The organism is Herbaspirillum sp. NPDC101396 (assembly GCF_044767365.1).
Taxonomy (GTDB): domain Bacteria; phylum Pseudomonadota; class Gammaproteobacteria; order Burkholderiales; family Burkholderiaceae_D; genus Herbaspirillum.
On the sequence record NZ_JBIWNT010000007.1, the window covers coordinates 57,143 to 111,931 of the forward strand.

61 protein-coding genes and 3 tRNA genes (2 of these 64 only partly in view) are annotated in these 54,789 nt (G+C 59.6%); 17 read left to right on the forward strand and 47 right to left on the reverse strand.

The window, feature by feature from the left end; translation table 11 throughout:
• The 4 genes in view from fliO to fliR are tightly spaced (at most 41 nt apart) and all read left to right on the forward strand, a layout consistent with a single transcriptional unit that may run on beyond the window.
• Positions 1–24, forward strand: partial view of a flagellar biosynthetic protein FliO gene (fliO, locus tag ACIROY_RS22225; RefSeq protein ID WP_402278681.1) — the 3' end only. Its footprint begins 444 nt before the window's first position; only the last 24 of its 468 coding nucleotides appear in the window; the start codon falls outside the window, past its left edge; the stop codon is at positions 22–24.
• Positions 11–781, forward strand: a complete 771-nt coding sequence (gene fliP, locus ACIROY_RS22230) for a flagellar type III secretion system pore protein FliP (protein ID WP_402344281.1) — start codon at positions 11–13, stop codon at positions 779–781. The genes fliO and fliP overlap by 14 nt, the downstream gene beginning before the upstream one ends.
• A 9-nt stretch (positions 782–790) precedes the next feature.
• On the forward strand, positions 791–1,060 hold the full coding sequence (fliQ, locus tag ACIROY_RS22235; RefSeq protein ID WP_116435543.1) for a flagellar biosynthesis protein FliQ: 270 nt from the start codon (positions 791–793) through the stop codon (positions 1,058–1,060).
• 41 nt (positions 1,061–1,101) lie between these two features.
• On the forward strand, positions 1,102–1,905 hold the full coding sequence (gene fliR / locus ACIROY_RS22240; protein ID WP_402278677.1) for a flagellar biosynthetic protein FliR: 804 nt from the start codon (positions 1,102–1,104) through the stop codon (positions 1,903–1,905).
• A 192-nt stretch (positions 1,906–2,097) separates the two neighbouring features.
• Here fliR and flgL read toward each other — a convergent pair whose 3' ends face one another.
• The 11 genes from flgL to flgB all read right to left on the reverse strand — a co-directional run bounded on the left by flgL (position 2,098) and on the right by flgB (position 13,034).
• Positions 2,098–3,237 (reverse strand): flagellar hook-associated protein FlgL, encoded by a 1,140-nt coding sequence (gene flgL / locus ACIROY_RS22245; RefSeq protein WP_402344284.1) that lies wholly within the window; start codon positions 3,235–3,237, stop codon positions 2,098–2,100.
• A 17-nt stretch (positions 3,238–3,254) separates the two neighbouring features.
• On the reverse strand, positions 3,255–5,519 hold the full coding sequence (gene flgK / locus ACIROY_RS22250) for a flagellar hook-associated protein FlgK (protein ID WP_402344287.1): 2,265 nt from the start codon (positions 5,517–5,519) through the stop codon (positions 3,255–3,257).
• Between the two features lie 179 nt (positions 5,520–5,698).
• Entirely contained in the window at positions 5,699–6,649 is a 951-nt protein-coding gene (gene flgJ / locus ACIROY_RS22255; RefSeq protein ID WP_402344290.1) for a flagellar assembly peptidoglycan hydrolase FlgJ, read from the reverse strand.
• Positions 6,650–6,661: 12 nt separating this feature from the next.
• On the reverse strand, positions 6,662–7,813 hold the full coding sequence (locus tag ACIROY_RS22260) for a flagellar basal body P-ring protein FlgI (protein ID WP_402278669.1): 1,152 nt from the start codon (positions 7,811–7,813) through the stop codon (positions 6,662–6,664).
• Between the two features lie 16 nt (positions 7,814–7,829).
• Positions 7,830–8,489 carry a flagellar basal body L-ring protein FlgH gene (locus ACIROY_RS22265; RefSeq protein ID WP_402278667.1) on the reverse strand — a complete coding sequence of 220 codons (660 nt, stop codon included), beginning with the start codon at positions 8,487–8,489 and terminating at the stop codon, positions 7,830–7,832.
• A gap of 41 nt (positions 8,490–8,530) precedes the next feature.
• Positions 8,531–9,313 carry a flagellar basal-body rod protein FlgG gene (gene flgG, locus ACIROY_RS22270; protein ID WP_116435537.1) on the reverse strand — a complete coding sequence of 261 codons (783 nt, stop codon included), beginning with the start codon at positions 9,311–9,313 and terminating at the stop codon, positions 8,531–8,533.
• Between the two features lie 33 nt (positions 9,314–9,346).
• Positions 9,347–10,090 (reverse strand): flagellar basal-body rod protein FlgF, encoded by a 744-nt coding sequence (gene flgF / locus ACIROY_RS22275; RefSeq protein ID WP_402278665.1) that lies wholly within the window; start codon positions 10,088–10,090, stop codon positions 9,347–9,349.
• A 62-nt stretch (positions 10,091–10,152) separates the two neighbouring features.
• The gene (flgE, locus tag ACIROY_RS22280; protein WP_402278663.1) at positions 10,153–11,433 is read right to left on the reverse strand and encodes a flagellar hook protein FlgE; all 1,281 of its coding nucleotides are present in this window, start codon (positions 11,431–11,433) and stop codon (positions 10,153–10,155) included.
• Between the two features lie 33 nt (positions 11,434–11,466).
• The gene (locus ACIROY_RS22285; protein ID WP_402278661.1) at positions 11,467–12,186 is read right to left on the reverse strand and encodes a flagellar hook assembly protein FlgD; all 720 of its coding nucleotides are present in this window, start codon (positions 12,184–12,186) and stop codon (positions 11,467–11,469) included.
• A 15-nt stretch (positions 12,187–12,201) separates the two neighbouring features.
• Positions 12,202–12,606, reverse strand: a complete 405-nt coding sequence (gene flgC, locus ACIROY_RS22290) for a flagellar basal body rod protein FlgC (protein WP_402278659.1) — start codon at positions 12,604–12,606, stop codon at positions 12,202–12,204.
• Positions 12,607–12,611: 5 nt separating this feature from the next.
• Entirely contained in the window at positions 12,612–13,034 is a 423-nt protein-coding gene (flgB, locus tag ACIROY_RS22295; RefSeq protein ID WP_402278657.1) for a flagellar basal body rod protein FlgB, read from the reverse strand.
• A 210-nt stretch (positions 13,035–13,244) separates the two neighbouring features.
• Between flgB and flgA the strand changes: the two genes are divergently transcribed.
• The 3 genes from flgA (at position 13,245) to ACIROY_RS22310 (ending at position 14,873) form a co-directional block, all read left to right on the forward strand.
• Positions 13,245–13,967: a flagellar basal body P-ring formation chaperone FlgA gene (gene flgA / locus ACIROY_RS22300; protein WP_402278655.1), complete on the forward strand. Its 723-nt coding sequence runs from the start codon at positions 13,245–13,247 to the stop codon at positions 13,965–13,967.
• Between the two features lie 107 nt (positions 13,968–14,074).
• Positions 14,075–14,395 (forward strand): flagellar biosynthesis anti-sigma factor FlgM, encoded by a 321-nt coding sequence (flgM, locus tag ACIROY_RS22305; RefSeq protein ID WP_402278653.1) that lies wholly within the window; start codon positions 14,075–14,077, stop codon positions 14,393–14,395.
• A 4-nt stretch (positions 14,396–14,399) separates the two neighbouring features.
• On the forward strand, positions 14,400–14,873 hold the full coding sequence (locus ACIROY_RS22310) for a flagella synthesis protein FlgN (RefSeq protein WP_402344293.1): 474 nt from the start codon (positions 14,400–14,402) through the stop codon (positions 14,871–14,873).
• Positions 14,874–14,927: 54 nt separating this feature from the next.
• Here ACIROY_RS22310 and motD read toward each other — a convergent pair whose 3' ends face one another.
• The 14 genes from motD to ACIROY_RS22380 all read right to left on the reverse strand — a co-directional run bounded on the left by motD (position 14,928) and on the right by ACIROY_RS22380 (position 29,310).
• Entirely contained in the window at positions 14,928–15,749 is an 822-nt protein-coding gene (gene motD, locus ACIROY_RS22315) for a flagellar motor protein MotD (RefSeq protein ID WP_402278650.1), read from the reverse strand.
• Between the two features lie 23 nt (positions 15,750–15,772).
• A complete protein-coding gene (locus ACIROY_RS22320) occupies positions 15,773–16,519 on the reverse strand; it encodes a flagellar motor protein (protein ID WP_402344296.1) in 747 nt (248 codons plus the stop codon).
• Positions 16,501–17,235 carry an RNA polymerase sigma factor FliA gene (locus ACIROY_RS22325; RefSeq protein WP_402278646.1) on the reverse strand — a complete coding sequence of 245 codons (735 nt, stop codon included), beginning with the start codon at positions 17,233–17,235 and terminating at the stop codon, positions 16,501–16,503. Before ACIROY_RS22325 ends, ACIROY_RS22320 begins: the two co-directional genes overlap by 19 nt.
• A 55-nt stretch (positions 17,236–17,290) precedes the next feature.
• Positions 17,291–18,088, reverse strand: coding sequence for a MinD/ParA family protein (locus ACIROY_RS22330; RefSeq protein ID WP_402278780.1), 798 nt, complete (start codon positions 18,086–18,088; stop codon positions 17,291–17,293).
• 34 nt (positions 18,089–18,122) lie between these two features.
• Positions 18,123–19,595 carry a flagellar biosynthesis protein FlhF gene (gene flhF / locus ACIROY_RS22335; protein WP_402278644.1) on the reverse strand — a complete coding sequence of 491 codons (1,473 nt, stop codon included), beginning with the start codon at positions 19,593–19,595 and terminating at the stop codon, positions 18,123–18,125.
• On the reverse strand, positions 19,592–21,682 hold the full coding sequence (flhA, locus tag ACIROY_RS22340) for a flagellar biosynthesis protein FlhA (RefSeq protein ID WP_402344299.1): 2,091 nt from the start codon (positions 21,680–21,682) through the stop codon (positions 19,592–19,594). The genes flhF and flhA overlap by 4 nt, the downstream gene beginning before the upstream one ends.
• Positions 21,679–22,860, reverse strand: a complete 1,182-nt coding sequence (gene flhB / locus ACIROY_RS22345; RefSeq protein WP_402278640.1) for a flagellar biosynthesis protein FlhB — start codon at positions 22,858–22,860, stop codon at positions 21,679–21,681. The genes flhA and flhB overlap by 4 nt, the downstream gene beginning before the upstream one ends.
• Positions 22,861–23,118: 258 nt before the next feature.
• Entirely contained in the window at positions 23,119–23,817 is a 699-nt protein-coding gene (gene cheZ / locus ACIROY_RS22350; protein ID WP_402278638.1) for a protein phosphatase CheZ, read from the reverse strand.
• The gene (gene cheY, locus ACIROY_RS22355) at positions 23,771–24,166 is read right to left on the reverse strand and encodes a chemotaxis response regulator CheY (RefSeq protein ID WP_402278636.1); all 396 of its coding nucleotides are present in this window, start codon (positions 24,164–24,166) and stop codon (positions 23,771–23,773) included. The genes cheZ and cheY overlap by 47 nt, the downstream gene beginning before the upstream one ends.
• 118 nt (positions 24,167–24,284) lie before the next feature.
• Positions 24,285–25,364, reverse strand: a complete 1,080-nt coding sequence (locus tag ACIROY_RS22360) for a chemotaxis response regulator protein-glutamate methylesterase (protein WP_402278634.1) — start codon at positions 25,362–25,364, stop codon at positions 24,285–24,287.
• An 80-nt stretch (positions 25,365–25,444) separates the two neighbouring features.
• Complete coding sequence (gene cheD / locus ACIROY_RS22365; RefSeq protein WP_402278632.1) at positions 25,445–26,041, reverse strand: chemoreceptor glutamine deamidase CheD; 597 nt, start codon at positions 26,039–26,041, stop codon at positions 25,445–25,447.
• A gap of 3 nt (positions 26,042–26,044) precedes the next feature.
• The gene (locus ACIROY_RS22370) at positions 26,045–26,908 is read right to left on the reverse strand and encodes a CheR family methyltransferase (protein ID WP_402278630.1); all 864 of its coding nucleotides are present in this window, start codon (positions 26,906–26,908) and stop codon (positions 26,045–26,047) included.
• Between the two features lie 105 nt (positions 26,909–27,013).
• The gene (locus ACIROY_RS22375) at positions 27,014–28,696 is read right to left on the reverse strand and encodes a methyl-accepting chemotaxis protein (protein ID WP_402278628.1); all 1,683 of its coding nucleotides are present in this window, start codon (positions 28,694–28,696) and stop codon (positions 27,014–27,016) included.
• A gap of 374 nt (positions 28,697–29,070) precedes the next feature.
• A complete protein-coding gene (locus ACIROY_RS22380; protein ID WP_402278626.1) occupies positions 29,071–29,310 on the reverse strand; it encodes a hypothetical protein in 240 nt (79 codons plus the stop codon).
• A gap of 216 nt (positions 29,311–29,526) precedes the next feature.
• Between ACIROY_RS22380 and ACIROY_RS22385 the strand changes: the two genes are divergently transcribed.
• Positions 29,527–30,285 (forward strand): hypothetical protein, encoded by a 759-nt coding sequence (locus tag ACIROY_RS22385; protein ID WP_402344302.1) that lies wholly within the window; start codon positions 29,527–29,529, stop codon positions 30,283–30,285.
• Positions 30,286–30,417: 132 nt separating this feature from the next.
• On the opposite strand, the gene ACIROY_RS22390 is transcribed toward ACIROY_RS22385, so the two are convergent.
• The 9 genes from ACIROY_RS22390 to ACIROY_RS22430 all read right to left on the reverse strand — a co-directional run bounded on the left by ACIROY_RS22390 (position 30,418) and on the right by ACIROY_RS22430 (position 35,977).
• Positions 30,418–30,494 (reverse strand) — tRNA-Pro (locus ACIROY_RS22390).
• Between the two features lie 80 nt (positions 30,495–30,574).
• The gene (locus tag ACIROY_RS22395; RefSeq protein ID WP_402344305.1) at positions 30,575–30,970 is read right to left on the reverse strand and encodes a hypothetical protein; all 396 of its coding nucleotides are present in this window, start codon (positions 30,968–30,970) and stop codon (positions 30,575–30,577) included.
• 71 nt (positions 30,971–31,041) lie between these two features.
• Positions 31,042–31,425, reverse strand: a complete 384-nt coding sequence (locus ACIROY_RS22400; protein WP_116435512.1) for a DUF427 domain-containing protein — start codon at positions 31,423–31,425, stop codon at positions 31,042–31,044.
• Between the two features lie 162 nt (positions 31,426–31,587).
• On the reverse strand, positions 31,588–32,835 hold the full coding sequence (locus ACIROY_RS22405) for an MFS transporter (protein ID WP_402278620.1): 1,248 nt from the start codon (positions 32,833–32,835) through the stop codon (positions 31,588–31,590).
• Between the two features lie 330 nt (positions 32,836–33,165).
• Positions 33,166–33,588 carry an Rrf2 family transcriptional regulator gene (locus tag ACIROY_RS22410; protein ID WP_402278618.1) on the reverse strand — a complete coding sequence of 141 codons (423 nt, stop codon included), beginning with the start codon at positions 33,586–33,588 and terminating at the stop codon, positions 33,166–33,168.
• Between the two features lie 84 nt (positions 33,589–33,672).
• Positions 33,673–34,152: an OsmC family protein gene (locus ACIROY_RS22415; RefSeq protein WP_402278616.1), complete on the reverse strand. Its 480-nt coding sequence runs from the start codon at positions 34,150–34,152 to the stop codon at positions 33,673–33,675.
• Positions 34,153–34,268: 116 nt separating this feature from the next.
• A tRNA-Asn gene (locus tag ACIROY_RS22420) sits at positions 34,269–34,344 on the reverse strand.
• Positions 34,345–34,588: 244 nt separating this feature from the next.
• A tRNA-Asn gene (locus tag ACIROY_RS22425) sits at positions 34,589–34,664 on the reverse strand.
• Between the two features lie 89 nt (positions 34,665–34,753).
• Positions 34,754–35,977 (reverse strand): amino acid aminotransferase, encoded by a 1,224-nt coding sequence (locus ACIROY_RS22430; RefSeq protein ID WP_402278614.1) that lies wholly within the window; start codon positions 35,975–35,977, stop codon positions 34,754–34,756.
• 116 nt (positions 35,978–36,093) lie between these two features.
• Here ACIROY_RS22430 and uvrB point away from each other — a divergent pair, with 116 nt between their 5' ends.
• Both uvrB and ACIROY_RS22440 read left to right on the forward strand, forming a co-directional pair.
• Positions 36,094–38,187: an excinuclease ABC subunit UvrB gene (gene uvrB, locus ACIROY_RS22435; protein ID WP_402344308.1), complete on the forward strand. Its 2,094-nt coding sequence runs from the start codon at positions 36,094–36,096 to the stop codon at positions 38,185–38,187.
• Between the two features lie 119 nt (positions 38,188–38,306).
• Positions 38,307–39,101 carry a uracil-DNA glycosylase gene (locus ACIROY_RS22440; RefSeq protein WP_402344311.1) on the forward strand — a complete coding sequence of 265 codons (795 nt, stop codon included), beginning with the start codon at positions 38,307–38,309 and terminating at the stop codon, positions 39,099–39,101.
• 66 nt (positions 39,102–39,167) lie between these two features.
• Here ACIROY_RS22440 and ACIROY_RS22445 read toward each other — a convergent pair whose 3' ends face one another.
• Together ACIROY_RS22445 and ACIROY_RS22450 are read right to left on the reverse strand one after the other, a co-directional pair.
• Entirely contained in the window at positions 39,168–39,590 is a 423-nt protein-coding gene (locus tag ACIROY_RS22445; RefSeq protein ID WP_402278608.1) for a VOC family protein, read from the reverse strand.
• 387 nt (positions 39,591–39,977) lie between these two features.
• The gene (locus tag ACIROY_RS22450; protein ID WP_402278606.1) at positions 39,978–40,217 is read right to left on the reverse strand and encodes a hypothetical protein; all 240 of its coding nucleotides are present in this window, start codon (positions 40,215–40,217) and stop codon (positions 39,978–39,980) included.
• 105 nt (positions 40,218–40,322) lie between these two features.
• Between ACIROY_RS22450 and ACIROY_RS22455 the strand changes: the two genes are divergently transcribed.
• Entirely contained in the window at positions 40,323–41,255 is a 933-nt protein-coding gene (locus ACIROY_RS22455; protein WP_402278604.1) for a LysR substrate-binding domain-containing protein, read from the forward strand.
• Here ACIROY_RS22455 and ACIROY_RS22460 read toward each other — a convergent pair.
• The 5 genes from ACIROY_RS22460 to ACIROY_RS22480 all read right to left on the reverse strand — a co-directional run bounded on the left by ACIROY_RS22460 (position 41,231) and on the right by ACIROY_RS22480 (position 44,378).
• Positions 41,231–41,542 (reverse strand): putative quinol monooxygenase, encoded by a 312-nt coding sequence (locus ACIROY_RS22460; RefSeq protein WP_402278602.1) that lies wholly within the window; start codon positions 41,540–41,542, stop codon positions 41,231–41,233. The genes ACIROY_RS22455 and ACIROY_RS22460 overlap by 25 nt on opposite strands.
• 93 nt (positions 41,543–41,635) lie before the next feature.
• The gene (locus ACIROY_RS22465) at positions 41,636–42,565 is read right to left on the reverse strand and encodes a metal ABC transporter substrate-binding protein (RefSeq protein WP_402278600.1); all 930 of its coding nucleotides are present in this window, start codon (positions 42,563–42,565) and stop codon (positions 41,636–41,638) included.
• 18 nt (positions 42,566–42,583) lie between these two features.
• Positions 42,584–43,465 carry a metal ABC transporter permease gene (locus tag ACIROY_RS22470; protein WP_402344314.1) on the reverse strand — a complete coding sequence of 294 codons (882 nt, stop codon included), beginning with the start codon at positions 43,463–43,465 and terminating at the stop codon, positions 42,584–42,586.
• On the reverse strand, positions 43,462–44,250 hold the full coding sequence (gene aztA, locus ACIROY_RS22475; protein ID WP_402278597.1) for a zinc ABC transporter ATP-binding protein AztA: 789 nt from the start codon (positions 44,248–44,250) through the stop codon (positions 43,462–43,464). Before aztA ends, ACIROY_RS22470 begins: the two co-directional genes overlap by 4 nt.
• A 2-nt stretch (positions 44,251–44,252) precedes the next feature.
• Positions 44,253–44,378 (reverse strand): hypothetical protein, encoded by a 126-nt coding sequence (locus ACIROY_RS22480; RefSeq protein ID WP_402278595.1) that lies wholly within the window; start codon positions 44,376–44,378, stop codon positions 44,253–44,255.
• Positions 44,379–44,588: 210 nt separating this feature from the next.
• Between ACIROY_RS22480 and ACIROY_RS22485 the strand changes: the two genes are divergently transcribed.
• Genes ACIROY_RS22485 through ACIROY_RS22500 form a run of 4 tightly spaced genes read left to right on the forward strand, consistent with a single transcriptional unit; the run spans position 44,589 to position 47,927 of the window.
• Entirely contained in the window at positions 44,589–45,158 is a 570-nt protein-coding gene (locus ACIROY_RS22485; RefSeq protein ID WP_402278593.1) for a DUF2796 domain-containing protein, read from the forward strand.
• Positions 45,159–45,186: 28 nt separating this feature from the next.
• Complete coding sequence (locus tag ACIROY_RS22490; protein WP_402278591.1) at positions 45,187–45,900, forward strand: ABC transporter ATP-binding protein; 714 nt, start codon at positions 45,187–45,189, stop codon at positions 45,898–45,900.
• Positions 45,897–47,159: an ABC transporter permease gene (locus tag ACIROY_RS22495; RefSeq protein ID WP_402344317.1), complete on the forward strand. Its 1,263-nt coding sequence runs from the start codon at positions 45,897–45,899 to the stop codon at positions 47,157–47,159. The genes ACIROY_RS22490 and ACIROY_RS22495 overlap by 4 nt, the downstream gene beginning before the upstream one ends.
• 45 nt (positions 47,160–47,204) lie before the next feature.
• Positions 47,205–47,927 carry a DUF3299 domain-containing protein gene (locus ACIROY_RS22500; protein WP_402344319.1) on the forward strand — a complete coding sequence of 241 codons (723 nt, stop codon included), beginning with the start codon at positions 47,205–47,207 and terminating at the stop codon, positions 47,925–47,927.
• Between the two features lie 722 nt (positions 47,928–48,649).
• Here the strand turns inward: ACIROY_RS22500 and ACIROY_RS22505 are convergent.
• The 6 genes from ACIROY_RS22505 to ACIROY_RS22530 form a co-directional block, all read right to left on the reverse strand.
• Positions 48,650–49,297 carry a DUF2026 family protein gene (locus tag ACIROY_RS22505; protein WP_402278585.1) on the reverse strand — a complete coding sequence of 216 codons (648 nt, stop codon included), beginning with the start codon at positions 49,295–49,297 and terminating at the stop codon, positions 48,650–48,652.
• Between the two features lie 58 nt (positions 49,298–49,355).
• Positions 49,356–49,637, reverse strand: a complete 282-nt coding sequence (locus ACIROY_RS22510) for a hypothetical protein (protein ID WP_402344322.1) — start codon at positions 49,635–49,637, stop codon at positions 49,356–49,358.
• A 262-nt stretch (positions 49,638–49,899) separates the two neighbouring features.
• Positions 49,900–50,265, reverse strand: a complete 366-nt coding sequence (locus ACIROY_RS22515; RefSeq protein WP_402278581.1) for a hypothetical protein — start codon at positions 50,263–50,265, stop codon at positions 49,900–49,902.
• Between the two features lie 401 nt (positions 50,266–50,666).
• Entirely contained in the window at positions 50,667–51,278 is a 612-nt protein-coding gene (locus ACIROY_RS22520; RefSeq protein ID WP_402344325.1) for a hypothetical protein, read from the reverse strand.
• A 625-nt stretch (positions 51,279–51,903) separates the two neighbouring features.
• Positions 51,904–52,263, reverse strand: a complete 360-nt coding sequence (locus ACIROY_RS22525) for a hypothetical protein (protein WP_402278577.1) — start codon at positions 52,261–52,263, stop codon at positions 51,904–51,906.
• A 167-nt stretch (positions 52,264–52,430) separates the two neighbouring features.
• On the reverse strand, positions 52,431–52,751 hold the full coding sequence (locus ACIROY_RS22530; RefSeq protein ID WP_402278575.1) for a hypothetical protein: 321 nt from the start codon (positions 52,749–52,751) through the stop codon (positions 52,431–52,433).
• Between the two features lie 260 nt (positions 52,752–53,011).
• Between ACIROY_RS22530 and ACIROY_RS22535 the strand changes: the two genes are divergently transcribed.
• Both ACIROY_RS22535 and kdgD read left to right on the forward strand, forming a co-directional pair.
• A complete protein-coding gene (locus tag ACIROY_RS22535) occupies positions 53,012–53,800 on the forward strand; it encodes a FadR/GntR family transcriptional regulator (RefSeq protein WP_402278573.1) in 789 nt (262 codons plus the stop codon).
• A 227-nt stretch (positions 53,801–54,027) separates the two neighbouring features.
• Positions 54,028–54,789, forward strand: partial view of a 5-dehydro-4-deoxyglucarate dehydratase gene (gene kdgD, locus ACIROY_RS22540; protein WP_402278571.1) — the 5' portion only. It continues 153 nt past the right edge of the window; 762 of the gene's 915 nt are visible here — the first part of the coding sequence; the start codon lies at positions 54,028–54,030; its stop codon lies beyond the right edge, outside the window.

A 54,789-nucleotide genomic window follows, 5' to 3' on the forward strand; every position in this document is an offset into this window, starting at 1 on the left:
GACAAACGTAATGGCAGCAGTTAGAACTTCTTCGGTACGCTCATCTCTCTGGCTGCGCCTGCTGTCGGCTCTCCTGCTCTGCCTGCCGCTTGCGGCGGCGGCGCAACAAGGATTGCCGGCTTTCACCAGCACGCCGGCGCCAGGCGGCGGACAGACCTACAACCTCAGCATCCAGACGATGCTGTTGCTCACTTCGCTGTCGTTCATTCCGGCGGCGCTGTTGATGATGACCTGCTTCACGCGCATCGTCATCGTGCTATCGCTGCTGCGCCAGGCCCTGGGTACGCAATCGACGCCGCCCACGCAAGTGCTGGTCGGCCTGTCGCTGTTCCTGACCCTGTTCGTGATGGGCCCGGTATTCGACAAGATCTACGCCGATGCCTATCTGCCATTTTCCGAAAACAAGATCTCCATGATCGATGCGATGGAAAAAGGCGCCGGGCCGCTCAAGGAGTTCATGCTCAAGCAAACGCGCCAGTCCGACCTCGCCCTGTATGTCAAGCTGTCGCACAGCCCCGACCTGCAAGGCCCGGAAGACGTGCCGCTGCGCCTGCTGATCCCGGCGTTCATCACCAGCGAACTGAAGACCGCATTCCAGATCAGCTTCGCCATCTTCATTCCCTTCCTGATCATCGACATGGTGGTCGCCAGTATCCTGATGTCGATGGGTATGATGATGATGTCGCCGGCGATCGTGTCCTTGCCGTTCAAGCTGATGCTGTTCGTGCTGGTCGACGGTTGGCAGTTGCTGATCGGCTCGCTGGCAGAAAGTTTTTACTAAGGCCCCGCCATGACACCAGAAAGCGTAATGACCCTCGGCCGCCAAGCCATGGAAGTCACTCTGATGATCGCCGCGCCGATGTTGTTCACCGCGCTGATCATTGGCCTGATCGTCAGTATTTTTCAAGCCGCGACACAGATCAATGAAGCCACGCTGACCTTCATTCCGAAACTGGTCGGGGTCTTCCTTGCACTCATCATTGCCGGTCCGTGGATGCTGAGCATCATGCTCGATTACATGCGCCTGATGTTTACCGGCATTCCCGCCATGGTGCAGTAAGGCATGCAAGGATTGCCACGCCCACCGGCAATCGCAACATCATGATCAACGTCACCAGCGCTCAGCTCTACATCTGGATTGCCGCATTCATCTGGCCGCTGACGCGTATCCTCGGATTGCTGGCTGTCGCGCCGCCGTTCGGCAGCGCCAGCGTGCCGATGCTGGTGAAGATTCTTCTGGGCGTCATGACCTCGCTGGTCATCGCACCCAACGTGCCGGTGCCGCCGGCGCTCGACCCGATGTCGATGACGGGACTGCTGATCCTGATCCAGCAATTCATCATTGGCGCGGCCATGGGATTCTCCGTGCGCCTGGTTTTTGCCGCAGTGGAAATGGCCGGGGAAATGACCAGCAACACCATGGGCCTGGGCTTCGCCGTCTTCTTCGATCCGCAATCGCAAGGACGCACGTCCGCCATCAGCCAATTGTTTTCCCTGCTGGCCACGCTGGTCTTCCTGAGCATCAACGGCCATCTGGTGCTGGTGGCCGTCATCGCGGACAGTTTCAACACCCTGCCGATCACCGCCGCCCCCGTCACTGCCGAAGGCTTCCATTACATTGCGCTCTCCGGCGCACGCATTTTCAGCATGGGGCTGCAGTTGTCGCTGCCCATGATCGTCGCCCTGCTGATCACCAACATGGCGTTGGGCATCCTGACGCGCGCGGCGCCGGCGCTGAATCTGTTCGGTATCGGCTTCCCCATCACGATGGTCGCCGGCTTCCTGCTGATCGCAATCTGCCTGCCCTACATGCTGACGCCACTGCAGCACTTCCTCAACGACACCATCGAAACCGTGCGCATGCTCGGCGGCATGGCGACCATCCCGCCGATACCCAAACGCTAGCCATACGGCGGGAGAGCCGGCGTTTTGCAACGTCGCGACAGACACTTCAAGCTTGACCAGACAAAGGATCCTGCTCGGCACAGGGCAAGAATCATCACGCCCTGATAGCGGACAAATGAATAAGCGGGAGAAGGACTGTTACAGAGAAGATTGAGACACCGGACGAACCTAAGTTCGCCCGGCCGGGAAGGATTACTTCAGATAGTTCAACAGCGTCAGGCTGCTGGTGGTAACGAAGGATTTTTGTGCAGCCTGCAGGTAAGTCTGCTGCAGCGACAGCGCGCTGATGTTTGCCGCGAGGTCCGACGGATTGCGCCCCAACAGGTCATTGACGCTTTGCGTGTACTGCTCCTTGAGCACGTCGCCGGTTGCGTTCAGGTTGTCGATTTCAGATTGACGTGCACCGACCGACGCCGTCGCGGCGCCGACACTGTTCATCTGCAGGTCAATTGCGCCACCGAGCTTGTTCAGGCCGCGGGTCAATGCCGCCTGGCTGCCTGGAATCGGCGTGCGGGCAGCGTCTGCCTTGTCCGACAACAACTTGGCGTTGGCCGCCTGCGTCAGCAACGTGCTGTAATTCGGATCGGTTGGAGAAGCGGCATCCAAAGCGGCCTGCGCCGTCTTGTAGGCTTGAATAGGATATTGTGCCGGAATCGAACCCACAGGATAATTGAACGTATTGGCAGCCTGAGTATCCGCGTTGTTGGCAGCTTCGGTGACCGGTACCTGCAACAGCGTGATCAGGTCCTGCATGTTCTTGAAGGTATCCTGGCCCGCCCCTTGGAACACCGCCTGGCCGGAAACGCTGATTTCCATGTTGCGGGTCGAATCCACCTGCAACGACTGCTGGCCCTGGTCGCCGTTATAGACGATGTTGCCCATGCTGTCGTAGTCGAACGGCTGCGTAGTGGCCTTGAAACCCGAGAACAGGTAGTTGCCCAGCGCATCGGTGGCGTTGGCAAACCCCAGCATTTCTTTCAGGTTGCCCTTGAGCTCGGTCGCCATGTTGGCACGTTCGCTGTTCGAGAATGCTGCGTTGCCGGCCTGGGTGATGTTCGACTTGATCTTGGTCAGCATCGCCGTGACGTTGGTCAGGGCCGCGTTCACCTGCGACAACGAGCTGTCGGCATTGTTGCGATTGATCTTGTACTGATCGTTGAGCGCCTGCGTCTGCGACAGGTCCAGCGCGCGCGCAGCGGCCACGGCATCATCGGACGGCAGCAATACGGTTTGCTGCTGGGTCACCTGCTGGTTCAGCTTCAGGATCGAACCCTGCATGCTGGTCAATTCTGTGTTGCTCAGTTGATAGAGCATGCTTGTGCTAATACGCATTTTGATCTTCCTTAAAACTAGCCGCCGAGCGTGAACAAGACATTCAGCATGTCGCTTGCAGCCTGAATGATTTTTGCCGCAGCCTGATAGGCTGTTTGATTCTTGATCATGTTGGACAACTCCTCATCCTGATTGACGCCGGATTCGGATTGCTGCTCTTGCTGAATCGCGGTCAGCCGCGCGTTTTCAGCCTTGTTGGTGACAGTGATCTCGTTGGTCTTGTTGCCGATCAGGCTGACCAGCTGCGAATACGATCCCTGGAACGAAGTATTGCCGATGGTGTTGGCGGTCTGCAGCGCGTTCAAGGCCAGCGCGTTGCGATTGTCTGTCACACCATTGGTATTCGGTGAGACATAGAATTGATCGCCATTGGCTGGCTGACCGGTGATGGTAAAACTGATGCCACCGGTGGTGAGCTTGTCGCCAGGCGTAAAGCCGATATTCGCACCTGCCGCGTAGTTAGTAGTAGTGCCATCTGTATGAGTCACCACGACAGCGCCTACCGATCCGTTAGGCGTCAACGTGCTACCCGTCGAATTGAACGTGAAACCCAACTTGACTGCCGGTCCCAGCGGCGTAGCCGCATAGTTAGCATCGACAGTCCCCGGCGAAATTGTCGCTGTGCCCGTATTTGCCGGCTTTGGAGAAAATACGAACTTGTCATTATTACCAGGTGTTCCGCTAAGCACAAAACTGACACCACCGCTGGTGATAGTGGCGCCTGGCGAATAAGGAATCGCAGCACCAGGAGCATAAGGCGTCGTCACCCCTGCCGCGGTTGTGACCGACACGTTCGCATTCGGCGTCAACAGAAGTGTTGATGGCGGACCACTGCTAAAAGTGTAAGTCTGCGTCGAATTCGGTGTAAAGGTTGCCTTGTCGACCGTCGCCGAAGTCACTACGCCGGTACCGGTATTACCTGCCGTGACAAGGCCCATGTCGGTGACAGCATTGGTTGACGTCACTATCGGTGTTCCCGCAGCGATCTTCTGCGTGTTTGTAATTGCCACACTGATGCCGTTGGCGCCGTTGATGGTCGGCTTGATCAGGAAACTGTCCTTGGCCACCATGCCGGTAGAACCGAAATCCACACCGTCGACCGTAACCGGCATCGTCGCCGATGTGGTCTTGGTGTTGTCCGACAAACGTGTGACCGAATAATTGGTGCCGTCGAAATCAAGACGGTAGTCGCTGGTCGACAGCAGTGAAGGATTGCTGATGGTTGCCGTGGCGGTTGCTGCAGGCGGCGCTACGTGATTCTTTGCATTGGCCACAACGGAAGGCACAGGCACATTGAAGAAGTTGGTGCCCAGCGCGCCGTTCTGATCCTGCCCCAGCTTGTGCTGGGCGTTGAACGCGCTGGCCATGACAATCGCTACCCGACCCAAGGTATTCTGCGCAGTATCCAACGTCTCGGTGCGGTATTGCAGGATGCCTCCCAGGCTGCCGCCGGTGAAGGCGCCGTCCGGCAACAGGATGGTGGCGTTGCTGCTGGTCTTGATCGATACTTGCAGACGCGTCGGATCGTCGTCCGCCGGCGTCGGCACCAATTGCGAAACCTGATCACCCAGCACCAGGGGCTGCCCGTTGCCGATGAACACGCTCATTGAGCCATTGCTTTGCGGCAAAGTCGTTACTTTAACAATCTTGTTCAGATCGGCAATCGCCTGATCGCGCTGGTCGAGCAAATCGTTCGGTGCTGCACCGCCGCCGCTGCCCTGCGCCTTGATGATCGCCTGGTTCAGTTCCTGGATCTGCGTGGCAAACGAATTGATGGTGCCGATACTCGACGTGATCTGCGCGTTGACGCTGGTGCGGCTCTGCGCCATCTGATCGTTCAGGCTCTGGAAACGCGCAGCCAGCGTCGAACCGGCGGACAACACAGCCTGACGAGCGGCGTCGTTGTTCGGCGTCGACGCCAGGTTCTGCATCTTCGTAAAGAAGTCCTGCAGTGCAGGCGACAGGCCTGCCGACGTATCGGCGACCAGATTGTTCAGTTGGCTGATCTGCGACAGGTAGGAGTCCAGCGAGCTCGCAGTGGTCTGCGACGCCATCACCTGCTTGTTGAGGAAATCGTTATAGACGCGCTTGATTTCGGCAACCTGCGTACCCTGCCCAATAAAGCCGTAGCCGTAGTTGATGCCGCCGGCCGTGCTTTGCACGACTACCTGGCGGTTATAGCCCGGGGTTGTCGCATTGGAAATATTATGGCTGGTGGTCGCCTGGGCCGCCTGAGCTGCGGCCAGTGCACTTTGCCCGATACTGAAGATATTGGTTGCCATGCTATCTGTCTGTTCTTTAACGGAATAACCTAGTGAACGGCATCCTGCAGGGAAACTTTAGGACGCGTTACCAATGATTTTGAGAGTGCAGGAAGCGCCTGGTGTTCCCCGCAGCGTTTGGAAAGATCCCGTCCGGGCCGATATCAGCCCATGGAGCGACTCGGGTAGCAAACCTCGTATCAGGCCGACAGCGACTGGCGGATGATGCGCGATAGTTTTTCCGCATAGTGTGGATCGGTTGCATAGCCTGCGCGTTGCAGGCCGTAGGCAAAACCGTGGGCGTCTTGCGCATTGGCCAACACTTTTTCATAGCGCGGGTTGCTGCGCAGCAGCTTGGCGTAATCCTGGAAGGCTTCCGAATAAGAATCATAGGCCCGGAACTTCTCCACCTTGCGCTGCGCCACACCGTTGACGTATTCGATCGTGGTCGCATCGACCGTCTTGCCGGTCCAGTTGCCGGTCGCCTTGATGCCGAACAGGTTGTGCGCGGAGCTGCCGTCGCGGGAGCGGATTTCTTTCTTGCCCCAACCGGTTTCCAGCGCGGCTTGCGCCAGCATGAATTTGGCGGGGATGCCGGTGACGCGGCTGGCGGCCTCGGCATCGGCCTGCAAACGATTCTGGAAGGCTTCAACGTGCGCCGGACGCTGCTGACCGCCTTTGCGCTTGCTGCCGCCTTGCGAAGATGTGCTGTCGTAAGTGGCCGCATTGGCGAGGCCCTGCACCAGACGCGACTTGTCCAGATCGCTCAGCGTGTTGGCCAGCGGAATGTCGAGCGGCAAGGCAGATGCGCCGTCTTCGTCGGTCGGCAACGGCTTATTCAGGCTGCTGGATAGTTGGCGCACCAGCATGTCGGCCAGGCCGACACCGCGCTGCGCCATGTTCTGGCTCAACTGCTGGTCGAGCATGCTGGTAAACATCTTGGTCTGCGGGCTGTCGAACATGCCGTCCTGCGGTGTCGCATCGCGCATGCTCTTCAACATCATGTTCAGGAACAGCGCTTCGAACTGCTTGGCCGCACCCTTGAGCGATTCCGGCGATTGCGTAGCCGCGGCGGAACGCAAGCTGTTAAGGCTGTTGGCGTCGGCGGCAAGGCTTTCGGTTGGATTACCCGGTTTGATGTTGTTGATCATGTACTACCCCGGTTAAATGATTTCCAGCTCGGCGCGCAAGGAGCCGGCAGCCTTCATGGCTTGCAGAATCGCCAGCAGATCCTGCGGCGTTGCGCCGATGGCGTTGAGCGCCTTGACCACTTCGGCCAGCGAGGCGCCGCCCTTCAGGTACATGACCTTGCCGGGAGCCGAACTGATGGAAATCTGTGCATTCTGGTTGGCAGCGGTCTGGCCACCGGACAAGGCGCCGGGCTGGCTGATGCTGTTCTCCGCGTTGATCACCACCGACAGATTGCCGTGCGATACCGCGCAGGTGTCCAGCGTCACCGCCTGATTCATCACCACTGAACCGGTGCGCGCATTCAGGATCACCTTGGCTTGCACGCGTGATGGGATGACGTCGATGTTTTCCAGCGCGCCGAGGAAAGCCACGCGATCACCGCTGCCGATCGGTGCACGGATCCGGATCACGCGACCGTCCTGCGCCATTGCGGTGTCGAAGCCGAAACGCTTGTTGACGGCTTCCACCACGCGGCTGGCGGTGGAGAAATCGTTGTCGTTGAGTTCCAGGTTGACCGTGTCGCCCTGTCCCAGCGCCGATGGCACCGCACGTTCGACGGTGGCGCCTGCGGAGATGCGGCCGACGCTCAGATGATTGATGGTGGCGCTGCTGCCGGCCGCGGAAGCACCCGCACCGCCGACCACGATATTGCCCTGGGCGATCGCATAGATCTGGCCGTCGGCGCCTTTGAGCGGCGCCATCAGCAGCGTGCCGCCGCGGATGCTCTTGGCGTTACCGATCGAGGAGACCGTCACATCCAGCGTCTGTCCCGGCTGCGCAAATGCCGGCAACGACGTTGTCACCATCACTGCCGCGACATTCTTGAGCTGCATGTTGCTGGTCGAGGTGCTGGGCAGATTGACACCCAGTTGTTGCAGCATGCTGATCACGCTCTGCACGGTGAACGGTGTTTGCGTAGTCTGGTCACCGCTGCCGTCGAGACCGACAGCGAGGCCGTAACCCACCAGTTGATTCTGCCGCACGCCCTGGATGCTGGCCAGGTCCTTGAGACGTTCCGCGTGGCTGACGCCGGCGCTGAGCAGGCATGCCGCAGCCACCAGCATGGTCGCCAGGCGGTTGAAGCGGAACAGAGTCAAAGACTGAGAAAGCGAACGGAAAATCATGGATACCACCTTGGGACTAGAACGGCGACACGCTAAAGAAGAAGCGCGACAAAGAAGACATGAATTCCGCCATATCCACACGTGTATTGGTTCGGTATTCGACCTTGGCGTCGGCTACCAGCGTCGACGACACGGTGTTACCGGTCGCGATGTTGTCCGGACTGACGGTACCCGAGAAGCGGACGTATTCGACGCCCTTGTCCAGCGCCACCTGCTTCTCGCCGCTGACGACCATATTCCCGTTCGGCATTACTTCAATGACGGTTACGCCGATGGTGCCGGTGAAGTTGTTGCTGGAGCTGATCGCGCCCTTGTCTTCAAACTTGTTGGTGCTGCCGCCGCTGCCGGACAGTTCCTTGATGCTGGTTCCGAACAGCGTCGGCGCGATGGCGCTGGCGCTACCGGTCTTGCTGCCGGAGCTGCCCGCCGATTTGGCGGCGCTGGTCTTTTCATTGATGACGATGGTCAGGGTGTCGCCCACCAGGCGTGCACGGCGGTCTTCCAGCAACGGACGATATGCGGCCGACTGGAAGATCGCGCCGTTGGTTGCCGGTGCGTAAGCAGCCGGCTGCGGCTTCGCCGTCAACGGCATCTTGACGATCGAATCCGGCACCGTTTCGCATCCGGCAAGAGCAATCATCCCTACGATGGCGGCAAGTTTCAGCAGGCTTTTCATGTTTGCCTCATCCCATTTCATCAAAACATTACAAAAACAGATTACAACTGCGACAGCTTGGCCAGCATCTGGTCGGATGTCGTGATTGCCTTGCTGTTCATTTCGTACGCGCGCTGAGTCTGGATCATGTTGACCATTTCCTCGACCACGTTCACGTTCGAGGTTTCGACGTAGCCTTGCCACAATGCGCCGGCGCCGTTGGTGCCCGGAGTATTCGGTGCAGGCGTACCGGAGGCGGCCGTTTCGGCGTAGAGATTTTCACCCTTGCTTTCAAGACCGGCCGGGTTGATGAACGTGGCGATCTGCAGCGTGCCGATCTGCGTGGTTGCCGTCGAACCGGCTTGCATGATCGAGACGGTGCCGTCGCGGCCGATGGTCAGCTTGGTCATGTTGGCAGGCATCGTGATCGGCGGCTGCACGACGTAGCCGCTCGAGGTCACCAGCTGCCCCTGCGCATCCGACTGGAACGAACCGTCGCGCGTGTATTGCGTCGTGCCGTCAGGCATCAGCACCTGGAAGAACCCTGCGCCTTGAATCGCGACGTCCTTGTCATTGCTGGTCTGGTTGGTGTTGCCTTGCGTGTGGATACGCTCGGTCGCAACCGGACGCACACCGGTACCGATCTGCAGGCCCGACGGCAGTTGTGTCTGTTGCGACGACTGCGCGCCCGGCTGGCGGAGGGTCTGGTACATCAGATCCTCGAACACGGCGCGCGAACGCTTGAAGCCGTTGGTGCTGGTGTTGGCGAGGTTATTCGAAATGACGTCGAGTTGCGTTTGTTGCGCATCGAGGCCGGTTTTGGCAATCCACAGGGAACGAATCATGTTTTCTCCAGTACCTGAATAGTCGGTCTAGCGTCAGGACAACGACAGAATTTGGTTGGCTTTGTCTGCATCACTCTGGGCGGTTGTCACCACCTTCATGTTCAGGTCGAATTGGCGCGCGAGGTTGATCATGTTGACCATGGAATCGACCACGTTGACGTTGCTGCCTTCAAGCGCGCCGCCGACGAGGCGGACGTTGGCGTCAGGCGGAGCCTGGGTGCCTGTAGTCAGGCGGAACAGGCCGTCGTCGCCGCGCTTGAGCGACTTCTCATCCGGATTGACCATCTTGATGCGGCCCAGCACGTTGACGGCATTGGGCGTACCCATCGTCGGGATCGAGGATACCGTGCCGTCCGCAGCAATCGCCACGGTGACGTCGGGAGGAATGCTGATCGGACCGCCGTCGCCCAGCACGCTCAGGCCGGTCTGCGTTTGCAGGATGCCGTTTTCGCTCATTTTGAAGCTGCCGTTGCGGGTATAGGCTTCACCGCCGTCTGCGGTCTGCACCGCAATCCAGCCATCTCCCGCCACAGCGACGTCCAGCGCACGGCCGGTGTCTTGTATCGGGCCCAACGCGAAGTTGGTGCCTGCGGTCGAATCGACCACGAACGTGCGTGTCGCCAACCCTTCCCCGCCCACCACCGGTACGGCGCGGAAAGTGTCGAGCTGAGAACGGAAGCCGGTCGTTGTCGCGTTCGCCAGGTTGTTGCTGGCGGTGGCCTGCTGTTCCATTGTGTGCTTGGCGCCGGACATGGCGGTGTAAATCACACGATCCATAATTACCCCTTTGTGCGCGCGCGGCATCGCTGCCGCGCGCTTCCCCACTTATTTCAAATTGCTTAGCGCAGGCTGACCAGCGTTTGCAGGACGGTATCCTGCACCTTGATGGTCTGCGAGTTGGCCTGATAAACGCGTTGCGCCACGATCATGTTGACCAGCTCAGTGGTCAGGTCGACGTTGGAGTCTTCCACGGCGCGCGCCTGCAACACGCCAAACTGACCTGTGGTCGGCTTGCCGACCAGCGGCTCGCCGGCGTCGGCGGTTGCGGTGTACAGATTGCTGCCCAACGGCGACAGGCCGTTCGGATTGGCGAAGTTGACCAACAGAACCTGACCCAGCACTTTGGTGTCGTTGTTGGAGTAGTTACCGATAATCTGACCGTCTTTGCCGATCGAGAAGCTCGACAGCACGCCTGGCGCCTTGCCGTTCTGGTCTTGCGCGACGGGAGTGAACGCCTGGCCGGTCTGGGTGGTGCCGGTGTAATCGACAGCAACCGCGGCAGGGAATGTCGCGCCCGGTTTGACGAAAGGACCATTCAATGTCGCTGCAGCAAATGTGCCGGCAGTCGCACCGCCGACCAATACGCCGGAAGTATTGAAAGACAGCGTCGTCAGCGGTGTTGCCACTGCAGCTGCCGGCGCGGGATACAGCTTGCCGTCAATGGTCGCATACACATCCCAGTCTGTATTGGGAGGCGTTGCTGCTGTGGTCTTTTTCACGTAGTACGTTTGAACGTTATAGCTATTGCCCAAACTGTCATACATGGTGACGCCGGTCGTACTGCTGTAGCTGGCCGCATTTGTCGGACTGAAAGGCACGACGGTTGAGTCAATAGCCGGCAGACGTGAATCAAGATTCAGTTTGGTAGAAATCTTGGTTGTCGCAGTAGCAGGAATATTCGATGTATCGATCTTCAGAGGAACAGGATCACCACCAACGACACTTCCCAGCCAGCCGGTCAGGTACGCGCCCTTTTCGCTCGGATTGATGATGTAGCCATCCTTGTCCAGCTGGAACTGACCATTGCGGCCGTACATCGGCGACTGGTCAGTCAGGCTGCCCTGCATGCGGAAGAAGCCGTCGCCGTTGATGGCGATGTCCAGCGGATTGTTGGTAGTGGTGACGTTACCCTGAGTGAACGCTTGCTGCACGTTCGCGACCGCGACGCCGATGCCGACCGGCGAGTTGCCGGAACGGTTCATCGAGTTGGCGTACATGTCGGCGAACTGCGCCTGTGCCGATTTGAAACCCACTGTGCTGGCGTTGGCAACGTTATTGCCGATCACGTCGAGGCTCTTCGATGCCCCTGCCAGACCGCTCAGGCCTTGTTGAAAACTCATTTGATTCTCCTTGTGCTGGAAGCCGTCAGTGGATTAGAGGATTTGGATAACGTCGGTCGGCTTGATGGTGCCGATATTCGATACATTCAGCTTGACGCCGTCGGCACCGGTGCTGACGCTGGCGACCGTACCGAAGGACAGCGCAGTAGCATCCACGGCGGTGCCGGCGCTGGTCGCTGCAACGGTGAAGGTGTACTGACCATCGGGAGCCTTTGTGCCGGCGTCGTTGGTGCCGTCCCAGATGACAGGCACGGTACCGACAGCTTGGCTGCCCAGATCCATCTGACGCACGACGGCGCCGGTGGTCGCGTCACGGATGGTGACCTGAATGCTGTCGGCGTTGGCGCCGAGCTGCACGCCGAAGACGGCCTTCTGAGTGGTAGTCTCGGTGCCGTCGGCTGCCTTGGTCGTATCCGAAGTCAGAGTCAGGTTGTTGCCCGCGGCCAGCACGCTGTGGCCGATCATGTTGGCTGCTTGCAGCGACTGCGCCGAACCCAGATTGGACATGAGCGAAGCCAGCGTAGTGTTCAGCTGGCTGATGCCCGACACGGTCGACAGTTGCGCCAGCTGCGTGGTCAGCTGCGAGTTGTCCATCGGATTGGTCGGATCCTGGTTCTGCATCTGCACGGTCAGCAGCTTCAGGAAGCGATTCTGAATCGCTTCCGGGCTGTTGTCGTTCAGGCTCGAAGTATTGGAGGTCGAAGTCGACGTGCCATTCATTGACGACAGCAGATCGTTGGAGACAGTAGTCATGATTTAAGATCTTCCTTATTGACCGATGGTGAGGGTTTTCATCAACATATTCTTGGCGGTATTCATCGTCTCGACGTTGGTCTGATACGAGCGCGATGCGGAGATCATGTTGACCATCTCCTCTACCGGATTGACGTTGGGCATGGCGACGTAGCCGTTGGTGTCGGCCATCGGATGCTTGGGATCGTAGATCAGCTTGGGCGGCGCCTGGTCTTCGACGACCTGGCTGACCTGCACGCCGCTGTTTTCGATGCTGCCGAACGGGACCGCCTTGAACACCACTTGCTTGGCCTTATACGGCTTGCCGTCCGGACCGGTTGCGCTGTCGGCGTTGGCGATGTTGCTGGCGACCGTATTGAGGCGCTGTGATTGCGCACTCATGGCGGAACCGGCGACGTTGAAAATATTGGAAAGAGACATGATGATCAGCCTGGTTGGATGGCAGCGAGCAGACCTTTGATCTGCGCATTGACGGCGGTGATGCCTGCTTCATAGCGCACCCCGTTGTCGGTAAACTGGTTGCGTTCGACGTCCATGTCGACGGTATTGCCGTCCACACTGCTCTGGGTTTCCTTGCGATACAGCAGCGGCGAGCCGCCGATGCCGCTGTCGCCCGTCGCCTTGCCGGCGATGTGGGCCGACGACGTGCGCGCCAGTTCGACCGGAGGCACCGTGCTGGACTTGCCCGCCATGGCGCCCTGCAGCGTTTTGGCGAAGTCGATGTCGCGCGCCTTGTAATTCGGCGTATCCGCGTTGGCGATATTCGACGCCAGCAATTGCTGACGCTGGGCGCGCAAATTCAGCGCCGTTTCATTGAATCGCAGATAATCATCCAGTTTTGCAGCCATCTAATCCTCCTGACGTACCCTTCATAAAGTACGTTTTACGCCGATAATGGGATTTACACACCATTGGATCATAAGGCTCCCCCTCAAACTCTAATGCCCGAGAAAGAGAGAAAACTATGCCTTGTTCGACCTTTTGACAGAATCGGCCGCCAGTACTATTGCTGACAGGATGGCCCTGCTTCCGATCACACGGGTTGAAAAGTTGTTGTCATGAAATTATTGTCAAAAGCGCTATTGTCGTTGCTGTTGTTGCTGCCCGCATTCGGGCTGCCCGCACTGGCGCAAACCGCCGAACAGAACACGCCGCCGCGCCAGGATCTGGGCGCTCTGCAAAAAATTGCCGAACAGTTCATGAAAGTGCAGACGACCGGCCTGTCCGGCACCGTCAATATCGCCGTCGAACCGGTCGACAATCGCCTCAACCTCGCCGCCTGCACGTCGCCGCAAGCTTTCATGCCCAACGGCGGCCGCCTGTGGGGCCGCACCACTATCGGCATCAAGTGCATTGCGCCGTCGCCCTGGACGGTTTACGTGCGCGCCACCGTGCAGGTCATTGCCGAATATATCGTCACCGCAGCGCCGCTGGCGCAAGGCCAGGTCATCGGTCCGAACGACATCACCAAGATGAAGGGCGACCTGTCGAATTTGCCCAACGGCATCATTACCGATGCCGCCCAGGCCGTCGGCCGCACCGCGAACATTTCGCTGGCGCTGGGCGCCCCGATTCGCCAGGATGCACTACGCAGCAACCGCGTGGTGCAGCAAGGCCAGGCAGTACGCGTGGTGTCCATCGGTCCCGGCTTCCAGATCTCCACCGAAGCGCGCGCCTTGACCAACGGCAGCGAGGGCCAGATGGTGCAAGCCAAAACGGCTGCAGGCCAGGTTGTGAGCGGGATTGCGAAGGCCGGCGGCATCCTCGAAATCAATTACTGACAAGAAACATTCTGACGGGTGATAAAAGAATTAAAGTTTGCGGAAAAATGGCCGATAATCTAGGCAACAGGCGGGTCACAGAACCCTAACCCATTAAGGATGATGCCGTGAACGTTAATGACGCCCTCAAAACAGGCAAAGGCTTACCGGAAATCGCGCAACCCCAGGCGCGCCCCGCGAACAGCAATGCCGGTACCACCGCAGCAAAGACAGGCAGCGACAGTTCCACCGCGGCCAATGTCCAGCTGTCCTCTCAATATCAAGCGCTGGGCGTGAAGGCCACCAATGCCGGCGGTACTTTCGATGCAAAGAAAGTTGCTGAAATCAAGGCTGCCATCGCCAATGGCACCTTCCAGGTTGATCCCGAGAAAGTCGCCAACGGCTTGCTCGACACAGTCAAAGATCTGATCGGTTCACGCAAGGCTTAATGCAATGACAAGTAATTCGCTCCTGCCGTCCCATACACTCGCCGATGAAAAGCTGGTTACGTCGCGCTTGGTGGCGGCGTTGCAGCAAGAGCAGGATTTGCTCAGCGGCAACGGCGATGCGGACAAGATTCCCGACATCATCAACGAGAAGGCCAATATCGTTGCCAACATGGCAGCATTGGCCGATCAGCGCCACAAGGCGCTGGCTGCACTGGGCTTCCTCGCCGGCGAAAACGGCATGCAGACCTGGATCGAACAACACGGCTCTGCCGGCGACAAACAAGTGTGGGGAGAACTGTTTGCGCTGGCGCAATCCGCGCGCGAACTGAATCGCCTCAACGGCTTGCTGATCGGCAAGCAAATGGCAATCAACCAGAACGCCATGAACATCCTGCAAGGCAAGAGCAACGGCTCCTTCTATGGCCCGGATGGCCAATCGAGCCTGCGTAGCTCGGGCCGACCGCTTGGCATCGGCTGATTTTTTCGCCCTCCGGAATTTAAAAAGCCCGTTCTTGCGAACGGGCTTTTTGCTTTATGGCCCAGGCTTGGGCTGAGCGGGCGGAACGAGCTTGCCACCCTCTTCCGCAAACGGCACTTCGGTCGCCTGCTCCGCCAATCGCGACAGGATCATCACATCGACACGGCGATTGCGCAGCCGCCCCTCGGGCGTATCGTTGGAAGCCACAGACTGATTCGATCCATGCCCCACCGCCGTCAGGCGCAGGTCTGCGATGCCCTGGTTGTTGAACAGCCGCGCCACCGTACTGGCACGGACCGCCGACAACTCCCAGTTGGAAGGAAAGACGCTGGTGTTGATCTGCGTATTGTCGGTATGCCCCTCGATCTGGATAGCGTGATCGTCGTTTTTCAGCACCCGGGCAATGGCGATCAGGGTTTCTTCCGACTCCTTGCTCACCTTCGCATCGCCGGGCGCGAACAGGACGTTGGCATTGATCTCCACGTTGACGCCCACGCTGGTTTGCGTCACGCGCACCTTGCCCTCCTGCACCAGCGGCGCCAGCACCTGCATGATGTCGCGCGCCATGTCGGTCATGCGCTCTTTTTCGCGGCGCAGCGCCTCGCTGTTGCGCGGCTTTTGCAGGGTAATTTTAGGGGCAACAGATTGCTGGGCGCCTTGGCCTCCCGCCTGGACAACGATGGGCGCGGTCGAGACTGGCTCCTTGCCGAAGGCGTTGATCAGCGAGTCGGCAAGGATCTTGTACTTGCCTTCGTTGACTTGGGAAATGGCATACATGACCACGAAAAACGCGAACAGCAGCGTAATGAAGTCGGCATACGAAACCAGCCAGCGCTCGTGGTTCTCATGCTCTTCTTCATGTTTTTTGCGCGCCATGATGTGCGTTGTGCGTCAGTAGGTCATGCGGTGGTGAAATAGGATTCGGCGCGCTCCTGGATCACGCGCGGATTGTCGCCGCTGGCGATGCCGAACAGACTGTCGGCGACCATGTCACGCCGGTTCACTTCCATGGCCAGCAATTCCTTGAGCTTGTTGGCCACCGGCAGGAAGAACAGGTTGGCCAGGCCGACACCGTAAATCGTCGCCACGAAAGCCACGGCGATGCCGCCACCCAGCTTGGCGGGGTCGGATAGATTTTCCATCACGTGGATCAGGCCGAGCACCGCGCCGAGGATGCCGATCGTCGGCGAATAGCCGCCGGCGGCTTCCCATATCTTGAGCGCCTGGCGCTGGCGGGTTTCGTAAGCAGTGGTATCGACCTCGAGGATCTCGAGCAACTTGGCCGGTGTGATGCCGTCGATCAGCAGGCGCAGGCCCTTCTTGACGAAGGGGTCGCTGCTGTCGTTCATGTGCTCTTCAAGATGCAGCAGACCTTCACGCCGCGAGATGCCGCTCCAGACCGTGATGTTATCGATCAGTTTGCGGTGGTTGTGAACCGGGGGAGAAAATACCCAGGACAGCAATTTGACGCCATGGACGAAATTGTCGAGCCTGGTTTGCAGCAGAACGGCGCCTACGGTGCCGGCAAAGACGATCAGGAAAGCGGTCGGCTGCAGGATAGAACCGGGATGACCGCCTTCAAGCAGCAAGCCAAGGAGGATGCATCCCAACGCCAGCAGTATCCCTCCTATGCTACTCCAGTCCACGCCTGCTCCCTCAAAGTCGAGCGCATGCGGGCGATGGCCTGGCTGTGCAGCTGGCAAACCCGCGACTCGGACACGCCCATGACGGCGCCGATTTCCTTCAAGTTCATTTCCTGCTCATAGTACAGGCCCATGAGGATTTTTTCACGCTCGGGCAGGGCCTTGATCGAATCGATGACGGCGTCGCGGAAACCGCCGTTGATCAGGTTCTGCAACGGGTCGTCGGTGTCCCGGGTCTGGTAGCGATCGAGGAAATGCTCGTGGCCGCCGTCGGCGTCGTGGAAGTCTTCGTAATAGATCAACTGATGGCCGCCGCATTCGGTCAGCATATCCTGGTACTCCACGAGGCTCATCTTGAGCTGCGTGGCGACCTCGGTTTCCTGCGGCGGACGGCCGAGCTGCTGCAGCAGGACATGGATGGCCTCTTCGATCTTGCGCGTATTCTGGCGGATGCTGCGCGGCAGCCAGTCGCTGCTGCGCAATTCATCCAGCATGGCGCCGCGGATACGCTGCACGGCGTAGGTTTCGAACTGCGCGCCGTGCGTTTCTTCATAGCGATTGACGGCATCAAGCAGACCGATCATGCCTGCCTGAATCAAGTCGTCGACTTCCACGCTGGGTGGAAGCTTTGCCTTCATCTGATGCGCCAGCTTTTTGACAAGCGCCGCATGCAGCTCCAGCAAATCGTTCTTGGTCGTCTTTCCTTTGACGTTATACATAGAACTCATCTCGTCAATAATGGTGAGTACGAACGATCATGCAATGCCAGGCGCGTCATACTCCGAGACTTGCACCATCGGTCGCCATACCGTACGTGCCCTTGGTGAGATTGGATAACGAAAACTGATCCGCCAGGCGTTTGAACGCAAGCGTAGCGCCGGCCAACGGGAATGCTTCCAGTACGGTGCGCCCCTGCCCGGATGCACGACGGATGTGTTCGTCTGCCGGGATCGAGCCCATGAAATGCAATTGCGCCGCCAGGTAGCGATTGGCCGCCTGCGCCATGTTGGCGTAGACCATCTGCGCTTCCGCGTCCGAACCACCGCTCACGAGCAGATTGAAAGGACGGCGACCGAGCTTGTCGCTGAGGCCCTTGAGCAAGACGTACGCGGCCTTGATCGAGGTCGGACTGGTCGACATATGCACCACGATTTCGCCCATTTCCATGGCCGGGACCGGCAGCAACTCCTCGTCATTCAATTCGCCGTTGATGAGCGTAATGTCGGATTCTTCGGTCAGTCCGTCGAAAATCTGCGCCAGCCGCGAGGCTTGCGGATGGGTAGAGGCCGATACGTTCTTGCGCGACAGGCGCGCCAGTGCAAAACCTTCCGGCACCATGCGCACCGCTTCATCCAGATGCCGCTCCTGACGAGCGACGTCGAGCAGTGTCGCCACGGCAACACCGCCAAAACGCGACAAGATCACTGAGGGCGTCATGCAAGCGTCGACCAACAATGCGTTGTGGTCGGCGGCGGCAAGAGAGGCTGCCAGATTGATCAGCATCGCGCCTTTTTCGTCGTCGGGAAGAACCGAGAAGAAAGTAAACACGCGCGGCGTCGGACGCTCCAGCATCCGTCGCAGTCCTTCCGCTTGATCAACGTCATAGCTAGCCAAGGATCACCTCCCGCAGGCTTTTGTCATTCATGGCCGTGGCCGTCGGTCCGACCACAACCGGCAACTCGGCGTCCTGGAATTCGAACGGCGCAGTTTCACGTTTCAGTTTAAAGGCGCGGTCGGCCAGATACAACCTGTTGGCAACATGCAAATCTTCCGGCACGCGCTGACCGTTCGCCACGTAATACAGATTCAGTTTTTGACGGATGACAACATCGAGCACGTTGCCGATGGTTGCCGCTTCGTCGAGCTTGGTAATAATGCAACCCGCCAGGCCGTCGCCGGAATACGCGCTCACGACTTCATTGAGCGTGCCGCCGGTCGCCGTTGCATTGAGGCACAACAGGCGTTTGATGTCAGTGCCTGCGCCCGACAGCATGGCAGCCTGTTCAGCCACCATCTGGTCGCGCTGGCCCATGCCGGCGGTATCGATTAGGACAGTATGTTTGCCGCGCAGTTCGTCGAGTGCGATACGCAAATCGGATTCATCTTTGACCGAGTGCACCATCACCCCGAGGATCTTGCCGTAAATGCGCAGTTGCTCGTAGCCGCCGATACGGTAGCCGTCGGTGGTGATCAGCGCCAGCTTGCCCGGACCGTGGCGCATCACGCAACGCGCCGCCAGTTTCGCGGTCGTGGTCGTTTTGCCAACACCGGTCGGACCGACCAGCGCGTAGACGCCGCCTTCTTCCAGCAATTCGTTTTCGTTGGCCATGGTCATCAGATTCTTGGCCAGCACCGACTTGACCCAGAACATGGCGTCTTGCGATTTCGGGCTTTGCGGCAGGTTCTCGGTGATCAGGCGCGACAGGCTGGCGCTGAAACCGGCGGCCAGCATTTCACGCATGATCGCGGCCTTGGCCGGCTCACGCTTTTGCGTGCCGCCCCAGGAAATTTCCGCCAGCTGGGTTTCCAGCACGCCGCGCATGGAGCGGATTTCACTCATGACGTCGGACAGGATTTCGTCGTAGTCCTTGCCGTCGAATTCAGCCATCACGCCAGCCTGCTGCGGACGCGCTGCAGCTGCAGCGGCCACTGCTGCCTTCGGGCCGGCAGCGACTTGCGCCGGTGTCAGCGCTTGCGCCTGCTGTTCCTTGGCGCTGGCGCGCGCGGCATTGCGGGTACGCCAAACGCGGGCGTCGGCCTGTGCCGTATTGTGTTCGACCGGCATGGATGCGCCAGGCCCCTGCGGTTGCGGTTCGGCGCGCGTGCGCGGCACGGCGGCCTGCAGCGACTGCTGCGGTGCCGGCTGGGCAGGCGGTCGGCGTACGGCCGGACGCGGCATGGCGTCCTTGGACATGGCCGGCACCACCAGCGACGACATGTCTTCGTTGGCCATGGCCAGGATCTCGACACCGTCGTCGATATTCCGGTTGGAGAGAATGACGGCGTCAGGACCCAGCGCTTCGCGCACTTGGCGCCATGCGTCTCGCGACGAACCTGCTATAAATTTTTTGACGTTCATGCTTGCCCTCCAACTAGGCTGGTAACTTTAATCGTTTTCGAATCAGGAACTTCAGCGTGTGAAAGCACCCGGAGTTGTGGCATTGCGCGTCGCAAGAAGCGCGCCAGCAATGCTCGCAAAGGACCCGGGACCAACAATACCGGGGTTAAACCCAACTGCTCTTGATGACGTGCTGCGTTTTCTGTTTGCGTAATCAGTGTATCGGCGAGGCCCGGCTCGATGCCGCCGCCTTCCGGTCCGCTTGCCTGCATCGCCTGCATCAGCAGACGTTCCAATTTGTTGTCCAGCGTCATGACCGACAGCTCGCTCTCGGTCGGGAAAATCTGCTGCACGATCGCGCGACCCAGGGCGATGCGCACGATGGCGGTCAGTTCGTTCGGTTCCTGCACGCGCGGTGCATGCTCGGCCAGGGTTTCGATAATAGTCCGCATATCGCGGATATGCACGCCTTCGATGAGCAGGTTTTGCAACACTTTTTGCACGGTGCCCAGTGGCAACGCCTTCGGCACCAGATCTTCGACCAGCTTCGGCGCATCCTTGCCGATGTGATCGAGCAACTGCTGCACTTCCTGGCGCCCCAGCAATTCCGCAGCGTGGATGGTGATCAAATGGTTCAGGTGCGTCGCGATGACGGTGCCGGTATCGACCACGGTATAGCCCATGGTCTGCGCCATTTCGCGCATGTTGCTTTCGATCCAGACCGCCGGCAGGCCGAACGCCGGATCGGTGGTCATGAGACCCGGCAACGGGCCGGTGACCATGCCTGGATTGATCGCCAGGAACTGACCGAAAGTCGCCTCGCCCTTGCCGATTTCCACGCCCTTCAAGGCGATGCGATAAGCCGACGGCTTGAGTTCGAGATTGTCGCGGATATGCACCGGCGGCGACAGGAAACCGACTTCCTGCGCGAATTTCTTGCGGATGCCCTTGATCCGGCGCAGCAGTTCGCCGCCCTGCCCCTTGTCCACCAGCGGGATCAGGCGGTAACCAACTTCCAGCCCGAGCGTATCGACCGGCAGGATGTCCTGCCAGGTGGCCTCTTCGATTTCCTGCGGCGTCGTGACCGGCGCCGGCAATTCGGCAATCGCTCCCGCCTCCTGCTTGCGCTTGTTCACCGAGTAACCCGCAGCCGCCAGCAAGGCAGCGATGATGATGAAGGCGACGTGCGGCATGCCGGGGATCAGGCCCATGCCGCCGATGATGATGGCGGTCAGGTACAGGACTTCGGCTTTGGCGAACAACTGGTTGATCAGCTGGCCGCCGACGTCCTGGTCGTTGGCCACACGCGAGACCACCACACCGGCGGCGGTCGAGATGATCAGCGAAGGAATCTGTGCGACCAGGCCGTCACCGATGGCCAGCAGCGTGTAGTTCTTCAACGCCATGTCGAAGGCCAGGTCATGCTGGATCATACCGACCACGAGACCGCCGACGATGTTGACCACGGTCACGATGATGCCGGCCACGGCGTCGCCGCGCACATACTTGCTGGCACCGTCCATGGCGCCATAGAACTCGGCTTCCTGCGCCACTTCCTTGCGGCGGGCGCGCGCTTCCGGCTCGCCGATCATGCCGGCGTTGAGGTCGGCGTCGATCGCCATCTGTTTGCCGGGCATCGCGTCGAGGGTAAAACGTGCCCCCACTTCGGCGATACGGCCGGCGCCCTTGGTGACGACGGTGAAGTTGATGATCGTCAGAATGATGAAGACGACGATACCGACGGTGTAGTTGCCGCCGATCAGGAAGTGGCCGAAAGCCTCAATCACTTTACCCGCAGCGTCGGGACCGGTGTGGCCTTCGGTCAGCACCACGCGGGTGGAGGCGACGTTGAGCGACAGGCGCAGCATCGTGCTCACCAGCAGCACGGCCGGGAACGCCACGAAGTCGAGCGGCTTGACGGTGTACAACGCGGTCAGCAGCACGATCACGGACAGCGAAATATTGAAGCTGAACAGGATATCGAGCGCAAACGCCGGCAGCGGCAGCACCATCATCGCCAGCATCATGACGATCAGGATCGGCGCTGCGAGCGCCTTGGTATGCTTGACCGGCACCCAGGCCGGCAGTTTCATGCTGTTGATGTTCATTGCGCAGCCTTAGCTTGTGCGGCAGCCATGGCGGCCTTGCGTTTGTACAGTGGGTCGTCCAGCTCCTTCGGCACCTCAAGGTCGCTCGGCTCGTCCGGACGGACGCCGCCATTGCTGTTGTACGTGCGCAGCTGGAAGATATAAGCGAGGACTTCGGCGACCGCGGTGTAGAGCGACTCCGGGATCTCATCGCCGATTTCGGTGTGATAGTGCAATGCGCGCGCCAGCGGCGGCGCTTCGAGGATCGGCACGTTGTTTTCTGCAGCGATCTTGCGGATGTTGGCCGCCACCGCTTCGGTGCCCTTGGCCACCACCTGCGGCGCCGACATGCCGCCTTCGCTGTACTTCAGCGCCACGGCAAAGTGGGTCGGGTTGGTCACCACTACGTCCGCAGTCGGCACTGCCGACATCATGCGGCGGCGCGCGGCGGCGCGTTGCAGAGCGCGGATCTTGCCCTTGATCAACGGATCACCGTCGGACTCCTTGTGTTCCTGTTTGACTTCCTGGCGCGTCATCTTGAGTTTGCGGGTGTAATTCCACAGTTGATACGGCACGTCGATGGCGGCAATCGCGATCAGCGCGCACACCATCATGATGAAACAGGTCCACAGCAAATTCGGCATGTGGCTGCTGGCCACCTTGAGCGGTTCGACGCTCAGGTTGAGGACGGCGTCGAGATGGCTGCGCATGGCGAACCAGGCGATGAAGCCGACCAGCACGCTCTTCAGGATGCCCTTGCCCAACTCGACCAGCGAATTGAGCGAGAACAGATTCATGATGCCCTTGATGGGATTGAGGCGGTCGAACTTGGGCTCAAGCGAGCTGCCGTTGAACAGCCAGCCGCCGAGGATCAGCGGCGATGCCACGGCCGCGAGCGTCATCAGGAAGGCGATAGGGATGCAGGCGACCGCCACTTCCATGAAATGGCCGCTCATGCGCTCGAACAGCAGGGCCGGATCGAAGGCCATTTCACGCTCGAAGGTCATGGTCGACACCATGAAACGGTTCAGGCTGGTCACCAGCGGACCGGTGAACATCCACAGGGTGCAACCGCCGATCAGCAGCATGACGCACGTCGCCATCTCGCGCGAGCGCGGCACGTCGCCCTGCTCACGCGCTTTTTCAATGCGTTTGCTGGTGGGCTGTTCGGTCCGTTCTTGATCGCTATCTTCGGCCACTGCCGTTCCCCTGTATTGCTTCTTTCCGCTGACGAAGGCGGAATTTTGAGACTATCAGGCAGAATTATTGGCGAGGGAAGCCTCGAATCATCACGGGAATAAGGGGCGAAACGCCCCGTATTTCGGAGCAGGGGAAGCGCGCCATATCTGCCTTCAGAGGGTGAAGGCAGGCGGGACGGCGATCTGCGGTGTTGTTGAGCGGTCGTAAAAAACCACCCGCAACAACACCGCAAGCATGAAAATTATCGTTAAAACAACTTAAAAACCCAGACTTTCCAACAAATCGTCAACCTGGCTCTGGTTGGCGATCACGTTGTGACCGGTGGGATTGATCTGCGGACCGTTCAGCAAGCCGCTATCTTCACGCTTGGCTTCCGGCGGTGAATAGTCGACCAGCAATTGCACCAGCTGGCTTTCGATGTCGTGCGCGACCTCAGTCACGCGCTTGATCACCTGCCCGGTCAGGTCCTGGAAGTCCTGCGCCATCATGATATCGAGCAGTTGCTGCTTGGTCAGGCTGACATTTTCGCGTGTTGCACCGAGGTAAGCCTGTGTCTTTTCCGCCAGAGCGCGGTAATCACTCTCTGAAAACGGCGCATCGGTGACGGCCTTCCACTCTGCAGCCAGCGTACTCGCACCGTCGCCGATAGCATCCTGCATCGGGCCGGCGGTTTCGGTCGCCGTCAGCACGCGCTGGGCAGCCTTCTCGGTCATCATCGCCACGTACTCGAGGCGATCACGCGCGTCGGGCATGTCGCTTGCGGCTTTTTCCAGCAACCGGTCAAAACCGAGTCCACGCAGGTTGTCATGCAAGCTGCGCGTCATGTGCCCGATACGCGCGAGGAACTGATCCTGCTGTTCAGCTACCGGCGCGCCCGGCGTCACTGCTCCCTGGGATGCTGTATCCACGTTAGCCTCCGGCCTCCAGCTTTTCGAAGATCTTGCCGAGCTTTTCATCCAGAGTAGCAGCCGTGAACGGCTTGACCACGTAACCATTGGCGCCGGCTTGCGCGGCGGCAACGATGTTTTCTTTCTTTGCTTCGGCAGTCACCATCAGGACCGGCAATTTGGACAGCGCAGGATCCTTGCGGATTTCCTGCAGCATGGTCAGGCCGTCCATGTTAGGCATGTTCCAGTCCGACACGACGAAATCGAAGGTGTCGCTGCGCAGCTTCTGCAAACCTTGCACGCCGTCTTCGGCTTCGTCCACATTGGTGTAGCCGAGCTCTTTGAGCAGGTTACGGACAATGCGGCGCATCGTGGAGAAATCGTCTACAACGAGAAACTTGGTATTTGGGCCAGCCATGATTATTACTCCATTGATTCGAAACTATTGTTGACGATAACGACACTAATTCGGCAAAACTTAAGGCCCGACAGCTAGCAACCGGTCAAATTTTCCGGATGGCTGAATGGTACTCGAACTACACCCGCAATGCACGACTGCCGTGCTCGTTCAGATAACTCAACACACGGCCAGGCATGGCCTGCAGCGCCAGCACCTCGTGTGCCGCACCGACCGCAATGGCCTCGCGGGGCATGCCGAAGACCACGCACGATGCTTCGTCCTGCGCAAAATTGTAGGCGCCGGCATTGCGCATTTCCAGCATGCCCAGGGCGCCGTCCTTGCCCATCCCGGTCAGGATGACGCCGACCGCATTCTTGCCGGCGCAGGCGGCGGCCGAGTTGAACAGCACGTCCACCGACGGCCGATGACGGTTGACCGGCGGCCCCTGGTCGAGCTGGGTCATGTAATTGGCGCCGCTGCGCACCAGCTTGAGATGCGAGTGGCCAGGAGCGATATACGCATGGCCCGGCAGGACGCGCTCGTTGCCGGCCGCTTCCTTGACGGAAATCTTGCACAGGTTGTCGAGGCGTTGCGCGAACGAGCGCGTGAAGCCTTCCGGCATGTGCTGGGTGATCAGGATGCCCGGGCAGTCGGACGGCATGCGGATCAGGAATTCCTTGATCGCCTCCGTGCCGCCGGTGGAAGCGCCGATGATGATCAGCTTTTCGCTCGACAGCAGCGGATTGCGCATCTGCGGCAACGTCTCGCCGCCGCTCGCCTTGGGCGCGTCCGGATGCGGAATCGTGCGCGGGCGGATGCTGGCCTTGGACGCCGCGCGGATCTTGTCGGCGATCATGTCGGTGTATTCCTGCATGCCGCTCTGGATCGATATCTTCGGCTTGGTGACGAAGTCGACCGCACCCAGCTCCAGCGCGCGCAGCGTGATTTCCGAACCGCGCTCGGTCAGCGACGACACCATCACCACCGGCATCGGCCGCAGGCGCATCAGTTTCTCGAGGAAGTCGAGGCCGTCCATGCGCGGCATTTCGACGTCCAGCGTGAGGACGTCAGGGTTGGTCTGCTTGATCAGATCGCGCGCAATGATGGGGTCGGGGGCAACGCCCACGACTTCCATGTCAGGCTGGCTGCCGATGATCTCTTTCATGACGCTGCGGATCAATGCCGAGTCGTCGACGATCAATACTTTTATTTTCATACGATGCGTACTTTCCTGAAACGGGCCCCTGCAGTCTCCGCACGGGGCCGAAAAACCCTTCTCTGCCGACTCAACCGACCTTAAAACAGATCGACCGCGCCGCCCACCGGTTTGGCGACCAGCTTGCTGGCGTAATCCTGTTCGCGATTCACCAGTGTGTTGTTATGCAATTGTTTGAGCTTCTTTACCAGCACCTTGCCGGTGCGGGGGAAGAAATATACCTTACGCGGCCAGATATCGTTGAGATCTTCCGCCACGACACGGATATTTTCCGCCTTCAGGTAGTCGCGCACGAACTGTGCGTTGCGCTCGCCGACGTTGATGGCGATGAAGCCGCGCAGCACGTTGCCGCCGCCGAACACCTTGGCTTCCAGGTTCTCGCGCCGGGCCCCGGCCTTGAGAACATCATTGATCAGAATTTCCATGGCGTAAGTGCCGTAGCGCATCGATGCCGAAATCGGACTGTCGCCGTCGCCGCTGTCGGGCAGCATGAAGTGGTTCATGCCGCCGATGCCGGTGACGCGGTCGCGGATGCAGGCCGACACACACGAACCCAGCACCGTGACGATCATCATGTCCTTGTGCGTGAAATAGTATTCGCCCGGCAATATCTTGGCCGCGTCGCAATCGAAGGTGCGGTCGTAATAGACGTTGGAAGCGAATTGGTCCTGGTTCATGACTTATTTCCCCGCCTTGCGTTGTGCTGCACCGAGCTCGTAGACCGTTTTTCCCTTGAGCTTCAAGGCGTCGGAGACATACAGGAAGTTTTCGGAATGACCGGCGAACAACAGCGCATGCGGTTTCATGAGCGGCACGAAGCGCGACAGGATCTTGCTCTGCGTCGGCTTGTCGAAATAAATCATCACGTTGCGGCAAAAGATGACATCGAACTGCCCGCTCACTGGCCAGTTGTCACCCAGCAGGTTGAGTTGCTTGAAGGTCACCAGCTTGCGCAGTTCCGGGCGCACCCGAACATAGCCTTCCTGGTTGCCCTTGCCGCGCAGGAAGAATTTCTTGATGCGCTCGGGCGACAGTTTGTCGATGCGCTCGATCGGATAGACGCCGTTGGCGCCGGTCGCCAGCACGTTGGTGTCGATGTCGGTGGCGATGATCTGCGCCGGCGGCGTCAGGGTGCCGTAGGCTTCGCACAGCGTCATGGCGATCGTATAGGGCTCTTCGCCGGTCGAGGCGGCCGAGCACCAGACCGTGGCCGGCTCTTTGAGCGTCTTGACGAAATCGGCAAGGATGGGGAAATGATGCGACTCGCGGAAGAACGACGTCAGATTGGTGGTCAGCGCATTGGTGAATGCCTCCCACTCGTCGCTGTCGCCGCCGCGTTCCAGCATGTCCAGGTATTGCACGAAGGAAGCGATGCCGGTCGCACGCAGGCGCCGCGCCAGGCGGCTATAGACCATTTCCTGCTTGCTTTCGGCCAGCGCAATGCCGGCGCGCTTATAGATAAGATCCCGCACCCTGTCAAAATCGCGATTCGTAAAATCGAATTCTTTGACAGAATCGAGCTTATTCTGCGGAGCAGGTTTCAAGTTGATGTTCCTTTTCTAATCCGGACCTATCGCATTCTCAGCATTCTCGATAGGTTACCCCCGTTGTCGAATAGTCTATCAACCTGCCCTGCCCGGTCAAGCTGTTCAAGCCGAGATCTGGCGCACCAATCCCTTGCTGTTCTCCGTCTTACCCGTTTGCTTAAGCTGCTTTGGCGTCGGCGCTGCCGCCAATGTGACCGTCTGGACGGGCGCTGCCTCCTGCGCCTGGCTGGAGCGATAGCCGACGCGGAAGCCTCCCCAATGCTTGCCGTTCACATAAATCGGCACCGAAAGATCGTGCATGACCTCGCCGGTATCGCGTTTATAAGTTTGCAGCAGAAACGGCTTTGTATTCGCGCCACAACGCTTTCCGGTGCGATCGCTGAAAATGCGCTTGGTGCGATTGTTGACCAGATCGGTGTCGTAATCGCCGGTCAGCGGCTTGGAGAATTTTTTGTTATGCGTAGGAAAATATCCGTTGTTGTCCACAGCACCGGCATACGCCAGTTGCGGCATGGAATCAAGGATGGCTTCCTGCACGTCCGGCAGGACACGATCGGTGAAGGCGTCGAATTGCGTTGTGTGCTTGGGCGGATTGGTGTTCGGCAGCGGTTTGTAGGTGCGGTCGAACAAGGCCGCTTCGCTGATCCGGCCGGCACCGATGGCTTCCTCGAACAACTTGCCGATACGCTTGGCGGCGGCAGTCGCGACTTTCTGGATGTCGTCGTGCTGGGTCTTGGCATTGCTCGCGGCGATGGCGTCATAGACCAGCTCGGCGCGCTCCGACAAGGCCATGGCCGATGCCGCCACGCGCGGCAACTCAATGTCGGTCGCCAGCATGCCGTCACGGATTTTGAGGATGGCTTCGGCGATACGATGGGTGGTCTCGACGTGCTCGCGGGAAGCGCGTGCGATTTGCTGGATCTCTTCTTCCGAAATACCGGCGGAGCGCTCGATGTTGCCGAGGAAACCATGCACCCGCTCGACGTTCTGCGACGCCTCCAGCACCTTGGCGCTGAGAGACTGCATGCCGCCGGAAGCGCGCTCGGCTTCTTCCGTGATCGAACGCACCATGGCGCCGATGTCGTCGGTGGCTTCCTTGGTGCGCTGAGCCAGCTGCCGCACTTCGCCCGCCACCACCGCAAACCCGCGCCCGTGTTCACCCGCGCGCGCCGCTTCAATGGCCGCGTTGAGCGCCAGCAGGTTGGTGCGTGCGGCGATTTCGCTGATGACTTCGGTGATGCCGTGGATGCGCTTGGATTTTTCCTGTAGCGCCGACATCATCGCCGACGCGTTCTGCGCATCGGTGCGCGCCTTGCCGATCTGTTCCAGGCCGAGGTCCACTTCCGCGCGGCCGGCCACGCTTTCGGCGCGCACGTCGGCGGCTACTTTGGAAGCACGCTCGGCATTCGCGGCAATCTGCTCGGTGGTGCTGGCGTTCTGCTCCGAACCGGTGACAATACCGTTGGCGGCCTGCACGTCCTGCGCGATCTTGTTCTTGATGGAGTCGACGAAATAGGAGGTCTCGGCGGCGCCGATCATGATGTGGTCGATCTCACTGCCGATCTTGTCGACGAAGCCGCCGCCCTGGTCGGATTCGCCGCGCCGCGCCAGGCGCGACAGGATCACCGCCGCCGCCGTCGCAATCACCGCCAGCCATAACGGCGACAACGGCAAGGCCAGCGCGCCGAGACCGGCGAAGATGCCGGCGCCGACAGCGATGGGAACAACGACCTGAATCAGCACGTCCAGCGAGCGCGAAAGCGCCCTGCTTTTCCTCTCGAACATACAGCAGTCTCCTCACGAGTTGCCGTCATGCCTGGTCTTGGTCTATTGGCATGTACGGATGTCATCCGAACAACTTTTATCAGGAAGAAAGTCTGACTACGCTGCGCCGTCCGCTATCCGTTGTTCTGATTCGAGCAAAATCGGCGCGCAGCCTTCCCCTATTTTTGGCCCAGCTTACAAGGGATAACTTACGCGTAACTTATGCCGAACCGTTTGGTGGAGGATTCTGGCAGGACAACGCTTAGAGGAATGTATACCGCAGCCGCCATACCCGCAGGTAGGCATGCAAGGCGATCGTTTGAGGAGATGAGGGGATGAGAAAAGGTCGCCGCCGCCCGCCGATCAGGCCGGGGCGACGGGATGATGCAGGATGATTACCTGGGACGAACGCTGATGTGCTCATCCAGTGCGCGCTGCGCAAGCTCAAGCGATTTGAGCGCCGCCTGCCAAGGTTCATAGTCGGCCATCGTCAACCACTCGGCACCCGGATTCTTCTTCCACTCTTCCAGCTTCGCGTTCAACAGTTCGTACTCGCAAAGTTGCGCTTCCAGCAGCGCCTCTATCTCCAACCGAAGTTCATCGGCGCGCAGTTTCCATGCATCAGGTGTGTCCATATCGATCTCCATAAAGTCGCAGAATCCTAGCATGAAAAGCTGCGCGCTCAGATGCAGAAAAGATATTCCGCCAACGGCGCAGGCAAATGCGCGGGCACGCTATACTCCCGTGACAATAAGCGTTTGAACGCGATAATACATATACGGGGAAACAGATAATCTGGCGACAGCCTGCGGCGCAATGCCGGAGGCGAGAAACGGGAAGGGGAAATACCGATGCAGGTAAAAACGCTGACCGGCGCGACACGGCTTTGTGCCGCAGCGCTGGTGGTTGCCGCTGGTGCGATCACCTGCGGCAGTACGCATGCCGCCACCGGCTACTACCTCGTCTCCGTCTACAGCGCCGAAAATCAGCTCTCCGTCGACTACAAATACTGGAACGCAAAAAAACACGACAGTGCACCGTTCGGCTCGCCCGAAATCGGTATCGGTTATGGCGTCACCTCGCAGTGGTACACCGAAGTCTACGGCGTCTACACACAGACTGCGGCGCAAGGCACGCGCTTCGGCAGCCTCAACTGGCAAAACGATTACCTGCTGACACAGGGTCAATACTGGTTCGATCTTGCCATCCACACCAACGTCGAGCAATATACGCGGCGCGACGGCTACGGCCTGGAATGGGGTCCGGTGTTCCAGACCGAGATCTGGCGCACGCAACTCAACGCCAACATCTTCCTGCAGCGCGACTACCGCACAAGCCAGAACAACGCCACTCAACTGGTGTATCAGTGGCAGGTCCGCCAGCACTGGAAACCGCTGCTCAACTTCGGCGTGCAGGGTTTCGGCGAACTCGGCCGCTGGGACAACTGGAACAGCAAGGCCGACCAATCCCATCGCGTCGGCCCCGCGCTGTTCGGCACCTGGTACCTGCCGAACGGGCACAAGATTCTGTACGAAAGCGCTTATCTGATCGGCAAGAACAGCGGGCGGCCGGCGAAGAGTTTTACGATGCGGGTGCAGTACGCGTTCTGAAGTTCACGCGCCTTGGTTGGTCACAAATCTGCAGATGATTTTTCGATTGCACAAAGCAAAACAGCACTGAGCCGGCGATGCCGATTCAGTGCTGTTTTTCCTTACGGATTGCTCCGCAAGGTTTGGATCTATTGGTCGGGACGGAGTGATTCGAACACTCGACCCCTTGCACCCCATGCAAGTACGCTACCAGGCTGCGCTACGCCCCGACGAGCCGACAATTATAGCAGAGTGGAATTTGTTTTGTCTCTGCCAACATCCATCATCGATATTACCGATGGGCTGCGGCTTATAGCGACACCGCCGTGGCCTGGTCCTTGTCGTCCTTGTTTTTCTGGTTTTGCGGATCAGGCGCCTTGATCTCCAGATTCTCGGCGCGCAGCTTGTCGCGGATCAGGCGGAAGGCATCGACGTCGAGCATCGGCGAGGCACTGGGTTGACGCTTCTTTGCCTTGCGGCTGTCCGAACTTACCGGTGGCGGAATTTGGCTGGCGCCGGAAGCAATTTGGGCGAGCTGGTTGTTTTCCTCGATCAGTCTCAATGCAGCAGCCGAGAGCGTGATCTTGTCGAGCGGCGCGGACGGCGCAGCGGCGGCCGGGACAGGCGCGACGCTGGCAGTTTTGACTTCTGCTGCGTTGTCCGCGTACGCCGATTGCGGCAAATTACCGTTTGCGCCGATCAACATGACTTGCTCCCGCTGATTATTGTGATCCTCAGGTAACGGCCGCCATCGCTACATCTTTAGTGCATGAACAATCAGGCGACGTCGCGCACCTCAAGCGCATCAACGCGATCCGGGTAGAAGGCAACATAGCCCTTGATCGCCGCCACCGCATCATACGGCTCCTCGTAACTCCAGACTGCGTTGACCGAACGATCGGCGCCGAGCGGGATGCTGTAGTAGGAACATTCGCCCTTGTAGGGGCAGTAGGTCTGGTGATCGGTGCGTTCGAGCAGACTGAAGTCGACGTCTGCGCGCGGGATGTAGTACACCGGCGGATAACTCGCCTCCTTCAGCGCCAGCGCGGCGCGTGTGTCGGCAATGGTGCGGCCGGCCAGCGAGACGACGACGCGGGCCGCAGTCGGCGTGATGGTAATGGGATGATCAGGTCCGGGAACCTTGACAGGTCGTATGCTCATGGAATGACTCCTTATTGAAACGACAACACGGCCGATAGGACCGCGCATTATGGCCGCACATCATAATGATGTGAGAGGCGCTGCCGCGACTAGTTCCGCGTTCGGCGTGACGACTTCGCCAATGAAAAAAGCCCGTGCGTTTCAGTGCACGGGCTTTCTTTGTTACTTGCTCAATATTTCATCAAGTTTCTTGTTGCCCATGCCGAAGCTGGCAATCGCAATCAGACCCAACAAGCCCAACGCGCTGCCCAACCACAGGGTGGATGGAATACCCATCGCATCGACCACCACGCCGCCGACGAAAGAGCCGACGGCGATGGCAACCTGCACGATGCTGACGAACAGGGCCGAACCGGCTTCCGGCAAATCCGGCGACGACAGTTGCAGCCAGATGCTCAGGCACAGCGGAATCGCACCGAAGGCGACGCCCCAGGCAATCACCATCGCGGTCACGCCGAGTTGCGAGGCATGCACCAAGGGCATGGCGAACAAGGCCAGCATCAGCAACACCACCACCGAGAACAGCGATGCCTGCAAGTGGCGCGTGACAAAGGCCGAAATCACCAGATTCGACACGAAGCCGACGAAGCCGAACGCCAGCAGCACCGAAGTAATCAGCGTCAGGCTGAAACCGTTCTGACCGAGGAAAGGCGCGATATAGGTGTACGACGAAAAATGCGCGCCGAACACCAACGCCACCATCAACAAGCTCTTGCGAGGATTGCGGCGGCTCACCAGCGTGGTCAGATCGCGGAAGCGGATCGCCGCCTTTGACGGCAGCGACGGCAGCAGCAAGGTTTGCGCAGCCAGTGCCAGCGCGGCCAGGATGCCGGTGGCGATGAACGATGCACGCCACGACGACAAGCCGCTGATGAAGGTGCCCAGCGGTACGCCGATCACGGTCGCGAACGTCACGCCGCTGAGGATCATCGCCGTGGCCTTGGCCGCATGCTCCTGGCGCACCAGACGGCCGGCAGTTGCCAGCGCCAGCGTCCAGAAACCACCCAGCGCCGCGCCCAGCAGTGCACGACCGAGCAGCATCACGCCGAAGGTCGGTGCGAACGCGGACACCAGGTTCGACGCCAGCAACAGCACTGACAGCATCAACAAGATGAAGCGACGATTGATGCGCCCTGCTCCCAGCATCAGGCCCGGCGCCGAAATGGCGGCGACCACTCCGGGCGTCGTCACCATCAGACCGGCTGTGCCCGGCGACACGCCGAGGTCATGCGCGATCTGCGGCAACAGGCCGACCGGCAAAAACTCGGTCGTCACGAAAGCGAAGGCGCCGGTCGCCACGGCGACCACCGATAACCATGAACGCAAGGGCGAGGCCGCGTTTTCCGCCGCGCTGAGCGGGTCGTGTGCGACCTCGACCGGCGCGTTATTCACCGCGATATTCTTTTCCATTGAAAACTCCTGAATCTGTTTGGCCCTGCGCCACCCCAGCGCGTTGAACCGATTGTGTATGAATGCATGCAACCGCCGCCGACCGGCCATGCCGACCGCAGCGAAATGCAATGTCCTGCTTGTTTCGTCGTCCGTCTTGCAGATGCTCACCACTCAAACTGTCTTATTTTTAATGACAGTTTTGAAATAAAAATGAGGACCGATAACCGATCCTCCTTTTTCGAGCATCCCTGAATGTGGCTTTTCGCCTTATATTTGCAAGGCCAGATAGTTGCGCAATTGGCCTTGTCGAGAATTTCCTTGTGAACCTGGTGCGATCCTGCCGACTTGCTAGTCACAGATCGTGTTGACCAATTCGGACAGTTTCCTGCTCTTCAATACTTTCAACATCGCGCCTTCGACTTCGGAAATCACCGGATCCAGCGCCATGTCCATGCCGCAACTGACGCGGCAACATGGATCCTTGGGCCGGGTATTGTGCTTGAGCACCGGCTCTTCTTCCACCGCCTGGTAAATTTCCGCCAGGCTGATTTGTGAAGCCGCGCGCGCCAATTGTGCGCCGCCGCCCTTGCCTTCCTTGGTCACGACCAGATGCGCCTTCGACAACTTGCGCAGCAGCTCGCGCACGAACACAGGATTAGTGTTGACGCTGGCCGCAATGGCAGCGGAGGATAAAAACGCTTCTCCTCCCCGGGTCGCGTGCTCGACGCTAACCAATATGTGTGCCGCCACGGCAAATCGACTCGACTTCATACTGTATTTATATTCGATACAGATAGCGAAGTCAAGCAACTTGTCCAAATATGCTTATACCCCTGTAAAAAACTGCAAGCCTGGTCAGGCTTCCGTGGCCGTTGACGTCGGCGCAACCGTAATCTCGGTCAGCACCGAACTGGCCAGGAAGCATTGTTCATGCGCCGCATGATGCAAGGCCTCGTCCTCATCCGGCGTCGGCACGCGGCCGCGGTACGCGATGGCCGGTTGCAAGGTCGCCTTGCTGACCATCAGTTTGCCCTTGGCGTTCTTTTCCATCACAGCGCTGGCATGGTCGGCATAACTGTCGACGACAAAACCCTGCTTGGCGGCGATGGCCAGGAAGGTCAGCATATGGCAGCTCGACAGCGACGCCAGGTAGGCTTCTTCGGGGTCGACGTTATCCGCCGACGAATACGGCAAGGGAACAATGTGCGGCGAGGATGACGCCGGCACTTCCACGCCGCCGTCGAAACGCCAGCGATGCACCCGGCTGTAGCGATTGTCGGTGAACGCTTCGTCGCTGCCGCGCGTCCACAAGATGCTTGCCTCGATTTCTATCATGCGAAATCTCCCGTCGAAGTGCGCCAGCATACCTGCAAAACTCCCAACCTGCAGGCAAGCGCTTTGGCACCGACCAACGAAAAAGCCCCGCACGGATGCGAGGCTTTCGAATTTTTTGGCTCCCCGACCTGGACTCGAACCAGGGACCTGCGGATTAACAGTCCGTCGCTCTACCAACTGAGCTATCAGGGAACAGCAGAGGGCGCGATTATGAACTAAATTTTCCTTCGCGGCTATATCTCCACGACAGAAAATTGCTAAATAATTCGCTACGCACCGCCCTCTTCTTCATCACGCGCCGCAAGCGATGCGTGACAAGGAGAAACGATCCAAAAACAGGCCGCACATGATCGCCATCGAACATATCGGCGACGCATGGAAACGCGTTTTCGAAATTGAAAAAGCCCCGCACGAATGCGAGGCTTTTCGAATTTTTTGGCTCCCCGACCTGGACTCGAACCAGGGACCTGCGGATTAACAGTCCGTCGCTCTACCGACTGAGCTATCAGGGAACAGCTGAGAAAAAGATTATGACTTGATTTTTACGTCCTGTCAAAACCTTTTTGTACCCCGGCCGTTTCGGACCGGAACACCTTTCTCTTTAGAGCACCTTGGCAATGGCGTCGACAACGGCATCGATGTTCTTGGTGTTCAGTGCGGCCACGCAGATGCGGCCGGTGTCGACGGCGTAGATCGAGAACTCGTTGCGCAGGCGCTCGACTTGCGCCTTGGTCAGGCCCGAGTACGAGAACATGCCGCGTTGCTTGATGACGAAGTCGAAATCGTGCGCAGGCGCTTTTTCTTTCAGCTTCGCAACCAGCAGCTGGCGCATTTCGCGGATGCGCACGCGCATCTCGGCCAGTTCGCTTTCCCACAGGGCGCGCAGTTCCGGCGAAGCCAGCGCAGTCGCGACAACCTGGCCACCGTGGATCGGCGGGTTGGAATAGTTGGTGCGCACCACGCGCTTGAGTTGCGACAGCACGCGTGCGGCTTCTTCGTTGGACGAAGCGACGATGCTCAGCGCGCCGACGCGCTCGCCGTACAGCGAGAACGATTTCGAGAACGAGTTCGACACGAACAGCGGGCCGCCTGCTTCGGCAAAGCGGCGCACGACCTTGCCGTCTTCTTCGATGCCGTCGCCAAAGCCTTGGTAGGCCATGTCGAGGAACGGGATCAGGCCGCGCGATGTCACAACTTCAATGACTTGGGTCCATTGATCGGCGGTCAGGTCGGCGCCGGTCGGGTTGTGGCAGCAAGCATGCAACAGCACGACCGAGCCGGAGGCCATGGTCTTGAGCGCATCGAGCATGCCGGCGAAGTTCACGCCGCGGGTGGCCGCGTCGTAGTAAGGATAGTTGTTGACGGTGAAACCGGCCATCTCGAACAGCGCGCGATGGTTTTCCCAGCTTGGATCGCTGATCCAGACTTGGGTGCCTGCCGGCGAGAAATGCTTCAGGAAGTCGGCGCCCAGCTTCAGTGCGCCGGTGCCGCCCAGGGCTTGCACGGTGATCGCACGCTTCTCTTGAACAACGGCGCTGTCGGCACCAAATACCAGTTCCTGGACTGCCTTGTCGTACGTTGCCAGACCATCGATCGGCAAATAAGTACGTGGAGCCAGTTTGGCAGCCAGTTCAGCTTCCGCTTTTTTCACGCATTCCAGCAGTGGCACTTTGCCGTTATCGTCGTAATAGACGCCAACACCGAGGTTGGTCTTGCCGGGATTCTTGTCGGCATTAAAACCTTCAGTGATGCCGAGAATAGGGTCGCGTGGCGCCATCTCGATGGCGGTGAAAAGAGAAGAGGAGGCTGAGAGAGGTGCGTTCATCGTGATAACATAAAAAGTTAGCTGCAAACGTAGATTGCAGTCGGGATGGATGCAGGGCAAAGCCGCGAGCCGAGCACCGTTTTGCAACATCTAATTTTACCAAAGGTCGAATGACAATGGCTGATTTATCCCCCGTTACCGCCGCATCTTCTACGCTCGACGAGAGCAAGTTCCTGACGTTCCCGGATTCTCCCTATCGCTTGTACCAGCCGTTCCCGCCCGCGGGCGACCAGCCGGCCGCCATCGACAAGCTGGTCGAAGGGGTGCATGACGGCCTGTTCTTCCAGACCCTGCTGGGCGTCACCGGTTCGGGCAAGACCTACACGATGGCCAACACCATCGCCCGCCTCGGCCGGCCGGCGATCATCTTCGCGCCGAACAAAACGCTGGCGGCGCAGCTTTATAGCGAATTTCGCGAGTTCTTTCCGCAAAATGCAGTGGAATATTTCGTCAGCTACTACGATTACTACCAGCCGGAAGCCTACGTCCCGCAACGCGATCTGTTCATCGAGAAAGATTCCTCGATCAATGAGCACATCGAACAGATGCGCTTGTCCTGCACCAAGTCGCTGATGGAACGGCGCGACGTTGTTATTGTGGCAACGGTGTCAGCCATTTACGGTATCGGTAACCCCAACGAATACCATCAGATGATCCTGACCTTGCGCGCCAAGGACAAGGTCAGCCAGCGCGACGTCATCGCGCGCCTGATCCAGATGCAATATTCGCGCAACGAAGTCGACTTCGGCCGCGGCACTTTCCGCGTGCGCGGCGACACCATCGACGTGTTCCCGGCCGAGCATGCCGAACTGGCCGTGCGCATCGAGATGTTCGACGACGAAATCGACAGCCTGCAATTGTTCGATCCGCTGACCGGCCGCGTGCGCCAGAAGATTCCGCGCTTCACCGTCTACCCCGGTTCGCACTACGTGACGCCACGCGCCACGGTGCTGCGCGCCATTGAGACCATCAAGGACGAACTGCGCGAACGGCTGGAATTTTTCCGCAAGGAAAACAAGCTGATCGAAGAACAACGGATCGAACAGCGCACGCGCTTCGACATCGAAATGATGACCGAGATCGGTTTCACCAAAGGCATCGAAAACTATTCGCGCCATCTGTCCGGCGCCAAGCCCGGCGATCCGCCGCCGACGCTGGTGGATTACCTGCCGCCGGACGCGATCATGTTCCTCGACGAGTCGCATGTGCTGATCGGCCAGTTGAACGGCATGTACAACGGCGACCGCGCGCGCAAGACCAACCTGGTCGACTACGGCTTCCGCCTGCCGTCGGCGCTGGACAACCGGCCGCTCAAGTTCGACGAGTTCCAGGGCAAGATGCGCCAGACCATTTTCGTCTCGGCCACGCCTGCAGAATATGAAAACACCCATTCCGACCAGGTGGTCGAGCAGGTGGTGCGTCCGACCGGCCTGGTTGATCCGCTCATTCAGGTACGCCCCGCTACTACGCAGGTCGACGACCTGATGCAGGAAATCACCATCCGCGTGAAGAAGAACGAACGCGTGCTGGTGACCACGCTGACCAAGCGCATGTCGGAGCAATTGACCGAGTTCCTCAGTGACAACGGCATCAAGGTGCGCTATCTGCACAGCGACATCGACACCGTCGAGCGCGTCGAAATCATCCGCGACCTGCGCCTCGGCACCTTCGACGTGCTGGTCGGCATCAACCTGCTGCGCGAAGGCCTGGACATTCCCGAGGTGTCGCTGGTGGCGATTCTCGACGCCGACAAGGAAGGCTTCCTGCGTTCAGAGCGCAGCCTGATCCAGACCATCGGCCGCGCCGCGCGTAACCTCAACGGCATGGCGATCCTGTATGGCGACAAGGTCACCGATTCGATGCACAAGGCCATCGGCGAAACCGAACGCCGCCGCGCCAAGCAGGTCGCCTTCAACGAAGCCAACGGCATCACGCCGATGGGCATCAAGAAGGAAATCCGCGAACTGATCGATGGCGTCTACAGCCCGCAGGAAGCGCGCGTGGAACTGATGGTGGCGCAGGAACAGGCCAACTACGAAGCCATGAGCGAGAAGCAGGTCAGCAAGGAAATCAAGCGCCTCGAAAAGCTCATGCAGGATCACGCCAAGAACCTGGAGTTCGAAAAAGCCGCGAAGGTGCGCGACCAGTTGCATCAGCTCAAGCAGCAATTGTTTGGCGCTGCGGGCGACGACACGGTGGCCGTGGCGTAACTCGCTTCGGTCAAGAAGCATCCCTGACTGCCCGCTGTGATTTCGCATTGACTTCGCATGCGGGCAGTTTTTCATTTCCGATCAACCTGACCTCATCTCATACCTGCTCATCCCTGCTCATGCCGGCTACCGTCCCCACCGCCCTGCTCGATCTCTGCGCCACTGCCGATCCGTCCTGGCACGCCATCCTGAAAACCGGCCTGCAAGCCATCGCTGCTCTCGATTCCGACTATTTGCCGGCGCTGGTGCAAGACACCACTTACCTGCCAACGGAAGGCCGCCTCTTCGCCGCGTTCAAACAGCCGATTGACGAGGTCCGTTACGTCCTGGTCGGCGAAGGCCCCTACCCGCGCGCTGCCAGCGCCACCGGTGTCTGCTTCATGGATGGCGCGGTCGGGTCGCTTTGGTCCGACAAGGGCTTGTCCAAACAGGTCAACCGCGCGACGTCGTTGCGCAACTTCATGAAGATGCTGCTGGTCGCCGACGGCCGCGTACCGGTCGACAAGACCAGCGGCGACGCCTTGCTCGATATCGCCGCCAAGGCGCAGGCCGACACCGCCGGCACCATCCAGACACTGGCCGACCTGCAGGACAACCTGACCGCGCAAGGCTTCCTGCTGCTCAATGCCAGCCTGGTGTTCCGCACACACGTGAAGCCGGTCAAGGATGCCAAAGCCTGGAAGCCGTTCTTTGAAACCGTATTGAAGGGATTGGCGCAGTACGCAGAGGAAAACAAAAAGACACTGCCGACGCTGGTCCTGTGGGGCAAAATCGCCGAGGAGCTGCACGGCTTGCCGGTAGTCGGACGCTTCCCGCGCGCGGTGGCGGAGCATCCCTACAACCTCAGCTTTATCGCCCACAGCGGCATGCAAGAACTGTTCGGCGCCATGCATCTGCTGAAAAAACACGTCTGAACAATACCTCGGAACGTAAAAAAGCCGGCCCCGGGAATGTCCCCGGGCCGGCTTTTTTCATCTCAACTACTTCGCAAAAATCCGGTTCATCGAGGTGAAGCCCTTGAACTCCAGTGAATTTCCCGACGGATCCTTGAAGAACATGGTCGACTGTTCGCCCGGCTCGCCCTTGAAGCGTGTATGCGGCTCGACTACGAACGTGACGCCTGCTGCGGCAATGCGCGCAGCCAATGCATCCCACGACACCTGGTCGAGGATGATGCCGAAGTGCGGGATCGGCACATTGTCGCCATCTACATTGCCGGCGCCGCCCGGCACCACCAGGTCTTTTTTCAGATGCAGCGACAGCTGGTGTCCCATGCAGTCGAAATCAACCCAGCGCTCAGTGCTGCGTCCCTCGGAAAATCCCAGCACGCCGCCGTAGAAACCACGCGCCTCGTCGAGATCGCGTACAAAGAAAGCCAGGTGAAATGGGTGCAATGCGTTCATGTTCCGTTCCGTGTTGGGCAAATGCGTAGCTTATCGCATTCGCCCGCATCGGGACGGCAGCACGCCTGCCGATTGCGGGCATGGGAAAACATGAGGCGAATTCGCGCCGCCTGCAGCAGATTCTGCGCAGGCGAAAACTTGCGGTGTCGAGTCAGAGGGCAGCGATACATCTGCTGCGGTGTGGTCGTATCCCGTACATGCGGGACGACATCTTGATTGCCGCGAGCCGGGAAGTACATCGTTCCGGCTCGGTCTCCTGGGTGGCGCATTTCAGGTTTCAAGGTTGAAACCGGCGCCCATCGCTTACATCTCTGGCTTCACGCCAACATTGCAGCTGAATTTCAGCTGATTACAGCTTGTTTTAGCCGTTACGGCCGCAACAACACATCAGAACTGTGCTTGCAGTTGCGACAGTGCACGCAAATGGCTGCGATCGAGTTCGCGCAGACGGCGTTCCATCTCGGCGTGGCTGGTGACGCCTTCCAGATAAGGAGCATCGTTGAGGTCGAACAACGCGCCGTCGACGGCTTTGGCAGGCGAGCTGAATGCGCGCTCGACAAAGAACTGGAAAGCTTCCAGCAAACTCTGTAAATTATTAGAAAAACCGGCGGATTGATAAGTAGACATTTCTTTCTTTCACATGAATAACGTTGCAGTGATAGTGAGAATAGGGGCTCCCCCTCACTTTAAAAAGCAATATTTTCCGACACCTGCATTAGAAAAACTTACACCATGTCCCTTTCCCTGCCGCCCTTGAAGGCGCTCAAAGTGTTCGAAGCGGCCGCCCGCACGCGTAGTCTGACGATTGCCGCGCACGAGTTGCACATCACGCACAGCGCGGTCAGCCAGCAAATAAAATTGCTGGAAGAACATTTCGGCCAACCCCTGTTTATCCGCTTGCCGCGTGGCGTGGAAGCAACGGAAGCGGCCCAGACCTTTTATACCGAAGTGCGCGCCGCGCTTGATCGCATCGCCATGGCGGCGGAACAACTGACGCTGACCGGCAAGAACCGCATCGTGCGCGTGATCACGGCGCCGTCCGTGGCGATGCGCTGGCTGATTCCGCGCCTGTCTCAGTTCCAGATCGACAACCCGCGCATCGAGGTGCGTGTGACGACCACCGTGTCGGAGCATTTCGAAGACCTCAAGGACCCTTTTGACGTGGTGTTGTGGCGCAGCCCGCTGGAGCGCAGCGGCTTTGAATGCGTGCGCTTCCTCGACGACGTGTCGGCGCCGCTGGCCTCGCCGCACTACCTGGAACTGCACCCCATCAACAAACCGGCGGACCTGCTGCAGGCGTCATTGATCCATCTGAGCGTGCGTGCGGAGGCCTGGCAGCAGTGGCTGATCAAGGCGGGCGTACCGGTGAAGAAGAAATTGCCGGGGACCAGTTACGAACACTTTTTCCTGAGCTTGCAGGCGGCGTCGACTGACCTGGGGATTGCGATGGGCTCGCTGGCGCTGGTGGACGACGACTTGTCGCACGGCCGCCTGCGCCAGCTGTTTCCGGAAGTGGTGCTGCACGGCCAGGGCTTCCATATGTTGCATCGTACCGGCGAAACCAATGGCAATGCCCTGAAGACCTTCATTACGTGGCTGATGCAGATGGGAGCGGCATCAGCCTACGATCCTGACAAGCGTTACTCCGCCGACTCCACGATGTGAACGGCGCGATTGGCGATCAGGTCTTTTGACTTGTCGCGGTAATCGAGCATGTGCGGTTGGGTGAAGTGAACCTTGAGCGCTTCGGCGCTTTCCCATTTTTCGATGAAGGCAAAGGTGTCCGGGCCGAGTTCGGCCTGGGCGCCGCCGAAGCCGGGCACGTCGATGACCGGGTCGTAAGCAATGCAGCCCTGTTCGGCACGGACGGCGGCCAGATTGGCGCGCACCAGCTTGAGCAGTTCTTCGCGCTTGCCGGGCTTGGCGGTAATGATTGCGACTACGTGGACCATGTTGTCATCTCCTGTTGTTGTGAGGGAAAACGACAAGCATACGCGAAGTTGCGCAGGCGTGACGGCCCCCTGCTTCGGACACCGCCGCTCAGATCAATTCAGTTTCATTTGCGCCAATAGCTGCTCGATGTTGTAACGCATCAGCTTGAGGTAAGTCGGCGCCGGGCCGTCGGCCTGCGACAACGCATCCGCATACAGCTTGCCGCCCAGCGTGACGCCGGCTTCCTTGCTGATCTGCTGCAGCAGCTTGGGGCTGCTCATGTTCTCGATGAAGACGGCGCGGATTTTTTCCTTGCGGATCTGGCGGATCAGGTTCGCAACTTCCTTCGCGCTCGGCTCGCTGTCGGTCGACACACCTTGCGGCGCCAGGAAACGCACCTGGTAATGCGCGCCGAAATATTCGAAGGCGTCATGCGAGGTGATCACCTTGCGCTTGGCCGGCGGGAACTGGCTGAATTGCTGTATGGCCCAGCGGTCCAGCTCGTTGAGCGAAGCAATGTAAGCGTCGCCGTTCTTGCGATACAGCGCTGCGCCGGCCGGATCGAGCTTGCTCAGCGCGGCGACGATGTTTTGCGTGTAGATCACGATGTTGGCAGGATTCTGCCAGGCGTGCGGATCGTTCTTGCCATGCTGGCGATCATGCCCGTCGTGCCCGTCGTGATCATGTTCTTCTTCGGCACGGTCGCGCACCGCGATGCCCTTCGACGCCACGACGATGTCGCCGCGATAATTGGCCGACTGCGCGACCCGCTCCATCCAGCCTTCAAAGCCGAGGCCGTTGACCACCACCAGTTTGGCGCGCGCCACCGATTTGATGTGATCCGGCGCCGGCTGGAACACGTGGGCATCCTGGTCGGGACCGACCAGCGTGGTGACGGCAATGCGGTCGCCACCGACGTTGGCGACGATGTCACCGAGAATGCTGAAGCTGGCCACTACCGGCAAGCGAGCGTCAGCGGCGGATGCGCTCTGGACAACCAACACGGCTGCGATCGACAACAAGATCTGGCGAAACAATTTCACGATGACTCCCAAAAAGAATTAAGCGCGCAGATGCGGCCGGCGCAGGATGCGCGGCAACCAGCCGCGCGGGGCAAAGATCAGGGACAGGAAATAGAAGCCGCCGGCGCACACGATGATCACAGGGCCGGACGGCACCGAGGCGTAGTACGACAGCATCAACCCGGCATAGCCCGCCAGCGCAGCCTGCGCGGCGCTGTTGACCAACTGCGCCGGCAAGGTGTCGTGCCACAGGCGCGCCGATACCGCCGGCAGCATCATCAGGCCGACCGCCATCAGCGTGCCCAAGGTCTGGAACGAAGCCACCAGGTTCAGCACCACCAGCATCAGAAACAATTGCTGGTACACCGTATTGCGCCCGCCGCTGGCGGCCAGGAAGGACGGATCAAAACTTTCCAGCAGCAGGCCGCGGTACAAACCCGCCATCAGCAGCACGCTCAGGCTGGACACGCCGGCCACCAGCAGCAGGCCTTCGGTGTCGACGCCGAGTACGTTGCCGAACAGGATGTGCAGCAGATCGAGCTGGGTGCCGTGGCCGGAAATCATGATCACGCCGAGCGCCAGTGCGACCACGTAGACGGCGGCGAGGCTGGCGTCCTCCTTGAGTTCGGTATGGCGGCTGATCCAGCCTGCCAGTGCCACGACGATCACGCCGGCCAGGAAACCGCCGATGCTCAGCGCCGGCAGCGACAGGCCAAAGAAAATGAAACCGGCCGCCACACCCGGCAACACTGCATGGCTCAGCGCTTCGCCGAACAGGCTCATGCGGCGCAGCGTCAGCATCACGCCCAGCGGCGCGCTCGACAATGCCAAGGCCAGCGTTGCCACCAGCGCACGGCGCATGAAGGCGAACTCCTGGAACGGCGCGATCGCGAATTGATAGCAATCATGGAGCAGCATCATCGCAACGCCCTCCCTTCATTGCCGGCAGCACCGACGTCACCTGCATCGACGACATCAACCGCACACAGCGGTGCATGCTCGTCGACCGCTTCGGCCATGGAACGCGCGCGGTGCAGGTTTTCGTGGCACAGCACGCCTTCGGTCTCGCCCCAGGCGACCACATTGCGCGCCAGCAGCAGCGATTGCGGGAAGGCCTTGCGCACCTGGTCGTAGTCGTGCAGCACCGCGATCACGGTGCGCTGCTCGGCGTGCCAGGACTGGATGATGCGCAGCAAGTCGCTGGTGGTGCGGGTGTCGATGGCGTTGAACGGTTCATCCAGCAGGATCAGTTCGGCGTCCTGCAGCAGGATGCGCGCGAACAGCACGCGCTGGAATTGCCCCACCGACAGGCTGGCGATGGCACGCTGCGCGAAGCCGTCGAGTCCGACTGCGGCCAGTGCGCCTTCCGCGCGCTGCACCATGTCGCGGCTCATGCGGCGGAACAGGCCGGCGCGCGACCAGTAGCCCAGCAGCACGCAATCAAGCACCGAGATCGGAAAGCTGCGATCGATCTCGGCCTGCTGCGGCAGATAAGCGATGCGCTCAGCGGCCAGGTGCGTGACCACGCGACCGCTGTTGCAACGGACCTGTCCCATGATGGTTTTCAGCAGCGTGCTCTTGCCGGCGCCGTTGGGACCGACGACGGCGGTCAGCGAACCGCGCTTGAACTCTCCGCTGACGTGATGCAGAGCCGGATGGCGACGGTAGGTGACGGTGAGGTTTTCCAGCGAGATGGCGGCGGACATGGTCAATCTCCTCCCAGGGCCCACATCACGCCCAGCCACAGCAGCAGGCACACGGGCGCGACCAGCAGCACGCGCTGCCACCACGGCAGCGCAAGCACGCTGGTTTGTTGAAGGAGACGGGAGAACATGGGCGCGAATATTTTTATTGATCAATCGGGAGAATCAAATCAATCTGCAACCCAGTTGCAAATTGATGAAAGATCGGAATTATAATGCAACATTGTTGCAAGATGTGACAAAGCTCCAATAAATCCTTCAACCCAGTCAAAATGCAGCCCGGGACGGCTTTCCGCTTTGCGGATCGTTCCAGGCAGTTCACCTGAAGAAAGATCGCGCCCATGTATCTCCATTTCCGCCCCGCCGCCGTCCTCGCCGCCACCCTGCTGTTGTCCGTCCCGCTGACCCACGCCCATGAAGCGCACGTGCACGGCGTCGGCAAGCTCGACGTCGCACTCGACGGCCAGACGCTGTCGCTGCACCTTGATTCGCCGCTGGTCAATCTGGTCGGCTTCGAACATGCCGCCAACAGCGCCAAGGACAAAGCCGCCGTCCAGGCCATGACCAAGAGCCTGCGCAACGCCGGCGCCGTGTTCGTCGCCAGCCCGTCAGCGGAATGCAAGCTCAATGGAGTCAAATTGGAATCCGCCGCGCTGGATCCGGCATTGCTCGGTGAAGCGCAAGTGGACAAAACAGCCAAACCGGCAGCGCCGGCCGACCATGACGGTCACGCCGATCTCGACGCCGATTTCACGTTCCGCTGCGCCCATCCGGAGCGGCTGCAGAAAATTGAAGTCCGTCTGTTCGACACCTTCAAGGGCTTCAACAGCATCGACGTGCAACTGGTGACGGGCAAGCGCCAGGGTGCAGCCAAACTGACGCCGGCCGCCAACAGCATCGCCGTCCCCTGATATTTATTCAGCAAACAGACTTCACAATATGAGCGACGCCGCCATCGCCTTGCGCGACATCACCTTCACCTGGCCCGGCCAGAAAACGCCGACGCTGGCGCTGGACCGGTTCGAGGTGCAAGCGCGCGAGCAAGTCTTCGTCAGCGGCCCCAGCGGCAGCGGCAAGAGCACGCTGCTGGCGCTGATCGGCGGCATCAGCAGCGCCCAGGCCGGCAGCGTCGCCATTCTCGGCCAACCGCTGGAGGCGTTGCCGGCGTCGCGGCGCGATCGTTTTCGTGTCGATCACATCGGTTTCATCTTCCAGCAGTTCAATCTGATTCCTTATCTCTCGATCCTCGACAATGTGCTGTTGCCCTGCCGCTTCTCGGCCTTGCGCCGCGAGCGTGCGCTGGCGCAAGGCAGCGATTTGCGTGCAGCGGCCGAATCGCTGCTGCGCAGCCTCGACATGGCGCCGGCTTTGTGGACCCGGGCGGCGACGCAATTGTCGATCGGCCAGCAACAGCGCGTGGCTGCGGCGCGCGCGCTGATCGGCCGGCCGGAAATCGTGGTCGCCGACGAACCGACCTCGGCGCTCGACAGCGACCGCCAGCAGGCTTTCCTGAACCTGATCCGGCACGAATGCGAACAGGCCGGCGCCAGCCTGGTGTTCGTCAGCCATGACCAGCGCCTGGCCGAGCGCTTCGACCGCCGCATCGCCCTGAACGACATCAACCGCTGCGCCCAGGTGGAGGAATCGGCATGAGCTTCCTGTTCCGCCTGGCCGCGCGCAGCGCCTGGAATCGCCGCTACACGCTGGGCCTGATGCTGCTGGCGATCGCGCTGTCGAGCGCCATGCTGCTCGGCATCGAACGCGTGCGCCATGAAGTGCGCGACAGTTTTTCGCAATCGGTGTCCGGCACCGATCTTGTGGTCGGCGCGCGCACCAGCCCGGTCCAGCTGATGCTGTACGCGATCTTCCGCATCGGCGGCGCCACCAACAACATGGGCTGGGACAGCGCGCAAAAGCTGGCGAAGAATCCCGCCGTCGCCTGGACCATTCCGCTGTCGCTGGGCGATTCGCATCGCGGCTTCCCGGTGCTGGCGACCAACGGCGACTATTTCAAACATTTCCACTACGGCGACGGCCAAGCGCTGCAACTCGGTGAAGGCCGTGCCTTCGGCAGCGTCTTTGAAACCGTGCTCGGCGCGGAGGTGGCGCAACGCCTGCATTACAAGCTGGGCGACCGCATCGTGCTGAGCCACGGCATGGGCAGCCTGCACCTGACCGATCACGCCGACAAGCCGTTCACGGTCACCGGCATCCTGGCGCGCACCGGCACGCCGGTCGACCGCACCGTGCATATCGGCCTCGATGCGATGGAAGCGATCCATCTCGACTGGGAAGGCGGCGCGCCGATGCCGGGCCTGTCGATTGCGCCGGCGCTGGTGAAAAAATTCGACCTTACGCCCAAGACCGTCACCGCCGTGCTGGTCGGCCTGAAGAGCCGCGCCGCGGTCTTTGGCGTGCAGCGCGACATCGCCGACGACAACAGCGAACCGCTGATGGCGGTGCTGCCGGGCGTGGCGCTGGATGAATTGTGGCAAGTGGTCGGCATCGGCGAAAACGCCTTGCTGGTGGTGTCGGGGATGGTCGTCATCGTCGGCCTGGCCGGGCTGGTGTCGGCGATCCTGGCGAGCCTGGGCGAACGACGGCGCGAGCTGGCGGTGCTGCGCTCGGTGGGTGCGCGGCCGGGCGACGTGTTCCTGCTGCTGGCGCTGGAAGGACTGGCGGTGATGCTTGCCGGGGTGGTGCTGGGCGTGGTCCTGCTGACGCTGGCGCTGTTCGCGCTGGGGCCCTTGCTGAGTGCGCAATTTGGCGTAACATTGCATCCTGCCTTGCCGGCCGCCGGCGAACTGCAGCTGCTGGGCTGGACCATCCTCGCCGGCTTTGCCGCGAGCCTGCTGCCCGGCTTGCGCGCCTACCGGCTGAGCCTGGCCGACGGCCTGACGCCCCGGATCTGATTTGATTTCGCGGTCTGGCGACCGCAACTTTGACGAAGCAATCTCATGAAAAGTATTACCTGGATAGGCGGCATCGTGGCCGCCGGACTACTGGTCGGTTACTCGGTGCATCTGGCGGCAACGCCGAACGCACCCAAGGTTGCTTCGGCTGCCGAGGCAGTCGAAGCAACTACGCCCGCCCCGACCACAACAGCAGCCCCCTACTCCGACAATGCCCAATACAAAGTCGGCGACCACCTGCAACAGGCGCCCGACCTGCAAAAGACGCCTTACAAGCCGTCCGGCAAGACCGATGGCGGCTTCCGTGAGATCGCCTGGGAGTCACTCATGCCGAAAGACTGGGACGCCATGGCGCCCTTCAAGGGCCTGAAGCTCGACAAGATGGAAGACGGCGATCCGCGTGCCATGGAGGCGCTGTGGAAAGCCAAGAAGTACTGGAAGAATGCGCCCGTCGATCCGTCCATGAACGGCGCGTCGATCCGCATTCCCGGTTTCGTCGTGTCGCTGGAGCGCGAAGGCGAGGCCTTGAAGGAATTCCTGCTGGTGCCGTACTTCGGCGCCTGCATCCACGTGCCGCCGCCGCCGGCCAACCAGATCATCCACGTGCACAGCAACAAGCCGGTCAAAAACACCCGCACCATGGATGCGGTCTGGATCAGCGGCGTGCTGAAGATCGAGCGTTCCGACACGATGATGGGCAGCGCCGGCTACAGCATGAGCTCGGTCAAGGTGGAACCGTACACGGACGGTGCGCCGCAGGGCGGCTGAGCAAGGTTCAAATGCAGAGAAATTGCTGTGGATTTGTAGGGAAGTTATCCCCACATTTTGGTAGCAAGCCTGTGGATAAGCACTGGAGAACTTGCTTAAGTGCTTGATAACAAGGGAAATTCCATTTCTGGTTATTCCTGGGCAAGTTGAAGGAAAAAACGCACCCCGCGCCACCGGGCTGGATCACCAGCAGGGAGATTGGCGGCTTCCATGACGTGTGCGTGCAGCCGGGTTACGACGCCACTATCCGGCATTGGCTACTCAACGGACGCTGCCGCAGCTTGTTCAACATGTGCAGCAGTACAAAATTCTGAGAAAAAAAAACCTGCGATACGTGTGTATCGCAGGTGAATCTAAAGCAAGTTTAGAGGAGACGAACGAGATTCTATCGACAACGTATGACGGCTTCGTGACACTCAAAAATCAGTTTCGCGCATCCCTGAATCCCGCTGCAACCATAATGGGATGGTTGCAGCTGTCATCAACAAGTCACAAAGCCAGCTTATCCTGTCTACTCTTTCGCGATACATGCAACCGATATGCATGATTGCACGGTGTGCCGGACCAATCGTCCGGTGCACCACTCTCCGCCCGCCTCTTCTACTCCTGCTTCCCTCAAGACGACAACTACAGTTCACTTCCCCAAGTGCTGTACGTACTTCTGCTGCTACTGCTACTTCCCCTCTACCCCCAAAATTCCAAATTCGTCTGCCTGACTGCCGTCACCAGGCGCCGGTCACCTGCAAGCGGCTCAGCGTCATCTTGGTGCCGTCGCCTTCGGCGGCCTGCATGACCAGCCCGCTGCCCAGTTCCTTCGGCGGTTTCTGATACCAGTCCATGCAGACCTGCGACAGATTGCTCAGCGCCGGCTTGTTCATGAACTGCTGCAACAAATCGCGTGTCAGCGCCAGGTTCGGCTCCAGCCGGAAGTCACCCAACGCCTTCAACTCAGTCGGAGACGCCGACATGCGCGCCAGGTCCTTCTGGAACATCTGCCGCGGCACCGCCATCGGATGGCCCGCGTCTGTCAGCAATTCTTCAAACACCGGCGCCATGAAGTCCAGCGCATAACCGTCGCATTGCACCCAGCAGTGGAACGCGTCGCTGTTGCTGTCGACCTTGTCGCCGTCCAGCGTGCCGAAAGACAAGGCGCCGCTGCCGTCTTTGCTGATCAGGTAGAACGCCGCGCCGGCAACCGGGAAGGCATTCTTCTTGTAAAACTTTTTCAATATCTGCGCCGCGGTGACGCTGAAGAAAAAACTCGCGGCCGGGATATTGGCGTCGACACTATCGAGTACCGAGTGAATGACGCGAAAAATACGTTGGTAATCCGCAAGCGGGATGAGGGGGCGAATGTTTGATGATTTCATCCGCGTATTTTCTCATACCGCATGCGGGTCAAGTCGGGTCAAGCCGGGTCAGGTTCGCTCACGCCGCATTCTTGCTGCTTGCATCCGCATCGTTGCTGTGCAGGAAGCAGGCGCAGCTGACGTCGTGGTGTACCGAGCAGGCGGTCAGTTCACGCAAGCGGTCCGACTTTTCGTGGTCGGCCGAGAGTACGCGCAGGCGCTCACGGGACATCTTCATTTCGCGCTTGTTCCATTCGCAATCGGCACGGATGAACAAGTACATCAGCAACATGCAGAAACCCAGGTAAGTGACGAACATCAGGGCGATGTCGTTCGGCACTGTTTCGACGATGAATTGCATATGACCTCCGTTGGCTTGATTACGCAGAAGGTCTGTTGTCGCAGGGCTGTCGCCGTGTTGCAAACCGTCTGTCCATGGAGTGCATCATAGACACGCAGGCAGGCACAATCTATCGGGGAATTCCCTATGTCTGCACGGCATTGTGGACGGCGCGCTACAAGAGTAAAACGGGGAGAAAAAGAAGAGGAGAAATGAGCCTGGGAAACGGAGTTCCCGTAGAAGAATTACGGCGGCTGCGCCCCATGATCGGGGCGCCGGCGCATCAGTCCGACTGTGCGTCGATATCGGCCAGAGATTCGCGACCACGCTGGGTGATCTCGTACTGCTTGCTGCCTTCCTTGGCGGCGATATGTCCCTTGCGAACCAGGAAGATCGCGACGTCGTCCTCGACCACCGCCTCGGCATCCGCATTCAGGCCGCGCAAGGCTTCGATGCAGCGGTAGATGAACAGCGTCTGCTTGCCCTTTTCGGTCAAGGCCAGATTGCCTTCACGCGTGTACTCGAGCATCTTGATGCCGGTCAGGCGCTTGGTGTTGCGCGCCACGCAGGCACTCGGGCGGCCGCGATGTTCCTTGCGGCTGATCTGACCGAGGGCGTCAAATTCATCTTTGGTCAAATCATTGCTCATTGCTGCGTTCTCCGGTTGGTGCTTGCTGTATGCGGACATCCGACCGGATGCCACGGCCGTCATGGTACGCGCGAAACGGCGTTCTGCACAGACTTGACGGCCGACTTACCCACAGTCCCTGTGAACAGCCCTGTGGACAAGCTGTGGGATATCGACGCAATCCCTTGCGGCAACTGCCCTGGCGACAGATTGATTGTTTATTGGGCGGCAACTTCCAAGACCGGCAAAAAAAAACCCGCCGGGCGGGGGCCGGGCGGGTTCAATCTCAAAAAACTTCTTCCAGGAGGTTATTGAGGAGACGGTGCCACTGTAAAGCCAAAACACGCGCGTGAAAACGATCAATATCGCATTCGCTTATGCCATGGCGGCATAACAGTCGGCTTCCCTACCCTCCCGTCCGCCTACATCGGGGGCTTGACGCCGTCCTTTTCAATCACGAAACGTCCGGCCTTCCAGTCTTCGCCGCTGCGCGACGCCACCACAAATACCGTCAGGCCCGTCTTCAGGTCCTGCACGGTTGCCGGCACGAAGGTCACGACCGGTACATCCGTCGGCACCCGGATCTTGATGTTCTTGCCCTGGTAGGTCAGTTCGAGATCACGACCCGCATTGCCCGACACTACCGCCGAGACGGTGGCGTTGGTCATGCTGCTGCCCGGCAGCAGATCCCAGTCGTAGTGCCCCTCACCGGATCCGCGTGCCTCTTCAGGGAACACCACGACTTCCAGCGCCTCGATGCCGCCGTTGGCGGTGGGCTTGCCTGCTGTACCGATGAAGCTGCCCTGTTTGATCGACGCCAGTTCGAGCGCCTTGACCGAGGAATAGCGCGTAGCGTCGCTCAATTGCAGCGTGAGCTTCTTCCCTTCGCGGGTCAGCACGTCGACGCTGTTGCTGCCGACCGCGGCGACGGTGCCGCGAATCCTGCTGGGCGCCGCGTTCTGCGCCTGGACCAGCACGGGCAACGCCAACGCAGCAATTGCAAACAAGGACAACAACCTGGAACGACTCGACATGATGATTCCTTAGATGACAAAAAAATCAGTCTAGCATCGGGACCGAAATGCCGCTGACGCGCCACATGCGCACATTTCGTCGCCTGCCTGCCACGGCTGCAAGCCGGACCATGGCTGCGGCTTGCAGCCGTGGCAGGCAGGCGATTGACGAGGGGATTCGTTTTTCGGCAGGTAAACCGCGTCGTGCGTTCGCTCATCGACAAAACAATGAGCAAAACATTTACAAATCAACGAGTGAAGTTATTTGCAAACGAGTCAGGACAAGTACTGAATTTTGACGAAAATAACTATCTAGAAAATCTCGAATTTATTCGATATGAATCGCCCGCCAGATTTGCAAGAATGCAGTCAAGTCACTCGCATCCCTATCGGTTCCTGCACCTGAAGCCGCTCCTCTTCAGGCGCAATCGCGAGTCCGGGACTACGTCTCCGGTCGACAGGTTTTTCGGGGGAGTGACGAGCTTTCCCGGTGCCGGTTCCCCTGGCACCGGGTTTTTTTATGCCCGCAGCAAAACCATCCTGCCATGAAAAAAGCAGCATCCGACGCCACGTCGCATACTGCTTTCCGTACTGCACTTCATCTTCGTCGCGGCCTGCCATCAGGCACCACAACAGCGATACCGTTTTATCCGAGACGCCAGTTGGAACGATGCCTGGAACGCGATTTGATGATATGCAATTCATCATTGGCCGCCGGCGAGGTGCGGCGGAATACATTGCGCCCCGCATTGGTCAGGTTGAAAGCGCCGCCCAGATTGGGAATGCCAAGGCCTTTGCTGATCACGCTCTGCACTACGCGACGCGGAATGATGCGGAAGTCGCCCTTGAACACGCTGTACATCCAGCGCAGTTCTTCACCGGTCAGTTCGACGTTGGGATCGACCTCGGCGACGGCGCGTACGGATTTCTTCGGGATGCTACGTTCGCTGATTTTCTCGGCGCGATCTTCTAGCGTGTATTCGGTATCCAGCTCAATAGTTTTCATGATTTCCTCACGGCAATTAAAGTCATACTAGCACAAACTTTAACTTAGTGTGAAAGCCTGAATACCGCGTCCAGCAAGGGATGCCAAGGCGCCAACATGTCTTTTGCACATGTTTTTCAAGACGTAAAAAAAGCCGGCTCAGCCGGCTTGGCAATGCCGCAAGGAAATTAAGCGGCCGTTTCTTCGGTCATTGGCTTGCGGGGCGAATGCTTGATGGCGACACGCGCCGCGGCGCGTTCTTCAGCCGTCATGTCCAGCATGTCCTGATACACCAGCTGTTGCGCCTGCAAGCCATCCAGATGGGGGAACAGCGCCCTCTTTTCTTCGACCAGGCGTGCAGCCTTGCGGTGATCGCCGTCGCAGACGTCGATGATGAAATCGTGGCGGCGCTGCTCGGGCGTGGCGGCGACACGGTCGGCTGTGGCAACGCGGTTGAACACGTAGATGAGTCCGCAGAAGGCGACCAAGATCCAGATAAGGCTGTTCATGACAAACTTTCGGCAAGTGGTTGGATGCCTTGCATTGTGATTTTTTGCCCCGCCCGGCGATATAGGAAAACTCTCAAATGCAATTTGGCCCTCGCCATGGGCTACACTGAGGCCTGCACGCAACGTGGAAACGGCTCCTAAGCGGCCACTTCGCGCTACGAAAACAAGTCATCCTCTGGTAAGATGTCGCATAACCTTCCGTCGTGCGATGCCTTCTTGAGACGCACCTCACATTACTTTCACGTACTGACCTATAAAAAATGGAAGTTACCGAGACCCCCAGTCCGCTGATGCGCCCTCGCAAAAAGACCCAAAGCCTGTCCCAGGAAGTGGTCGGCGCGATTTCCGAAATGATTTCCAACGGCGCGATCAAGCCGGGCGAGAAGCTGCCCACCGAGTCCGAAATCATGCTGACTCAAGGCGTCAGCCGCACCGTGGTGCGCGAGGCGATCTCGCGCCTGCAAGCTGCGGGACTGGTGGAAACGCGGCACGGCATCGGCACCTTTGTGCTGGAAGCGCAAAAAGCCGGCAACATCAATATCGACCCGGCCACCATCACCACGATGAAGGACCTGCTGGCGCTGCTGGAATTGCGCATCAGCCTGGAAACCGAAACCGCCGGCCTGGCTGCCGCGCGCCGTACCGATGCGCAATTGCTGGAAATCCGCCAGGCGCTCGACGCCTTCCATGAGAACCTGAAAAAAGGCGTCGACACCGTCGGCCCTGACTTCCGCTTCCACTTCCAGATCGCCAACGCCACCGGCAACCGCTATTTCATTGAAATCCTGAGCCACCTCGGCGCCGGCGTGATCCCGCGCAAGCGTCTCAACACGGCTGAACTGGCGCGCGATCCGCAAGCCAGCTACCTCGACCGCGTACAGCGCGAGCACGAAGACATCTACGAAGCCATCGCCCGCCGCGACACCGAAGCCGCGCGCGCCGCCATGCGCAACCACCTGACCAACAGCCGCGAACGCCTGCGCCGCGCCCAGGAAGCGGCCGAATCGGCTGCCGATGCGCAGCAACAGGAAAAGGCGTCGGACAAGTAGCACCTAACGAAACAGCCACTCGATAGCAAGGCACGACCCGGCCGGCAGCAAAAACTGCTGGCTTTCTTTTAATCTATGTTGTACGATGACTGATATCTTAAGTTGACCCGAATTCAGAAGGCACGCATCCATCCGGACTCATCGGGTTCATTCAACCCAATGCACCCTGAACAAACACTGCAGCGCGACGATACTTTTCTCTCATCACTGGCACCTACGACACCGACATGTACACACCACAAGACCTGAAACAAATCCTCTCCGCCGGCCTGCTCTCCTTCCCGCTGACCGACTTCGACGAGCAAGGCGACTTCCGTCCGAAGAGCTATATCGAGCGCCTGGAATGGCTGGCTCCCTACGGCGCCAGCGCGCTGTTCGCGGCAGGCGGCACAGGTGAGTTCTTCTCGCTGGTGCCGGGTGAGTATTCGGACATCATCCGCACCGCCGTGGATACCTGCAAAGGCAAGGTGCCGATCATTGCCGGCGCCGGCGGCGCCACCCGCGCAGCCATCGGTTACGCCCAGGAAGCCGAACGCCTCGGGGCGCACGGCATTCTGCTGATGCCGCATTACCTGACCGAAGCCAGCCAGGAAGGTATCGCCGAACACGTCGAAGCCGTCTGCAAATCGGTCAAGTTCGGCGTCATCATCTACAACCGCGGTGTTTGCAAACTCAACGCCGACATGCTGGAACGCCTGGCCGACCGTTGTCCGAACCTGATCGGCTTCAAGGACGGCGTCGGTGAAATCGAATCCATGGTCACCATCCGCCGCCGCCTCGGCGACCGCTTCACTTACCTCGGCGGCCTGCCGACCGCGGAAGTCTATGCTGCCGCTTACAAGGCGCTGGGCGTGCCGGTCTACTCCTCGGCCGTGTTCAACTTCATCCCCAAGACCGCGATGGACTTCTACCACGCGATCGCCAAGGAAGACCACGCCACCGTCGGCAAGCTGATTGACGATTTCTTCCTGCCTTACCTGGCCATCCGG

Excerpts from the sequence above, each read along its gene's own strand:
- fliP (WP_402344281.1), top strand. The coding sequence starts at position 11 with ATGGCAGCAGTTAGAACTTCTTCGGTACGCTCATCTCTCTGGCTGCGC.
- fliQ (WP_116435543.1), top strand. The coding sequence starts at position 791 with ATGACACCAGAAAGCGTAATGACCCTCGGCCGCCAAGCCATGGAAGTC.
- fliR (WP_402278677.1), top strand. The coding sequence starts at position 1,102 with ATGATCAACGTCACCAGCGCTCAGCTCTACATCTGGATTGCCGCATTC.
- flgL (WP_402344284.1), bottom strand. The coding sequence starts at position 3,237 with ATGCGTATTAGCACAAGCATGCTCTATCAACTGAGCAACACAGAATTG.
- flgK (WP_402344287.1), bottom strand. The coding sequence starts at position 5,519 with ATGGCAACCAATATCTTCAGTATCGGGCAAAGTGCACTGGCCGCAGCT.
- flgJ (WP_402344290.1), bottom strand. The coding sequence starts at position 6,649 with ATGATCAACAACATCAAACCGGGTAATCCAACCGAAAGCCTTGCCGCC.
- ACIROY_RS22260 (WP_402278669.1), bottom strand. The coding sequence starts at position 7,813 with ATGATTTTCCGTTCGCTTTCTCAGTCTTTGACTCTGTTCCGCTTCAAC.
- ACIROY_RS22265 (WP_402278667.1), bottom strand. The coding sequence starts at position 8,489 with ATGAAAAGCCTGCTGAAACTTGCCGCCATCGTAGGGATGATTGCTCTT.
- flgG (WP_116435537.1), bottom strand. The coding sequence starts at position 9,313 with ATGATTCGTTCCCTGTGGATTGCCAAAACCGGCCTCGATGCGCAACAA.
- flgF (WP_402278665.1), bottom strand. The coding sequence starts at position 10,090 with ATGGATCGTGTGATTTACACCGCCATGTCCGGCGCCAAGCACACAATG.
- flgE (WP_402278663.1), bottom strand. The coding sequence starts at position 11,433 with ATGAGTTTTCAACAAGGCCTGAGCGGTCTGGCAGGGGCATCGAAGAGC.
- ACIROY_RS22285 (WP_402278661.1), bottom strand. The coding sequence starts at position 12,186 with ATGACTACTGTCTCCAACGATCTGCTGTCGTCAATGAATGGCACGTCG.
- flgC (WP_402278659.1), bottom strand. The coding sequence starts at position 12,606 with ATGTCTCTTTCCAATATTTTCAACGTCGCCGGTTCCGCCATGAGTGCG.
- flgB (WP_402278657.1), bottom strand. The coding sequence starts at position 13,034 with ATGGCTGCAAAACTGGATGATTATCTGCGATTCAATGAAACGGCGCTG.
- flgA (WP_402278655.1), top strand. The coding sequence starts at position 13,245 with ATGAAATTATTGTCAAAAGCGCTATTGTCGTTGCTGTTGTTGCTGCCC.
- ACIROY_RS22310 (WP_402344293.1), top strand. The coding sequence starts at position 14,400 with ATGACAAGTAATTCGCTCCTGCCGTCCCATACACTCGCCGATGAAAAG.
- motD (WP_402278650.1), bottom strand. The coding sequence starts at position 15,749 with ATGGCGCGCAAAAAACATGAAGAAGAGCATGAGAACCACGAGCGCTGG.
- ACIROY_RS22325 (WP_402278646.1), bottom strand. The coding sequence starts at position 17,235 with ATGTATAACGTCAAAGGAAAGACGACCAAGAACGATTTGCTGGAGCTG.
- ACIROY_RS22330 (WP_402278780.1), bottom strand. The coding sequence starts at position 18,088 with ATGCTGGAGCGTCCGACGCCGCGCGTGTTTACTTTCTTCTCGGTTCTT.
- flhF (WP_402278644.1), bottom strand. The coding sequence starts at position 19,595 with ATGAACGTCAAAAAATTTATAGCAGGTTCGTCGCGAGACGCATGGCGC.
- flhA (WP_402344299.1), bottom strand. The coding sequence starts at position 21,682 with ATGAACATCAACAGCATGAAACTGCCGGCCTGGGTGCCGGTCAAGCAT.
- cheZ (WP_402278638.1), bottom strand. The coding sequence starts at position 23,817 with ATGAAAAGCTCGGCAAGATCTTCGAAAAGCTGGAGGCCGGAGGCTAAC.
- cheY (WP_402278636.1), bottom strand. The coding sequence starts at position 24,166 with ATGGCTGGCCCAAATACCAAGTTTCTCGTTGTAGACGATTTCTCCACG.
- ACIROY_RS22360 (WP_402278634.1), bottom strand. The coding sequence starts at position 25,364 with ATGAAAATAAAAGTATTGATCGTCGACGACTCGGCATTGATCCGCAGC.
- cheD (WP_402278632.1), bottom strand. The coding sequence starts at position 26,041 with ATGAACCAGGACCAATTCGCTTCCAACGTCTATTACGACCGCACCTTC.
- ACIROY_RS22375 (WP_402278628.1), bottom strand. The coding sequence starts at position 28,696 with ATGTTCGAGAGGAAAAGCAGGGCGCTTTCGCGCTCGCTGGACGTGCTG.
- ACIROY_RS22380 (WP_402278626.1), bottom strand. The coding sequence starts at position 29,310 with ATGGACACACCTGATGCATGGAAACTGCGCGCCGATGAACTTCGGTTG.
- ACIROY_RS22385 (WP_402344302.1), top strand. The coding sequence starts at position 29,527 with ATGCAGGTAAAAACGCTGACCGGCGCGACACGGCTTTGTGCCGCAGCG.
- ACIROY_RS22395 (WP_402344305.1), bottom strand. The coding sequence starts at position 30,970 with ATGTTGATCGGCGCAAACGGTAATTTGCCGCAATCGGCGTACGCGGAC.
- ACIROY_RS22400 (WP_116435512.1), bottom strand. The coding sequence starts at position 31,425 with ATGAGCATACGACCTGTCAAGGTTCCCGGACCTGATCATCCCATTACC.
- ACIROY_RS22405 (WP_402278620.1), bottom strand. The coding sequence starts at position 32,835 with ATGGAAAAGAATATCGCGGTGAATAACGCGCCGGTCGAGGTCGCACAC.
- ACIROY_RS22410 (WP_402278618.1), bottom strand. The coding sequence starts at position 33,588 with ATGAAGTCGAGTCGATTTGCCGTGGCGGCACACATATTGGTTAGCGTC.
- ACIROY_RS22415 (WP_402278616.1), bottom strand. The coding sequence starts at position 34,152 with ATGATAGAAATCGAGGCAAGCATCTTGTGGACGCGCGGCAGCGACGAA.
- ACIROY_RS22430 (WP_402278614.1), bottom strand. The coding sequence starts at position 35,977 with ATGAACGCACCTCTCTCAGCCTCCTCTTCTCTTTTCACCGCCATCGAG.
- uvrB (WP_402344308.1), top strand. The coding sequence starts at position 36,094 with ATGGCTGATTTATCCCCCGTTACCGCCGCATCTTCTACGCTCGACGAG.
- ACIROY_RS22440 (WP_402344311.1), top strand. The coding sequence starts at position 38,307 with ATGCCGGCTACCGTCCCCACCGCCCTGCTCGATCTCTGCGCCACTGCC.
- ACIROY_RS22445 (WP_402278608.1), bottom strand. The coding sequence starts at position 39,590 with ATGAACGCATTGCACCCATTTCACCTGGCTTTCTTTGTACGCGATCTC.
- ACIROY_RS22450 (WP_402278606.1), bottom strand. The coding sequence starts at position 40,217 with ATGTCTACTTATCAATCCGCCGGTTTTTCTAATAATTTACAGAGTTTG.
- ACIROY_RS22455 (WP_402278604.1), top strand. The coding sequence starts at position 40,323 with ATGTCCCTTTCCCTGCCGCCCTTGAAGGCGCTCAAAGTGTTCGAAGCG.
- ACIROY_RS22460 (WP_402278602.1), bottom strand. The coding sequence starts at position 41,542 with ATGGTCCACGTAGTCGCAATCATTACCGCCAAGCCCGGCAAGCGCGAA.
- ACIROY_RS22470 (WP_402344314.1), bottom strand. The coding sequence starts at position 43,465 with ATGATGCTGCTCCATGATTGCTATCAATTCGCGATCGCGCCGTTCCAG.
- aztA (WP_402278597.1), bottom strand. The coding sequence starts at position 44,250 with ATGTCCGCCGCCATCTCGCTGGAAAACCTCACCGTCACCTACCGTCGC.
- ACIROY_RS22480 (WP_402278595.1), bottom strand. The coding sequence starts at position 44,378 with ATGTTCTCCCGTCTCCTTCAACAAACCAGCGTGCTTGCGCTGCCGTGG.
- ACIROY_RS22485 (WP_402278593.1), top strand. The coding sequence starts at position 44,589 with ATGTATCTCCATTTCCGCCCCGCCGCCGTCCTCGCCGCCACCCTGCTG.
- ACIROY_RS22490 (WP_402278591.1), top strand. The coding sequence starts at position 45,187 with ATGAGCGACGCCGCCATCGCCTTGCGCGACATCACCTTCACCTGGCCC.
- ACIROY_RS22495 (WP_402344317.1), top strand. The coding sequence starts at position 45,897 with ATGAGCTTCCTGTTCCGCCTGGCCGCGCGCAGCGCCTGGAATCGCCGC.
- ACIROY_RS22500 (WP_402344319.1), top strand. The coding sequence starts at position 47,205 with ATGAAAAGTATTACCTGGATAGGCGGCATCGTGGCCGCCGGACTACTG.
- ACIROY_RS22505 (WP_402278585.1), bottom strand. The coding sequence starts at position 49,297 with ATGAAATCATCAAACATTCGCCCCCTCATCCCGCTTGCGGATTACCAA.
- ACIROY_RS22510 (WP_402344322.1), bottom strand. The coding sequence starts at position 49,637 with ATGCAATTCATCGTCGAAACAGTGCCGAACGACATCGCCCTGATGTTC.
- ACIROY_RS22515 (WP_402278581.1), bottom strand. The coding sequence starts at position 50,265 with ATGAGCAATGATTTGACCAAAGATGAATTTGACGCCCTCGGTCAGATC.
- ACIROY_RS22520 (WP_402344325.1), bottom strand. The coding sequence starts at position 51,278 with ATGTCGAGTCGTTCCAGGTTGTTGTCCTTGTTTGCAATTGCTGCGTTG.
- ACIROY_RS22525 (WP_402278577.1), bottom strand. The coding sequence starts at position 52,263 with ATGAAAACTATTGAGCTGGATACCGAATACACGCTAGAAGATCGCGCC.
- ACIROY_RS22530 (WP_402278575.1), bottom strand. The coding sequence starts at position 52,751 with ATGAACAGCCTTATCTGGATCTTGGTCGCCTTCTGCGGACTCATCTAC.
- ACIROY_RS22535 (WP_402278573.1), top strand. The coding sequence starts at position 53,012 with ATGGAAGTTACCGAGACCCCCAGTCCGCTGATGCGCCCTCGCAAAAAG.